The sequence below is a fragment of the Salinibacillus xinjiangensis genome, from assembly GCF_009649735.1.
In the GTDB taxonomy this organism is placed as follows: Bacteria; Bacillota; Bacilli; order Bacillales; family Alkalibacillaceae; genus Salinibacillus; species Salinibacillus xinjiangensis.
The window spans coordinates 115,344-173,014 of sequence record NZ_WJNH01000005.1 but is presented as its reverse complement, the minus strand read 5'-3'; the positions used below and the strand labels follow the sequence as shown (position 1 = coordinate 173,014).

The 57,671-nt window shown below is 39.5% G+C and carries 59 protein-coding genes and 1 pseudogene (2 of these 60 cut by a window edge); 52 read left to right on the top strand and 8 right to left on the bottom strand.

The features are described from left to right. The 24 genes from efp to spo0A all read left to right on the top strand — a co-directional run. Positions 1 to 81 carry the end of an elongation factor P gene (gene efp / locus GH754_RS09385; protein ID WP_153728462.1) on the top strand. Its footprint begins 477 nt before the window's first position, so the window shows 81 of its 558 coding nt (coding positions 478-558); its start codon lies off the left edge, out of view; the stop codon is at positions 79 to 81. A gap of 779 nt (positions 82 to 860) precedes the next feature. Beyond that, positions 861 to 1,835 (top strand): stage III sporulation protein AA, encoded by a 975-nt coding sequence (gene spoIIIAA, locus GH754_RS09380; protein WP_153728461.1) that lies wholly within the window; start codon positions 861 to 863, stop codon positions 1,833 to 1,835. Further along, the gene (gene spoIIIAB, locus GH754_RS09375; protein WP_153728460.1) at positions 1,780 to 2,292 is read left to right on the top strand and encodes a stage III sporulation protein SpoIIIAB; all 513 of its coding nucleotides are present in this window, start codon (positions 1,780 to 1,782) and stop codon (positions 2,290 to 2,292) included. The genes spoIIIAA and spoIIIAB overlap by 56 nt, the downstream gene beginning before the upstream one ends. Before the next feature lie 27 nt (positions 2,293 to 2,319). Continuing rightward, on the top strand, positions 2,320 to 2,541 hold the full coding sequence (gene spoIIIAC, locus GH754_RS09370) for a stage III sporulation protein AC (RefSeq protein WP_153728459.1): 222 nt from the start codon (positions 2,320 to 2,322) through the stop codon (positions 2,539 to 2,541). Between the two features lie 4 nt (positions 2,542 to 2,545). Continuing rightward, positions 2,546 to 2,935, top strand: a complete 390-nt coding sequence (spoIIIAD, locus tag GH754_RS09365; RefSeq protein WP_153728458.1) for a stage III sporulation protein AD — start codon at positions 2,546 to 2,548, stop codon at positions 2,933 to 2,935. A 21-nt stretch (positions 2,936 to 2,956) separates the two neighbouring features. Further along, positions 2,957 to 4,147 (top strand): stage III sporulation protein AE, encoded by a 1,191-nt coding sequence (gene spoIIIAE, locus GH754_RS09360; protein WP_323741947.1) that lies wholly within the window; start codon positions 2,957 to 2,959, stop codon positions 4,145 to 4,147. Between the two features lie 15 nt (positions 4,148 to 4,162). Next, positions 4,163 to 4,774: a stage III sporulation protein AF gene (spoIIIAF, locus tag GH754_RS09355; RefSeq protein ID WP_153728457.1), complete on the top strand. Its 612-nt coding sequence runs from the start codon at positions 4,163 to 4,165 to the stop codon at positions 4,772 to 4,774. Further along, positions 4,771 to 5,400 (top strand): stage III sporulation protein AG, encoded by a 630-nt coding sequence (gene spoIIIAG, locus GH754_RS09350; RefSeq protein ID WP_153728456.1) that lies wholly within the window; start codon positions 4,771 to 4,773, stop codon positions 5,398 to 5,400. The genes spoIIIAF and spoIIIAG overlap by 4 nt, the downstream gene beginning before the upstream one ends. Before the next feature lie 15 nt (positions 5,401 to 5,415). Then, the gene (locus tag GH754_RS09345) at positions 5,416 to 6,009 is read left to right on the top strand and encodes a SpoIIIAH-like family protein (protein ID WP_323741946.1); all 594 of its coding nucleotides are present in this window, start codon (positions 5,416 to 5,418) and stop codon (positions 6,007 to 6,009) included. Positions 6,010 to 6,300: 291 nt separating this feature from the next. Further along, positions 6,301 to 6,807, top strand: coding sequence for an acetyl-CoA carboxylase biotin carboxyl carrier protein (gene accB, locus GH754_RS09340; RefSeq protein ID WP_153728455.1), 507 nt, complete (start codon positions 6,301 to 6,303; stop codon positions 6,805 to 6,807). Between the two features lie 12 nt (positions 6,808 to 6,819). After that, positions 6,820 to 8,175, top strand: a complete 1,356-nt coding sequence (gene accC / locus GH754_RS09335) for an acetyl-CoA carboxylase biotin carboxylase subunit (RefSeq protein WP_153728454.1) — start codon at positions 6,820 to 6,822, stop codon at positions 8,173 to 8,175. 38 nt (positions 8,176 to 8,213) lie between these two features. Next, the gene (locus tag GH754_RS09330; RefSeq protein ID WP_153728453.1) at positions 8,214 to 8,612 is read left to right on the top strand and encodes an Asp23/Gls24 family envelope stress response protein; all 399 of its coding nucleotides are present in this window, start codon (positions 8,214 to 8,216) and stop codon (positions 8,610 to 8,612) included. Positions 8,613 to 8,814: 202 nt separating this feature from the next. Next, on the top strand, positions 8,815 to 9,198 hold the full coding sequence (gene nusB / locus GH754_RS09325; RefSeq protein WP_153728452.1) for a transcription antitermination factor NusB: 384 nt from the start codon (positions 8,815 to 8,817) through the stop codon (positions 9,196 to 9,198). Between the two features lie 15 nt (positions 9,199 to 9,213). After that, the gene (folD, locus tag GH754_RS09320; RefSeq protein ID WP_153728451.1) at positions 9,214 to 10,068 is read left to right on the top strand and encodes a bifunctional methylenetetrahydrofolate dehydrogenase/methenyltetrahydrofolate cyclohydrolase FolD; all 855 of its coding nucleotides are present in this window, start codon (positions 9,214 to 9,216) and stop codon (positions 10,066 to 10,068) included. A 13-nt stretch (positions 10,069 to 10,081) separates the two neighbouring features. After that, the gene (xseA, locus tag GH754_RS09315; RefSeq protein ID WP_323741945.1) at positions 10,082 to 11,431 is read left to right on the top strand and encodes an exodeoxyribonuclease VII large subunit; all 1,350 of its coding nucleotides are present in this window, start codon (positions 10,082 to 10,084) and stop codon (positions 11,429 to 11,431) included. Further along, complete coding sequence (locus tag GH754_RS09310) at positions 11,428 to 11,664, top strand: exodeoxyribonuclease VII small subunit (RefSeq protein ID WP_153728450.1); 237 nt, start codon at positions 11,428 to 11,430, stop codon at positions 11,662 to 11,664. Before xseA ends, GH754_RS09310 begins: the two co-directional genes overlap by 4 nt. Positions 11,665 to 11,667: 3 nt before the next feature. After that, positions 11,668 to 12,546 carry a polyprenyl synthetase family protein gene (locus tag GH754_RS09305; protein ID WP_323741944.1) on the top strand — a complete coding sequence of 293 codons (879 nt, stop codon included), beginning with the start codon at positions 11,668 to 11,670 and terminating at the stop codon, positions 12,544 to 12,546. Positions 12,547 to 13,270: 724 nt separating this feature from the next. Beyond that, positions 13,271 to 13,873: a hypothetical protein gene (locus GH754_RS09300; RefSeq protein WP_153728449.1), complete on the top strand. Its 603-nt coding sequence runs from the start codon at positions 13,271 to 13,273 to the stop codon at positions 13,871 to 13,873. Positions 13,874 to 13,889: 16 nt separating this feature from the next. Further along, the gene (gene dxs, locus GH754_RS09295) at positions 13,890 to 15,791 is read left to right on the top strand and encodes a 1-deoxy-D-xylulose-5-phosphate synthase (RefSeq protein ID WP_153728448.1); all 1,902 of its coding nucleotides are present in this window, start codon (positions 13,890 to 13,892) and stop codon (positions 15,789 to 15,791) included. Further along, positions 15,788 to 16,609, top strand: coding sequence for a TlyA family RNA methyltransferase (locus tag GH754_RS09290; protein ID WP_153728447.1), 822 nt, complete (start codon positions 15,788 to 15,790; stop codon positions 16,607 to 16,609). Before dxs ends, GH754_RS09290 begins: the two co-directional genes overlap by 4 nt. 82 nt (positions 16,610 to 16,691) lie before the next feature. Then, entirely contained in the window at positions 16,692 to 17,141 is a 450-nt protein-coding gene (gene ahrC / locus GH754_RS09285; RefSeq protein ID WP_153728446.1) for a transcriptional regulator AhrC/ArgR, read from the top strand. Positions 17,142 to 17,172: 31 nt separating this feature from the next. Continuing rightward, the gene (gene recN, locus GH754_RS09280) at positions 17,173 to 18,894 is read left to right on the top strand and encodes a DNA repair protein RecN (protein WP_323741943.1); all 1,722 of its coding nucleotides are present in this window, start codon (positions 17,173 to 17,175) and stop codon (positions 18,892 to 18,894) included. Between the two features lie 205 nt (positions 18,895 to 19,099). Continuing rightward, positions 19,100 to 20,362 (top strand): SpoIVB peptidase, encoded by a 1,263-nt coding sequence (gene spoIVB, locus GH754_RS09275; RefSeq protein ID WP_153728594.1) that lies wholly within the window; start codon positions 19,100 to 19,102, stop codon positions 20,360 to 20,362. 218 nt (positions 20,363 to 20,580) lie between these two features. Next, entirely contained in the window at positions 20,581 to 21,402 is an 822-nt protein-coding gene (gene spo0A / locus GH754_RS09270; protein WP_323741963.1) for a sporulation transcription factor Spo0A, read from the top strand. A 52-nt stretch (positions 21,403 to 21,454) separates the two neighbouring features. Here spo0A and GH754_RS19430 read toward each other — a convergent pair whose 3' ends face one another. Then, positions 21,455 to 21,598: a hypothetical protein gene (locus GH754_RS19430; RefSeq protein ID WP_194841322.1), complete on the bottom strand. Its 144-nt coding sequence runs from the start codon at positions 21,596 to 21,598 to the stop codon at positions 21,455 to 21,457. Positions 21,599 to 21,739: 141 nt separating this feature from the next. Between GH754_RS19430 and GH754_RS09265 the strand changes: the two genes are divergently transcribed. The 9 genes from GH754_RS09265 (at position 21,740) to GH754_RS09225 (ending at position 30,449) form a co-directional block, all read left to right on the top strand. Continuing rightward, positions 21,740 to 22,498: an MBL fold metallo-hydrolase gene (locus tag GH754_RS09265; RefSeq protein ID WP_153728445.1), complete on the top strand. Its 759-nt coding sequence runs from the start codon at positions 21,740 to 21,742 to the stop codon at positions 22,496 to 22,498. Positions 22,499 to 22,626: 128 nt separating this feature from the next. Further along, positions 22,627 to 22,974, top strand: coding sequence for an SCP2 sterol-binding domain-containing protein (locus GH754_RS09260; RefSeq protein ID WP_153728444.1), 348 nt, complete (start codon positions 22,627 to 22,629; stop codon positions 22,972 to 22,974). A 26-nt stretch (positions 22,975 to 23,000) separates the two neighbouring features. Then, the gene (locus tag GH754_RS09255) at positions 23,001 to 24,134 is read left to right on the top strand and encodes an acyl-CoA dehydrogenase family protein (protein ID WP_153728443.1); all 1,134 of its coding nucleotides are present in this window, start codon (positions 23,001 to 23,003) and stop codon (positions 24,132 to 24,134) included. Next, positions 24,131 to 25,339, top strand: a complete 1,209-nt coding sequence (locus tag GH754_RS09250; protein ID WP_153728442.1) for an acyl-CoA dehydrogenase family protein — start codon at positions 24,131 to 24,133, stop codon at positions 25,337 to 25,339. Before GH754_RS09255 ends, GH754_RS09250 begins: the two co-directional genes overlap by 4 nt. A gap of 28 nt (positions 25,340 to 25,367) precedes the next feature. Next, a complete protein-coding gene (locus GH754_RS09245; RefSeq protein ID WP_323741942.1) occupies positions 25,368 to 26,162 on the top strand; it encodes an enoyl-CoA hydratase/isomerase family protein in 795 nt (264 codons plus the stop codon). 22 nt (positions 26,163 to 26,184) lie between these two features. Beyond that, positions 26,185 to 27,027, top strand: coding sequence for an SDR family NAD(P)-dependent oxidoreductase (locus GH754_RS09240; RefSeq protein ID WP_323741941.1), 843 nt, complete (start codon positions 26,185 to 26,187; stop codon positions 27,025 to 27,027). Between the two features lie 25 nt (positions 27,028 to 27,052). Then, positions 27,053 to 28,195, top strand: a complete 1,143-nt coding sequence (locus GH754_RS09235) for a thiolase family protein (RefSeq protein WP_153728440.1) — start codon at positions 27,053 to 27,055, stop codon at positions 28,193 to 28,195. A 31-nt stretch (positions 28,196 to 28,226) separates the two neighbouring features. Next, on the top strand, positions 28,227 to 28,571 hold the full coding sequence (locus GH754_RS09230; protein WP_194841321.1) for an SCP2 sterol-binding domain-containing protein: 345 nt from the start codon (positions 28,227 to 28,229) through the stop codon (positions 28,569 to 28,571). Between the two features lie 36 nt (positions 28,572 to 28,607). Further along, positions 28,608 to 30,449, top strand: a complete 1,842-nt coding sequence (locus tag GH754_RS09225) for an AMP-dependent synthetase/ligase (RefSeq protein WP_153728438.1) — start codon at positions 28,608 to 28,610, stop codon at positions 30,447 to 30,449. A 37-nt stretch (positions 30,450 to 30,486) separates the two neighbouring features. On the opposite strand, the gene GH754_RS09220 is transcribed toward GH754_RS09225, so the two are convergent. Further along, positions 30,487 to 31,986, bottom strand: a complete 1,500-nt coding sequence (locus GH754_RS09220; protein ID WP_153728437.1) for a response regulator transcription factor — start codon at positions 31,984 to 31,986, stop codon at positions 30,487 to 30,489. 185 nt (positions 31,987 to 32,171) lie between these two features. Here GH754_RS09220 and GH754_RS09215 point away from each other — a divergent pair, with 185 nt between their 5' ends. Both GH754_RS09215 and GH754_RS09210 read left to right on the top strand, forming a co-directional pair. After that, positions 32,172 to 32,912 (top strand): CBS domain-containing protein, encoded by a 741-nt coding sequence (locus tag GH754_RS09215; protein ID WP_153728436.1) that lies wholly within the window; start codon positions 32,172 to 32,174, stop codon positions 32,910 to 32,912. Positions 32,913 to 33,091: 179 nt separating this feature from the next. Continuing rightward, positions 33,092 to 34,444 carry an aspartate kinase gene (locus GH754_RS09210; protein ID WP_153728435.1) on the top strand — a complete coding sequence of 451 codons (1,353 nt, stop codon included), beginning with the start codon at positions 33,092 to 33,094 and terminating at the stop codon, positions 34,442 to 34,444. Positions 34,445 to 34,474: 30 nt separating this feature from the next. Here the strand turns inward: GH754_RS09210 and GH754_RS09205 are convergent, their stop codons facing one another. Beyond that, positions 34,475 to 34,693, bottom strand: a complete 219-nt coding sequence (locus GH754_RS09205; protein WP_153728434.1) for a DUF2627 domain-containing protein — start codon at positions 34,691 to 34,693, stop codon at positions 34,475 to 34,477. 140 nt (positions 34,694 to 34,833) lie between these two features. On the opposite strand from GH754_RS09205, the gene GH754_RS09200 reads away from it, so the two are divergent. From GH754_RS09200 to GH754_RS09160, 9 genes are all read left to right on the top strand, one after another. Then, complete coding sequence (locus GH754_RS09200; RefSeq protein WP_153728433.1) at positions 34,834 to 36,906, top strand: sigma 54-interacting transcriptional regulator; 2,073 nt, start codon at positions 34,834 to 34,836, stop codon at positions 36,904 to 36,906. Between the two features lie 134 nt (positions 36,907 to 37,040). Then, positions 37,041 to 37,949, top strand: a complete 909-nt coding sequence (gene yqiS, locus GH754_RS09195; protein WP_153728432.1) for a phosphate butyryltransferase — start codon at positions 37,041 to 37,043, stop codon at positions 37,947 to 37,949. A gap of 15 nt (positions 37,950 to 37,964) precedes the next feature. Then, positions 37,965 to 39,059 (top strand): Leu/Phe/Val dehydrogenase, encoded by a 1,095-nt coding sequence (locus tag GH754_RS09190; protein ID WP_323741940.1) that lies wholly within the window; start codon positions 37,965 to 37,967, stop codon positions 39,057 to 39,059. Positions 39,060 to 39,118: 59 nt separating this feature from the next. Beyond that, complete coding sequence (buk, locus tag GH754_RS09185) at positions 39,119 to 40,207, top strand: butyrate kinase (RefSeq protein ID WP_153728431.1); 1,089 nt, start codon at positions 39,119 to 39,121, stop codon at positions 40,205 to 40,207. A 26-nt stretch (positions 40,208 to 40,233) separates the two neighbouring features. After that, positions 40,234 to 41,655: a dihydrolipoyl dehydrogenase gene (gene lpdA / locus GH754_RS09180; protein ID WP_153728430.1), complete on the top strand. Its 1,422-nt coding sequence runs from the start codon at positions 40,234 to 40,236 to the stop codon at positions 41,653 to 41,655. Positions 41,656 to 41,700: 45 nt separating this feature from the next. After that, positions 41,701 to 42,693, top strand: coding sequence for a thiamine pyrophosphate-dependent dehydrogenase E1 component subunit alpha (locus tag GH754_RS09175; RefSeq protein ID WP_153728429.1), 993 nt, complete (start codon positions 41,701 to 41,703; stop codon positions 42,691 to 42,693). Positions 42,694 to 42,708: 15 nt separating this feature from the next. Next, positions 42,709 to 43,692: an alpha-ketoacid dehydrogenase subunit beta gene (locus GH754_RS09170; protein ID WP_153728428.1), complete on the top strand. Its 984-nt coding sequence runs from the start codon at positions 42,709 to 42,711 to the stop codon at positions 43,690 to 43,692. Positions 43,693 to 43,775: 83 nt separating this feature from the next. Next, on the top strand, positions 43,776 to 45,062 hold the full coding sequence (locus GH754_RS09165) for a dihydrolipoamide acetyltransferase family protein (RefSeq protein ID WP_153728427.1): 1,287 nt from the start codon (positions 43,776 to 43,778) through the stop codon (positions 45,060 to 45,062). Between the two features lie 144 nt (positions 45,063 to 45,206). Beyond that, positions 45,207 to 45,392, top strand: a complete 186-nt coding sequence (locus GH754_RS09160) for a hypothetical protein (RefSeq protein WP_228550221.1) — start codon at positions 45,207 to 45,209, stop codon at positions 45,390 to 45,392. Positions 45,393 to 45,536: 144 nt separating this feature from the next. Here GH754_RS09160 and GH754_RS19805 read toward each other — a convergent pair whose 3' ends face one another. Continuing rightward, entirely contained in the window at positions 45,537 to 45,665 is a 129-nt protein-coding gene (locus tag GH754_RS19805; RefSeq protein WP_267206655.1) for a hypothetical protein, read from the bottom strand. 104 nt (positions 45,666 to 45,769) lie between these two features. Here GH754_RS19805 and GH754_RS09155 point away from each other — a divergent pair, with 104 nt between their 5' ends. Beyond that, a complete protein-coding gene (locus GH754_RS09155; protein WP_323741962.1) occupies positions 45,770 to 46,207 on the top strand; it encodes a BrxA/BrxB family bacilliredoxin in 438 nt (145 codons plus the stop codon). 93 nt (positions 46,208 to 46,300) lie between these two features. Then, positions 46,301 to 47,251, top strand: a complete 951-nt coding sequence (locus GH754_RS09150) for an aromatic acid exporter family protein (RefSeq protein ID WP_323741939.1) — start codon at positions 46,301 to 46,303, stop codon at positions 47,249 to 47,251. 51 nt (positions 47,252 to 47,302) lie between these two features. On the opposite strand, the gene prli42 is transcribed toward GH754_RS09150, so the two are convergent. Beyond that, positions 47,303 to 47,449: a stressosome-associated protein Prli42 gene (gene prli42, locus GH754_RS09145; RefSeq protein WP_153728424.1), complete on the bottom strand. Its 147-nt coding sequence runs from the start codon at positions 47,447 to 47,449 to the stop codon at positions 47,303 to 47,305. Between the two features lie 153 nt (positions 47,450 to 47,602). Between prli42 and GH754_RS09140 the strand changes: the two genes are divergently transcribed. The 5 genes from GH754_RS09140 (at position 47,603) to GH754_RS09120 (ending at position 54,222) form a co-directional block, all read left to right on the top strand. After that, complete coding sequence (locus GH754_RS09140) at positions 47,603 to 49,243, top strand: acyl-CoA mutase large subunit family protein (protein ID WP_153728423.1); 1,641 nt, start codon at positions 47,603 to 47,605, stop codon at positions 49,241 to 49,243. A 21-nt stretch (positions 49,244 to 49,264) separates the two neighbouring features. Then, positions 49,265 to 50,089, top strand: coding sequence for a methylmalonyl-CoA epimerase (gene mce / locus GH754_RS09135; RefSeq protein WP_153728422.1), 825 nt, complete (start codon positions 49,265 to 49,267; stop codon positions 50,087 to 50,089). Between the two features lie 3 nt (positions 50,090 to 50,092). Beyond that, positions 50,093 to 51,640 carry an acyl-CoA carboxylase subunit beta gene (locus GH754_RS09130; protein WP_153728421.1) on the top strand — a complete coding sequence of 516 codons (1,548 nt, stop codon included), beginning with the start codon at positions 50,093 to 50,095 and terminating at the stop codon, positions 51,638 to 51,640. 73 nt (positions 51,641 to 51,713) lie between these two features. Further along, on the top strand, positions 51,714 to 52,838 hold the full coding sequence (locus tag GH754_RS09125; protein WP_153728420.1) for a M20/M25/M40 family metallo-hydrolase: 1,125 nt from the start codon (positions 51,714 to 51,716) through the stop codon (positions 52,836 to 52,838). Between the two features lie 133 nt (positions 52,839 to 52,971). Then, positions 52,972 to 54,222, top strand: coding sequence for a DNA polymerase IV (locus GH754_RS09120; RefSeq protein ID WP_153728419.1), 1,251 nt, complete (start codon positions 52,972 to 52,974; stop codon positions 54,220 to 54,222). A 42-nt stretch (positions 54,223 to 54,264) separates the two neighbouring features. On the opposite strand, the pseudogene GH754_RS19650 reads toward GH754_RS09120, so the two are convergent. The 3 genes and pseudogenes from GH754_RS19650 to GH754_RS09105 all read right to left on the bottom strand — a co-directional run. Next, positions 54,265 to 54,396, bottom strand: a pseudogene (locus GH754_RS19650) (cupin domain-containing protein); the annotation flags it as partial. A gap of 86 nt (positions 54,397 to 54,482) precedes the next feature. After that, positions 54,483 to 54,944 carry a hypothetical protein gene (locus tag GH754_RS09110; protein ID WP_153728418.1) on the bottom strand — a complete coding sequence of 154 codons (462 nt, stop codon included), beginning with the start codon at positions 54,942 to 54,944 and terminating at the stop codon, positions 54,483 to 54,485. Between the two features lie 326 nt (positions 54,945 to 55,270). Continuing rightward, positions 55,271 to 56,683 carry a LysM peptidoglycan-binding domain-containing protein gene (locus GH754_RS09105; protein ID WP_153728417.1) on the bottom strand — a complete coding sequence of 471 codons (1,413 nt, stop codon included), beginning with the start codon at positions 56,681 to 56,683 and terminating at the stop codon, positions 55,271 to 55,273. Between the two features lie 148 nt (positions 56,684 to 56,831). On the opposite strand from GH754_RS09105, the gene GH754_RS09100 reads away from it, so the two are divergent. Then, positions 56,832 to 57,671: the start of a DNA topoisomerase III gene (locus GH754_RS09100; protein ID WP_153728416.1), read on the top strand. 1,347 nt of this gene lie beyond the right edge of the window; the window shows 840 of its 2,187 coding nt (coding positions 1-840); its start codon is at positions 56,832 to 56,834; the stop codon falls past the right edge of the window.

Below are 57,671 nucleotides of genomic sequence, written 5' to 3'. Positions count from 1 at the left end.
GTACAGGTACCATTCTTTGTGAATGTCGGGGATGTACTAGTCGTAAATACAAGTGATGGTAAATATGTATCCCGTGCATAATTGAACACGAATCAAGGAGGCTAACCTAATTAAGGTTAGTCTCTTTTTTTACTATTTTCATAAACGTTGTTGCTTTTATAATGTGCAGTAGATGTAAAATGCAATATAGAAAAACTTTTAAGAGTCGCTTAAATCGTTCTGAAGAATATGGAGTGCTCGCAAAGCGTTCCGGCAGAATACTTCGCTTTCCATGGGCACGGCCTCAGCCTCCTCAGAAGCAAAGACCGCTTCCTTCGGGGTCTTCACCACGTTTCCTCCCATAGGAGTCTCCGTATTCTGCCTCCACTATTGAAGTGTTCTGGTGAATGCATGGTTAAAAGCTTTTGATTAACCAATAGTTCAGCTTTAAACAAACGAAAGAGGCACCGTTTTTAGCGGAGAAATACACGGAGACTCCTGTGGGAGCAAAGAGACAGGTAAGACCCCGCAGCGTTAGCGAGGAGGCTCACCGCTCGTCCGCGGAAAGCGAAGTGTGTTTCCGTAGCGACGGTTCCACACTCATCAAATTGATATTTGGAAACAAGTCCTGCTGAAGTTACGTCACAGTTTATATCTTTTAAGTCAAAAAACGACATTCTCTTAGAAAAGAGCAATTTTTATATCTTAAAACTCTTCCGCATTTTCCCCCTTAATCCCTCTATTCTACTATCTGAATTAATAAATTTCACCGAGTAAAAAGTATGCTGACCAAGATTTCTTTATATTATTCCTTAGTCATAAATTATTCTCTCAAGCATAGATTTAAAGTAACAATTCAACAAAGTTAGGAGATCTTTCTATTGGATGAAATTCTGAGAATATTTCCTAAAACAATAGAAGACAAGCTGAGAAGGGAAATTCTAAATTGGGATCAACTAGATGAAATTCGCATTCGTGTTAGGAGGCCAGTGGAGCTAGTATTTACCCATTATTCACGAATGATTAAGCATGTAGTGCCTACAGAACAGGATGCGCTGTTTATTTTGAATCAACTAAGTGAGCATTCTATTTATCGATTTGAGGACGAGCTTCGTCAAGGCTATATCACAATCGAGGGAGGCCATAGAGTTGGCATTTCTGGAAAAGTGAACACAGAAAATGGGTATGTGAAGGCGATTCGGCACCTTACGTTTTTTAATGTGCGTATTGCAAGACAATTGAAGAATATCAGTCAGCGTTACCTTCCATATTTATATCCGAGCCACTATATGAATACCCTTTTGATTGGCCCGCCAAAATGCGGAAAAACCACTTTTTTACGAGACATGGTGAGGCTTATGAGTGATGGTTTTCAGCACCTTCCAGCTCAAAAGGTGGGCGTCATTGATGAGCGGTCGGAAATCGCTGCTTGCAAAAACGGGGTGCCTCAGCATGATGTAGGCCTTAGAACTGATGTGATGGATGCTTGTCCAAAGGCAGAAGGAATGATGATGATGATTCGGTCTATGTCTCCGAATATCATTGTGGTGGATGAGATAGGGACGATTCAAGACGTTGAAGCTTTATTGGAAGCACTGTATGCAGGTGTAAACGTTGTTTGTAGCGTCCATGGACGTGATCTTCAAGAGATCCAAAAGCGCCCATCTTTAAAGCCATTAATGGAGGCTAAAGCCTTTCAACGGTTTATCACGTTTTCGAACCGACCAAAGCCAGGGACTGTGGTTTCGGTGTTGGATGAAAATGGACAAACACAAAATATAGATTTAAGGGGTAAAGCGTATGAAGTGGATCGGAGCCATACTGTTACTGTTGGCCACAACTCAAATTGGGTTTGATATCGCAAAACGACTGAATGACCGACCCAAACAAATACGACAACTTAAAAATGCCCTTCAGGTGCTCGAAGCGGAAATTGTTTATGGACAGAGTCCTATACACGATGTATTTTATCGCTTATCTAAACAAATTCCTGAACCGTTATCGTCTTTTTTCCGAACTTTAAATGAAAAATTATTAAGTAGTCAAAGTACATTATACGATGTTTGGAACCCAGCCCTCGATCATTTTTGGAAAAAGAGTGCCATGAAAAAGACAGAGAAAGAAATTATGGATCAATTTGGAAAAACATTAGGACAGCACGATTTTCACCAGCAGCAAAAACACATCCAACTAGCCCTTTCCCATTTAGACCGGGTACTGGAACAGGCTGAAGAAGAGAAATATAAATATGGCAGAATGGCAAAAAGCTTAGGGGTACTGACAGGATTATTTTTAATATTGCTATTGATATAGCAGAGAGAAAGGAGTCGGCATCAGAAAATGATAAATGAAGCATACTTATTGTTCCAAATCGCCGGTGTCGGAATTATTGTTGCTATTATTCATACGCTGTTAAAACAGGCTGGAAAAGAGGACTTAGCACATTGGGTAACACTAGTTGGGTTTATTATTGTACTCCTAGTTGTCATTGATACTCTAGCAGAGCTATTTCAACAAATTCGTTCAGTCTTTCTCTTTCAAATCATTTTAGGAGGATTCTGAGCTTATGGAGATTTTTCAAATTGTCTCCTTTGGAATGCTGGCTGGAATTTTAGCCATTATCGTAAAAGAACAAAGTCCTCAAATTGCCTTTTTTATTGTTTTGTTTACTGGGATTGTCATTTTTTTAGTTCTTGTTGATCATATAGCTGAAATTTTTCGATTACTTGCAACCCTTACAACAAAGGCCAATATTAATTTTATGTATGTGGAGACAATTCTAAAAATCATCGGCATTGCCTACATAGCCGAGTTTGGTGCTCAAATCATCCGCGATGCAGGGATGAATTCGATTGCTTCCAAGATTGAACTAGCAGGTAAAATTTTCATACTAGTATTAGCTATTCCGATATTAACAGCCGTTATTGAAACTATTTTAAACTTTATTCCTGTGTAGCTATTGAAGGGAGCAATTTTTGTGAAAGGAACGATGAAACCAATAATACTGTTTGCTCTCCTCATTCTGTTTGTTTTCCTTTTTCCAAACGTAGTAGAAGCACAGCCTGAACAAAAGCTAAACCCAGACCAATGGGTAAATGATCAGCTACAGGATGAGAATTTTGAAAGGATAGGCCATTTTTGGGGAAATTTACAGCAGAATTATGGCGAATTTCTACCTGATTTGTCTCAAAAAAATTTAACAGATTTTATTAAAGAAGATGCGTCCATATCGGTGAAGAGCTGGATTAATGGGCTTTTGAAATATTTGTTTCATGAATTATTCGCAAACGGAAAATTATTAGGCTCATTAATTTTATTAACCTTATTTTCGGTTGTTTTACAGACATTACAGAATGCCTTTGAGTCCAAAACGGTGAATAAAGTTGCCTATGCAGTTGTTTATCTTGTTTTAATCACCCTGGCTCTTGGCAGTTTTCAACTTGCTGCGTCCTATACGAATAACGCCATTGATGCGATGTCCAATTTTATGTGGGCGTTGCTTCCACTTATTTTGAGCATTATGGCATCTGTTGGTAGTGTTACATCTATCGCGTTTTTTCAGCCTATTATATTATTTCTGATTAATACGAGTGGCTTGTTGATATCAACTGTGATCTTACCGTTATTTTTCTTATCAGCTTTACTTCATATCGTCAGCTCATTAAACGAAAACTATCAAGCTACAAAGTTAGCGAATCTATTGAAAAACGCGGGACTAACAATTTTAGGTGGATTTTTAACTATTTTTATCGGGGTGATGTCTGTTCAGGGGGCTGCAACCGCCATTACAGATGGACTAGCTGTCAGAACAGCTAAATTTGTGACGGGGAACTTTATTCCGGTGATTGGTCGAATGTTTACGGATGCAGCTGACACTGTGCTATCGGCATCCATGCTTCTGAAAAATACCATTGGGGTCGTAGGTGTCATCATCGTGTTAGGGGTGGCTCTATTTCCGGCGATAAAAGTATTTGTTATTTCACTAATCTATAAACTAGCAGCAGCCATTTTACAGCCAGTGGGTGGTGGCCCCGTTATTCAGACACTAGATTTAATTAGTAAACATATACTTTATATTTTTGCAGCGCTACTGGTTGTTACGATGATGTTTTTTCTGGCCATTGTCATTTTGGTAGCAGCAAGTAACTTAACTTTAATGGTACGTTAAGGAGGTTTGAGCAGGATGGCTTATATCCAGGATTGGGTAACAGAAATTATCATTTTTATTTTGATTGCCATGATTGTCGATCTTATTCTACCTCAGTCATCCATGCAGAAGTATATAAGGTTTGCTGTAGGTATGATTTTAGTCTTAATTTTTCTACAGCCTCTATTTCATATTTTTAATACAAATCCGTCTCAATTCCTACAGTCCCAACTACTGCCAAGTACATCTAATGAGTCGGCACAACTAGAAAATGATATAGAAAATCAGAAAATAGAAATACAAGCCTCACAACGTGCATATATATTAAATCAGATAGCTGTCCAATTAAAAGATCAAGCTGAAGAGGAGTTGATAAATCAATATGGAGTAACGATTGAAGACATTACATTTAACTTTCCAACCAACGCAGAGGAGGTTAGTTGGGAAAACATTGAAAGGGTTTCAGTTTATTTACAACGAGAAGATGAACAAGGGGAAAAAAATATTGAAGAAGTCAACATCGACCTTAACGAAGAACCACCCTCAGATGAACTACCAGTTGAAGACATTAAACATGATTTATCCTCCTTCTGGGAGATAACCAAAGACAAAATAACGATCGTAGGGGAAGGAGGGGATAACACATGAAAAACTTTTGGTCCCTATTAAGGCTAAAAAAAGATGAGAATGGTAAGCCTACTAAATTTTCATATGTGATTATTCTAGGTTTAATAGGACTGTTGCTAGTACTTGTCAGTAATCTTTTTCAAGATGATCAAAATGAGACAACCCCTTATACCGTACCAAACGAAATGCAGACGAAAAAAGAGGGGCAGGGAAAGAGCTTAGATGCAGATACGAAAGCCAACGTACTAGCTGAAATGGAGAAATCCTATGAAACAGAGCTAACTGCAATGCTTGAAAACATGAATGGAGTAGCAAATGTTGACGTTATGGTAAATCTTGATGCCACATCATTAAAGGTCTATGAAAAAAATACGACCATAACAGAACAAACAACCGATGAAACGGACACAAATGGCGGTGAGCGTCAAATTGAGGAATTTTCTGAGGATAAGCAAACTGTTATCCTGAGAAGTCAAAACGATGAGTCACCCTTATTAATCCAAACGAAAAAACCTGAAGTACGAGGTGTTTTAATCGTTGGAAACGGCATTGAAAATGCCCAAACGAAAAAAATGGTAATTGAGGCTGTCTCAAGAGTGTTGGATGTTCCGACACATAGAGTTTCTGTAGCGCCTAAAAAGAATTAAGGAGGAGATTTTTCTATGATGTTAAAGAAACAAACGGTATGGTTACTTACAATGCTAAGTCTTTTGATTGTGTTGAGTGTGTATTACATGACTTCCCCAGGTGGTGATCAAGTAGCATTAATTGGTGACCAAAATGAAGAAGAAAATACTGAAGCTGGTAGTGAGGATACAATTGAAACTAATGTAACAGAAGGTAGTGGAGAGGCAACAGAGGTGGATGCTGAAGGAAACCCTATTTCGGCAACTTCTACTGAAGATGATTTATTTACACAAATTCGTTTGGAAATGCAAGATCAACGTAGTCAACAGAGAGAGCAGTTAGATGAAATTTTAGAAGCTAGCAACGTATCTGCTGAAGAGAAGAATCAAGCTATGGAAGAGCTGAATCGTCTTGAAGAAACAAAGTCAAAGGAATCTATCTTAGAAAAAGTCATTCAATCTGAAAAGAATTATTCAGATGTATTAGTTAGATCTGAAGGTGATGTTGTTCATGTTACCGTGAAAGCGGACGAGGTATCTGGTGCTGATGCCAACCACATCATGCAAATGGTAAGAGACGAATTCGGTGAAATTGAAGTAGATGTAAAGTTCCAACCTAGCAACTCTTAAAACAATCCTTTCCTTGTCGTATCACATTGCGACAAGGTTTTTTATTTGTGGTCCTCCATTTAAAATGATTAAAAGAAGGAGTATGAGCTAGATTTGTTGAATGGAATAGTAATCGTTTTCTTGATGTTAATAGGAACATATAATAGAATGTTAAGAGGAGTTATTAGTACCTGTTAATAAGAAAAATGCTACTTCATTTTTCAGGAGGTCATTGGCTAAGAGTCGTCATACATATCATGGACTAGTAGCCAACCAATAAATTCTATATGAGAAGAAGAAGGGGTGCCACATATGTTAAAGGTTCAAGAAATTCGAGAGCTAATTAAGCTAATTGACGAATCCAGTATTGATGAATTTAAGTATGAGTCAGATGGAACAAAAGTAAATTTGAAAAAACAAGTAGGCGGAGGGCAAGTTGTTCAATCTGTTGTGGAACGAAATGATGCAGTTGTTCAAGAAAAGCCTGCTCCGAAAGTGGCAAATGAAGAGGAAAAGCCACAACCAAAAACCACACCTGAAGAAAAAAGTGAAGAAGAAAAGAGTGTAAGTGCTGATTATGATAAAGAGATAACATCACCAATGGTAGGTACGTTCTATCGCTCACCTGCTCCTGATAAAGACCCATATGTACAAGTGGGGGACAATGTAAAAGCCGATTCTGTAGTTTGTATTGTTGAGGCCATGAAACTCTTTAATGAGATTGAAGCCGAGGTTAACGGTGAGATTGTTGAAATTCTTGTTGAAGATGGCGAACTCGTTGAATACGGACAACCATTGTTTAGAGTGAAGAGCAAATAAGGGGTTGACTTCATGATCAAAAAATTATTAATAGCAAATCGAGGAGAAATTGCAGTACGTATTATACGTGCCTGCAAAGAGCTAGGTATTGAAACCGTAGCTGTCTATTCAGAGCCAGACCGAGAATCACTTCATGTACAATTAGCAGATGAAGCCTATTGTATTGGACCTGCACCGAGTAAGGATAGCTACTTAAATGTAACGAATATTATGAGTGTAGCAACATTAACTGAGGTGGATGCCATCCACCCTGGATATGGATTTTTAGCAGAGAATGCCGATTTTGCTGAAATCTGTGACGAGTGTAATATTACGTTTGTTGGTCCTAGTGCATATTCGATTCAAAAAATGGGAACAAAAGATGTAGCGAGAGAAACGATGCGCGAAGCTGGTGTCCCAATCGTGCCGGGCTCAGAAGGCATTATTGAAAATGAGGAAGAAGGAGTCAAGGTTGCCGAGGAAATCGGTTATCCTGTTATTATTAAAGCTACAGCTGGTGGTGGCGGAAAAGGAATCCGAATTGCTCGTAATGAAGAGGATTTGGTAAAGGGAATCCGTGTGACTCAAAATGAAGCTGAAACAGCCTTTGGAAATCCTGGCGTCTATTTAGAGAAGTTTATTGAGGACTTTCGCCATGTGGAAATCCAGGTAATTGCAGATGAGTTTGGGAATACGGTGCATTTAGGAGAACGTGACTGTACAGTTCAAAGACGGATGCAGAAATTGATTGAGGAAACACCTTCCCCAGCCATTACAGAAGCGATTCGTCAACAAATGGGTGTAGCAGCTGTAAAAGCTGCTAAAGCTGTTGACTATAAAGGGGCAGGAACCATCGAGTTTATTTTTGATTTAAGTCAAAACGCTTTCTATTTCATGGAAATGAATACACGTATTCAAGTGGAGCATCCTGTTACGGAAATGGTAACCGGAATCGACTTAATTAAAGAGCAGATTCGAGTAGCGAACGGGGAGAAACTATCATTTTCCCAGGAAGACGTTGCTTTTACAGGATGGGCCATTGAATGTAGAATAAATGCTGAAGATGCAACGAAAAACTTTATGCCATCTGCCGGTAGAATAAATATGTACCTACCACCGGGTGGCCTAGGGGTTCGTGTTGATTCAGCGGCTTATTCTGGCTGGATGATTCCGCCATATTACGATTCAATGATTGCAAAGCTTATAACGTATGGGAAAACGAGAGAAGAAGCTGTACTACGTATGAACCGTGCGTTAAGCGAGTTTGTTATTGAAGGAATCCACTCAACGGTACCATTCCATCAACGTATGATGAATCATCCTGTATTTAAGAGTGGTGACTTTAATACCAAATTCTTAGAGAAATATAATATAATGGAAGATGAATAAGCACGAATCAGAAGGGCATTCAGAAAGGAGTGACTACCTTGCAAGAAAACCATTTACTTAAGGTTAGTGAAGACACGTCATTGGGCAATGTGGAAATTGCACCTGAAGTGATTGAGGTTATAGCTGGAATTGCAGCGAATGAAGTTTCTGGTGTTGCTCAAATGCGTGGGAACTTTGCTTCTAATGTCACAGAACGATTTGGGAAAAAGAATCATGGTAAAGGAATCAAAGTTGAACTCACTGATAAAGGGATTAAAATTGATACTTTCTCCGTCTTAGATTATGGAGTATCAATCCCTAAAGTTGCTCAACAAATTCAAGACAATATTCGTCAAGCTATTAAAAACATGACAGCTTTAGAAATTGAGGAAGTTAATGTTCATATAGTTGGAGTTCAAATTGATAAGGAAGAGGATACCAACTTAGACGAAGCATAATACGTACATGGCCATGGGGATGCCCCCATGGCCATGTTTAATTGTAAAAAAATACTTAATATTAATTCAAAAGAGTAATCATCCGCGCCTATCGCCTTGGCGCTAGCAATGTTTTCTTTAAAATGTTATCATTCATTAAAGAAAAGAGTGAGGGTATCGTAATCTTTACAAAAAGTATTACTGCAGATAAAGGAGCTATGACATGAATCGTAGAGAAGCTAGAATAAAGGCATTTCAAATCCTATTTCAGATGGATAGTCATGATATAACACCAGAAGAGGCGATTGGGTTTTCTTTTGAGGAAGAAAATGTTCATGAGTTCACAGCTGAGTTAGTTTACGGTGTATTGGAGAACAAGACGGAAATTGACGAGGAGATATCAAAGCACCTTGTTAACTGGTCTTTACAACGAATTGCCTCTGTTGAAAGGGCACTATTAAGAATTGCTGTATTTGAAATACGTCATATTGATGTGATTCCGGTGAAGGTGTCCATTAATGAAGCGGTGGAAATCGCTAAGGAATATGGTGAAGAGAACTCCGGGAAATTTATTAACGGTGTTCTTTCCAAGATTGTTTCAGACTGATTTGGAGGATTCGGAATGGCTGCAGAGATTATTTATGGTAACAAAATTGCTGAAAAGATTAGAGAGCACATAAAGATGGACGTTAAGAGGCTACATAATCAAGGTATTACCCCGGGCCTTGCTGTCATTATAGTGGGAGATAACCCGGCTTCTAAAACCTACGTAAGAATGAAACAACGTGCATCCGAGAAGGTTGGGATTTTATCCAGAGTTATTGAAATGTCTAAAGAAACCACACAGGAACAGTTAGTTCAAAAAGTGGTAGAATTAAATGAGGATCCAACAATACATGGAATCCTTGTTCAGTTACCATTACCTAAACAGATTGATGAAAAAGTGATCATTGAAACGATCTCCCCTGATAAAGATGTTGATGGGTTTCATCCATCAAATATTGGTCGGTTACTAACAAATCAGGAATGCTTTGTTCCCTGCACCCCTTTAGGCATATTGCAGCTAGTAAAGGAAACAGGCATTACCATTGCTGGAAAGCATGTAGTGGTAGTGGGAAGAAGTAACATTGTTGGAAAACCTGTGGGTCAGTTATTTCTTAATGAAAACGCGACGGTCACTTATTGTCATTCTGCAACAAAGGATCTATATCAACATACTAAACAAGCAGATATTTTGATTGTAGCTGTAGGCAAACCCAATTTCATTGAAGGTGATGGAGTTAAGGATGGTGCTGTCGTCATTGACGTTGGGAATACTTACTTAGAAAATGGAAAGGTTTTTGGGGATGTTCATTTTAATCAAATAAAAGAGATTGCCTCCTACATTACTCCTGTCCCAAAAGGGGTAGGACCAATGACCATCACAATGCTTTTGCAAAACACCATTAAAGGGGCAGAGAAAACAATTCGTTCATAAAGGGGAATATGTTGTGAAGGATCGCTACTTGACGGTATCGGCATTAACGAAATACATAAAACGTAAAATGGAAACAGATCAGAATCTGAAGCAGGTTTATTTAAGGGGAGAAATATCTAATTTTAAACGTCATTCAAGAGGTCATATGTATATGACGTTAAAGGACAATCAATCCAGAATTCAGGCTGTTATGTTTGCAAGCTATAACCGTTTTGTGAAATTTGTACCTGAAAACGGAATGAGTGTCTTAATTAGAGGTGAAATTGGTGTCTATGAACCGTATGGTCAATATCAATTGTATATTCATGACATGCAGCCTGATGGAATTGGCTCTCTTTACTTAGCCTATGAACAACTAAAAAAGAAGCTAGATGCAGAAGGATTATTTGATCCAAGTCGCAAAAAAAGCATCCCTTCTTATCCTGATCACATTGGTGTGATTACCTCTCCAACTGGTGCAGCTATTCGGGACATCTTTTCTACTATTAACCGTCGTTATCCTATTGTTAAAAAAACATTATTACCTGTTTTGGTTCAGGGTGACTACGCGTCCGATTCAATTGTACAAGCTATTCGAAAAGCGAATGAACTCAAGCAATTTGATGTGTTAATCATTGGTCGTGGTGGGGGCTCCATAGAAGAGCTTTGGGGATTTAACGAGGAAAAAGTGGCAAGGGCGATTGTAGAGTCAAGCATTCCGGTGATTTCAGCTGTTGGACATGAAACAGATTTTACTATTAGTGATTTTGTAGCCGATTTACGTGCTCCTACTCCAACTGGTGCGGCAGAACTAGCTGTACCTTCCTTGAATGAAGTGATGGACCGTATATCCGTTATGCAAGCAAGAATTCAACAAGCGATTGAAACAAAAGCGAAAGCCCATAAGGAAAAGCTACAATCTCTAAGACAATCCTATGCATTCCGTTATCCAGTACAGCTATTAAGACAAAAGGAACAGGATTTAGATCGCTTAGTGGAACAACTGCAACGTGTCATGAAGCAATACATCGAGAGAAAGCAAGAACAAAGCATATATGTCAATAAGAGGCTAAGCCAACACCACCCTCAACGTAAAATAGAGGAAACAAAAATTGAAGTGGGACGGTTAACCAATCAATTAAACAAACAAATGACACAGGTGATTCAACAAAAACAAACGACTTTCCAACGCCAAATTGAGAAATTAACGTTGTTAAATCCTTTGGAAATTATGCAAAGAGGTTTTGCGATTCCGTTTGATCACAATCAAACCGTCATCAAAACAGTCGAACAGGTACATCCAGGTGATAAAATGCTTGTAAAACTGAAGGATGGCACCATCGATTGTCAAGTTTGGGGAATAGAAGAGGAGGATTCAAAATGAGTGAAGAAGTAAAGCAAGAGCAAAGCTTTGAGGATGCAATTTCTAAGTTAGAAAAAATTGTGGAAAAGCTTGAAGAAGGTGATGTTCCCTTAGAAAAAGCGATTGAGTATTACCAAGAGGGAATGAAGCTATCTAAGTTTTGTAACGATAAGTTGACAAAAGTAGAAAAGCAAATGGAACAAATTTTGAACGAACAAGGTGAATTTGAGCCGTTTTCTGTTCAGGAGGATTAAACAGTGACATTTCAGGAATATGTTAAACGAAAGCAGTTATGGATTAATGATTCACTAATGAAGACGATTCATTCTCTACACTCCCCACTTAACTTAAAAGATTCAATGTTATACTCTGTTGAGGCTGGTGGGAAAAGATTAAGACCTATTTTAATGATGGCTGCGTATGAAGCGTTTGATGATCTAAATGATAGAGTGGTAGAGCCAGCTGTAGCATTGGAGTTGGTTCATACTTATTCTTTAATTCATGATGACTTACCAGCTATGGATGACGATGATTATCGACGGGGAAAGCTAACTAATCATAAACAATTTAATGAAGCTACAGCCATATTGGCAGGGGATGCTCTGTTAACTGCAGCCTTTCAAGTGATTAGTTCCTCCCCACATATAGAAGCTGAGGAGAAGGTCTTCTTAACTAAAGAATTATCGACTGCAGCTGGTCCTGAAGGTATGGTTGCAGGACAAATGCTCGATTTAGAGGCTGAACGGCAAAGTCTTTCGTTAGAGGATATGAGCCAAATTCATCTTCTGAAAACAGGACAATTAATTCGCTTTGCTATACGTGCAGGCGCTTATCTAGCAGGTGCAAAACCACCACAACTAGAGGCGATCAACGAATATGCGGTTTACTTAGGTCTAATTTTTCAAATCCAGGATGACATTTTAGATGTAGTTGGAAACGAAGAAAAGCTTGGAAAACCTGTTGGAAGTGACGAGCAGAGTGAGAAAAGTACATATCCGAAAATATTAGGACTTGATGGGGCGCGTCGCAAAAAAGAAGAGTATATGGAAAAGGCTTATCAAGCTTTGAAGACAGCGAATGTTAGAGAAGGTATCCTATATGAATTTGTAGATTATCTGGGTAATCGAGATGCTTAAAGGTATCTAGTAATTTGTCAATGAGAATAATTGTAATTGAGAATATGTATAAAAATATGGTATTATAGTAACTAGATAAGGGATGGTGCAGTATTCTAGTCGGTCCTCCGTTCCTGAAGGCGGGCCTAAAAATCCGCCAAAGGGCACATCGATGAAGTTCCTTGTGTCGGCTTGAGGCGCCCAGCCTTGGGTCGGTGCTGGGAGTTAAGGTTGTAGGGCGATCCACAAAGGCATGTGGGCGTTGACCCTACTTCCGCGGAGGCCCATTACTGTGGAATGTTGTTAGTTCAACATGCTACGGAATGGGGTATGAACCTGTGTGATAGGGAGTGGGAAACTCTATCCGCAGCGTAGCCTGCCTTGAGTGGTGTTGAGGGGATATTGGTATAAAGCAACGGAATAGGTGGCCACTATTTTGTTCGCTCGTAACACCAATTGAAATCAAGACTGCAAAAGAGGCTAGGGAACGGTTAAAGACTGTCGAGGAAAACTCCTAGACTGTTCTAATGGACATTTAAGGGAGATTATAGTGCAGACTAAGTGGTAATCCAGTCTAGCTTTCGGAGACGGAGCTAAGATGAATTTAAAGGGGAACCGCCGATATGAGGCAACTCACGGTATTCATTTGGGAAAACCTACTGGACCTAAGCTGCAATTTTTATCCTTTAAATGGCCATCCCTTTATTCTATACATAATGTAATTATTCATAATTGAGGTATATAAATGAGTCAAAATTTAAAGCAATCATTTCGATTTAGTATAGGAATTGCCGTTATCACGTTCGTGTTAGCGGCACTTTTTTCAGTTATATCTTCCATGCTTTTACAGGGGGTAGGCTGGATTTTTGGTGTCCTAATCGTGCTTGCTATTGTACTTATTGGGGTTGTTTTTGATATGTTTGGAATAGCAGCAACTGCCGCAGATGAAGTCCCCTTTCATTCAATGGCCTCTGAAAAGGTATATGGGGCAAAGCAGGCCATTGTCATAGTGAGAAACAGGGAGCGGTTTGCAAGCTTCTGTAATGATGTGATCGGGGATATAGCGGGGATTGTAAGCGGTACCGCTTCAGCAGCTGTCGTACTTCAATTAGTGCTTGGTTTCGGTTATACTGAAGACTCAACCCAACAAATTATTATTTCCATTATTTTCACAAGTGTTGTAGCCGCCTTAACAGTAGGTGGTAAAGCCATGGGAAAGTTTTTTGGAGTGCATGCGTCAACATCCATTATTTTATTTGCGGGAAGGGCAACTGCTTTCCTAGAAAAAAACTTACACATAAAAGTGCTTCCAGCTTTAAAAAAGAAGAAAAAAAGAAATACAAGGTGAAGGTGAGTGATCCTTTATGGATCTAAAACTAATACAAGATCCATCGTTTTTAAAATCATATACAACAGAAGAGCTAGAAGATTTAGCTAAACAAATTAGAGAATTTTTGATCAATCAGTTATCTAAAACAGGTGGTCATTTAGGGCCTAACCTTGGGGTTGTTGAGCTTACGCTAGCACTCCATAAAGAATTTGAGAGTCCTAAGGATAAATTTATTTGGGATGTTGGTCATCAGTCCTACATTCACAAAATCTTAACTGGCCGAACCAATCAATTCGACACGCTCAAGAAGTACCAAGGCTTAAGTGGTTTTCCGAAGCGAATGGAAAGTGAGCACGATATTTGGGAAACAGGTCACAGCTCAACATCATTGTCAGCTGCAATGGGGATGGCAATTGCGCGAGACTTAAAGGGTGAGGATCACTCCATAGTTCCTATTATCGGGGATGGCGCTTTAACAGGAGGAATGGCTTTAGAAGCCCTTAATCATATCGGTCACGAAAAGAAAAATATGACAGTGATACTTAATGATAATGAAATGTCTATTGCCCCAAACGTTGGAGCCTTGCACAACATATTAGGACGTCTCCGTAGTGCAAATAAATATCATTGGGTTAAAGATGAGATGGAGTATTTATTGAAGAAGATTCCAGCTGTTGGAGGTAAATTGGCAACTACAGCAGAGCGGATAAAGGATGGAATGAAATCATTTGTTGTACCGGGCATGTTCTTTGAAGAACTAGGATTTACCTATTATGGACCTGTTGATGGTCATAGCTTTGAGGATTTACTGGAACATATTCGATATGCGAAGAAAACAGAGGGTCCTGTGATTATTCATGTAATTACGAAGAAGGGGAAAGGCTATCACCCTGCAGAGCAGGATACTGTTGGTACATGGCACGGTGTAGGTCCATATAAGATCGAGTCAGGAGAATCGATGAAAAAGAAGCCAGCAGGACCAGCATGGAGTAAGGTTATCAGTGATGCACTAAGTAAGGTTGCTCGCCAAAATGAAAAGGTTGTAGCGATTACACCAGCTATGACAGTAGGTTCTAAACTGGAGGACTTTAAAAAGGAATTTCCTGATCGTTTATATGATGTAGGAATTGCTGAACAACATGCAACAACTCTTTCAGGGGGGCTTGCTACTCAGGGAATGAAGCCTTTCCTATCTATTTATTCAACATTTTTACAGCGTGGATACGATCAAGTGGTTCATGATGTTTGTAGACAAAATTTGAACGTAGTCTTCGGTATTGATCGAGCTGGACTTGTCGGAGCAGATGGAGAAACCCATCAAGGTGTATTTGATATCGCATTTTTACGGCATGTACCGAACATGGTTCTCATGATGCCAAAAGACGAAAATGAAGGGCAACATATGGTGAAGACAGCTATTGATTATGATGATGGGCCTATAGCAATTCGCTATCCAAGAGGTAACGCTAAGGGAATGGAAGTCGATAAAGATTTAAGTCCATTACCGATTGGCTCTTGGGAGGTATTAGAGGACGGACATGATGCTGTCATTCTAACCTTTGGTACAACCATTGATATGGCACTTACTGCCCGTAGACAACTAGAGCAGCAAGGGCTATCAGTACGAGTCGTCAATGCTAGGTTTTTAAAACCGTTGGATGAACAAATGCTAACCGAAATTTTTGAATCAGGACTACCGATTTTGACCGTTGAAGAGCATGTTTTACAAGGTGGCTTTGGAAGTGCTGTGTTAGAATTTGCTGAAGCTAATAACTTATTGGGTCAAACGATGATTAAAAGAATGGGAATTCCTGATCAATTTATAGAACATGGTAGTGTCAATGAGTTATGGGAAGAAATTGGATTAACAACTGACAACATCATTCGAATGCTTAGACAAATGATTCCAAACAAGTTAGGACTTGAACAAGGATGAAAAAAGTTAGACTGGATGTATTACTCGTTGAACGTGGACTTTTAGAAACGAGGGAAAAAGCGAAAAGAACCATAATGGCTGGGCTTGTCTTTTCCGAGCAAGAACGGTTGGACAAACCTGGCATGAAGGTAGATGCTGAAATACCTATAGAAGTCAAAGGTAAAACAATTCCCTATGTAAGTAGAGGAGGTTTGAAATTAGAAAAGGCTTTAAAAGAATTTCAAGTCTCTGTAAAGGGTAAAAAAATGATTGATATAGGTGCATCAACTGGTGGGTTTACAGATTGCGCTTTACAAAATGGAGCCGAGCAAAGCTATGCAATTGATGTTGGGCAAAATCAGCTAGATTGGAAACTAAGAAGTGACAGTCGTGTGATTGTCATGGAAAAGACCAACTTTAGATATGTTACGGAAGACCAATTAACAGAGGGGAAACCTAATTTTGCTTCCATTGATGTTTCCTTTATTTCACTAAAAATTATTTTACCTGTGTTGCAAAAGCTTTTAGAGGATGAAAGTGATGTAGTCGCACTCATCAAGCCCCAATTTGAAGCAGGTAGAGAACAGGTTGGTAAAAAGGGAATTGTTCGAGACCCTAAAATACACGAAGAAGTCCTACAAAAGATGATTGATTTTTGTAAGGAAGAAGGCTATTTAGTAGAAAATTTAACGTACTCCCCGATCACAGGTGGAGAGGGAAATATCGAATTCCTTGTTCATCTTATCTGGAATCAGTCTCAGGATGGACACATCAATAAACAAGTTAATGTCGAAGGTACAGTGAGAGAAGCCCATACGATGTTGCATAAAAAGGATTAATACACCATAGAGACTGCAGACGTATGTAGTCTCTTTTTAACGTTTTACATTATATGGACCTACAAAGAAAAGAGGGTAAGACATGAATAAAGGTCAACGTCATATTAAAATTCGAGAACTTATTACAGAGAATGATATCGAAACTCAGGATGAGCTCGTCACACGACTAAAGAATTTAGGACTCAATGTCACACAAGCTACGGTATCAAGAGACATTAAAGAGCTGCATTTAGTTAAAGTCCCTGCAGCAAATGGGAGGTATAAATACAGCTTACCAGCCGATCAGCGTTTTAATCCCTTAAAAAAGCTAAGAAGACTAATGATGGATGCCTTCGTTAAAATTGATAAAGCTGGTCATTTTATTGTCTTAAAAACGTTGCCAGGAAATGCACATGCACTTGGCGCACTTATTGACAATTTAGATTGGGATGAAATCATGGGTACCATTTGCGGAGATGATACGTGTCTTATCATTTGCCGAACAGAGGACAGTATAGACGATATTGAAAATCGCTTTTTAGATATGCTTTAATTAAATCCACAAAAAATTTGGGGTGGAATACGTGTTAGCAGAATTATCGATTAAGGATTTTGCCATAATTGATGAAATAAAAGTTCAATTTAGAGAAGGGTTAACCGTTTTAACAGGGGAAACAGGTGCAGGTAAGTCGATTATAATTGACGCTATTCAGCTTTTAGCAGGTGGAAGAGGATCTGTTGAATTTGTTCGACACGGTGCTAAGAAAGCAGAAATCGAGGGCTTGTTTTTTCTTGATTCTCTCGACCATCATGCCTATCCAAAGGCAAAGGAGTTTGGTATCGAGATCGATGAGGAAGGGATGTTAATTTTAAATCGAACCATTACTTCTTCTGGTAAAAGTATTTGTCGAGTGAATGGAAAGCTCGTGACGCTAGGTATTCTCAGAGAATTTGGTCAAACATTAATTGATATCCATAGCCAACATGAAACCCAATCATTAATGGATGCCGATAAACACTTAGCCCTATTGGATTTATACAATAAAGATGAAATTATGTATGCTAAGGACGAATATAAGGAAATCTATAATGAATACAAACAGCTCCAAAAACGCTATCGTGAGCTTAGTGAGAATGAACAGAAAATTGCTCAAAGGCTAGATTTATTAAAGTTTCAGCAACAAGAGCTAGAAGAAGCTGAACTTGTTTTAGACGAAGATGTCAAATTGGAGGAAGAAAGAAAACAGCTTCAAAATTATGAGAAAATTTATCAAAGTGTAACAGATGCTTATTATGCACTTTATGGAGAGCAAAAGGGTCTTGATTGGTTGGCTTTAGCCATGTCCTCATTAGAAAACATAAAGGAATATGATGATGGTTTAGGTAAGCGTGCTGATGAGTTAGCCAATCAGTATTACATCGTAGAAGAACTTTCCTTTGAGCTAAGGAACAAGCTGGATGAAATGGAGTTTGATCCGGAGAGATTAAACGAAATTGAGGCACGTCTTAATGACTTAAATCGATTGAAACGAAAATATGGGCAGTCGGTCGCAGAAATGGTGGATTATGCGGCTAAAATAGATGAGGAAATTGAACAGTTAGAAAATAAAGATGTCCATCTTACTAAGCTTGAAAAGGAATTACACCAAAAAGGCCAAGATGTCTTGCTAGCTGCAGAACAGCTCCATGAATTAAGGAAAAAGGCCGCAAAGCATTTGAAAATGGCCATTTTACAGGAGCTTACCGATCTTTACTTGGAGAAGGCTGATTTTGATGTTCAGTTCAATATTGTTGAAGGAACGAACCATGACCCTGAATGGAAAGGTAAGCATGTGAAATTAAATGAAACAGGTATGGACAAGGTTCAATTTTTAATAAGTACAAATGTCGGTGAACCATTAAAAGAGGTTCATAAGATTGCATCTGGAGGAGAATTATCTCGTATCATGTTGGCCATAAAGAAAAACTTTGCTAGTCACCAAGGCGTAACCAGCGTGATTTTTGATGAAGTAGATACGGGAGTTAGCGGGCGTGTAGCACAAGCAATTGCTGAAAAGATTTACTCCATTTCAAATAGCTCGCAAGTCTTATGTATTTCGCATCTACCGCAAGTTGCCTCAATGGCCGATACGCATTTATATATTGAAAAGGAAGTAGAAAAGGATCGGACAATTACAAAGGTTTCTACTCTAACTGAGGATGAAAAAGTTACAGAGATTGGTCGTATGATCTCAGGCACAGAATTAACGGATACAACAAAGGAGCATGCCAAGGAATTGCTTCAGTTAGCAAATGAAATTAAATAAACAACTGTCTATAGGCAGTTGTTTTCCTATACCCCACAAAAAATTACTCTTCCCCAAAACATTTTGTAAATCTGGAAATGTTCTCTTTTATTTCTGTTCTTTACAGCGTTTAAAACACTTCACTTAGGGTCAAATTATAACTACAGTATCATTTTGGTATGGGTTAGAAGCGAGGAGAGTGACAAAGTTGAAAAAGAGAGAAATCATGCGCATCATGATAGGCTTGATCCTCCTTGTTTCGTTCCTGTCTGTTCCATTTATATCTCCTGTTAAGCAGTATAATTCCATCCCTACCGATTTAACACTTTTTGAAAATCAAGGTAGTTACGCTTTACCCACCCTCGCCAACAGCAAAACAACAGTAAAAGGTGGCAATGAAGCAACTGAAGCTTTTTCTAACCAGTTATTCCCTAAAAAAGCAGGAAACAGCAGTGTCATTTATGAGCTTGCTGGTATGCCGGTTAAAAAGGTTGATGTAGAAGTATTAGATGATTTCAAGGTTATTCCAGGTGGTCAATCCATTGGTGTTCGTTTACACACACTTGGTGTACTTGTGGTGGGACATCATCTAATTGAGACGCCTAATGGTAAGGTCTCACCGGGAGAGGAATCAGGTATTCAAGTTGGAGATATTTTATTGGAAATTAACGGGAAGGAAATAAAGAAAGTAGAAGAGGTAGCATCCATTGTAAAAGAAGATGAAGGTGAAGAGCTGAAATTAAAGGTAAAACGAAATGAGAAGACGTTTACAACAACTTTGAATCCCCAATATGATGAAAAAGATAAAAAGTATCGTTTAGGTTTATATATTAGGGATTCGGCTGCAGGTATAGGAACGATGACTTTTTATCATCCCGGAACAAAGAAATATGGTGCTCTAGGACATGTCATATCAGATATGGATACAAAAAAGCCGATTGAGATCCATGATGGAAAACTCGTTCGTTCTAATGTTACATCCATTGATAAAGGTTCTAATGGCATGCCTGGTGAGAAAAATGCCGAGTTTTCCGTAGATGATCAAAGTATTGGGAATATTACACGAAACAGTCCATTTGGTATTTTCGGTGAACTTCACAAGAAAATTGACAACGGAGTTATGGATAAACCAATGCCAATTGCATTATCACATCAGGTGAAGGAAGGTCCTGCAAAAATTTTAACGGTTCTTGAAGGTCAAAAGGTTGAGGAATTTGACGTTGAAATTGTAAGTTCTGTTCCTCAAAAACATCCATCCACAAAAGGGATGATTATTAATATCACGGATGAGGAGTTATTAGATAAAACAGGCGGTATCGTCCAGGGGATGAGCGGAAGCCCAATCATTCAAGATGGTAAAGTAGTAGGTGCCGTTACTCACGTGTTTGTTAATGACAGTACCAGTGGCTATGGAGTTCATATTGAGTGGATGCTCCAGGAAGCTGGAATCGACATTTATAAAAAAGATGGCCAACAAAAAGCGAGCTAATTGCTCGCTTTTTTGTTTCCATTAGAAAGTATCAGACAGTGAGTGACAGTAAACAATAAAGATTTTTCGACAAATGAAATCGAATTTTGTTGAAATTACGTAAAATAATGAGAAAATCAAAGAATAATCAATATAAATACATATTTTTAAAAGTTTTTCCCTGAAAAAAAGGAATTATCATACTTGTGTCGAATATAATTAGGGAGAAAAAGTCAGTAATTTTAGAAAGAGGAGGAACATTTGTGGAAAAGGTTAAAGTTTGTTTAGCAGATGATAACAGAGAGCTTGTTCAATTATTAGAGGGTTATTTCAGTGATCAAGCTGAGATTGATGTAATCGGAACAGCTTATAACGGTAAAGAATGTCTAGAGCTTCTTGAAAAAGAGGATCCAGACGTTTTAATTTTAGATATTATTATGCCACATATTGATGGACTTGCTGTACTAACGAAAATGAAGGAATTAAACAAGGAGAATATGCCTAAGGTAATTATGTTAACGGCATTCGGACAAGAAGAGGTAACAAAAAAAGCGGTGGACCTTGGTGCATCCTACTTTATTTTAAAGCCGTTTGATTTAGACCATTTGAAGGAACAGGTTAAGCAAGTAGCTGGGTTGCCTTCTGTTGTGAAGAATAATCAAGTAAACGTTACCCAGACATCTTCTACGCAAGTGAGCAATAAGAAAATTGATTTAGACGCTAGCATCACAAATATTATTCATGAAATTGGTGTGCCAGCACATATTAAGGGGTACATGTATCTGCGTACTGCTATCTCTATGGTATATAATGATATCGAACTTTTAGGGTCAATTACAAAAGTGCTATATCCAGATATTGCGAAAAAGTTTAACACAACTGCATCCCGCGTTGAACGGGCAATTCGTCATGCCATTGAAGTTGCTTGGAACAGAGGGAATGTTGATTCAATTTCGTCTTTATTCGGTTATACTGTTAATATGTCTAAAGCCAAACCGACAAATAGTGAATTTATCGCTATGGTGGCAGACCGATTGCGTTTAGAACATAAAGTAAGCTAAATTCTATTAAAAAAACCTCTTACTCATTAGTCACATAGTAAGAGGTTTTTCATTACTTAAATAATTTCCTTATTGCTTTACCTGTTATTTTCCCTGAAGCACGTCTTCCAACTCGTTTGCCAATTTTACCCTTACGAATGGCATCCACATCATTCCATATTCGCAGGAATTTATAGATAGTCGATTTCAACCCCATCTTAATCACGCTCCGTTCATAGCTCTTTATACTCATTTTACTGTACATATTGTTTCTGGTTCAATACTTATGTAGGGATAGTATTTGTAGCACGTACATTATTTAATAATAGTAAGAAATATTTCTATTGAGGTGCTAAGAATGAAAGTAAAAACGTATAAAGACATTGAAATGATAAATATAGCTGTTCACCCTATCTTTCAATTCATGTTTGTGAATCTCTTTTATGTGGATGGTCTACTTATTGATTCAGGACCACGGCTGCAAAAACACAAATTGAGCCCTATTTTTCGCAAATGGGATATAGAGCAAGTAGCAGTTACTCATCACCACAGTGATCATATTGGATTAGCTCCATGGCTAATGAAACACAAAAATGTACAAATGTATTCAAGTTACCCCACTCAGAGTGAAGATAAGGTTTTCGGAGCAAAATCGGGATGGACTACTAAAGCCAACCCTTTTCCAAACGTGATCAAAACCCCTAAATATCGGTTTCATCCTATTTCTACCCCTGGCCACACACCTGATCATGTTTCAATATTAGAGCCGAATAAAGGGTGGTTGTTTTCTGGAGATTTATATGTCACCCCTTATCCAAAAGTATTTTTAAAAGAGGAATCGGTATCAGCCTATATAGAATCTTTAAAGAAAATTAAAACATTGGATTTTGATACCCTCTTTTGTGGACATGGAGGAGTTATTCAAAATGGAAAGGAAATGATTGGTCGAAAGCTAAATTATTTAGAAAAAGTGAGGATAGAGGTTTTGCGCTTACACGAGTTGGGTTACAGTGATCGCGCGATTGTAAAAAAGCTTTTTCCAAAAAAAGCACGCATAGAAGTATGGACGTTTGGTTCTTTTTCTCGTCTTCACCTCGTACGTTCCTGCTATCAGTAATGAAACCATACAAAGGTAGGGGAAGAAAGAAAGTGGCAACATAAACAACCTATATAATACGGTATATGGTCCTTTTGTAATTTCTTTTATGATGAAAGAGAGATAACAAAAGGAGGAGGAAATGAATTATGACTACGGTTAAAAGCATTTTTCAAGAGATTAATTCTGCATTACAGGAAGATCCAGGACGTGTAAAGGGGATTGAGGCTGTTTATCAATTTGACTTAGAAGGCGAAGAGTCATCAACGTATCAGCTAGTTCTTAAAGGGGAGGAGAGCTATGCTGCTGAAGGAGATGCTGAAAAATCAGACTGTACCTTAAAAATGTCGACCGATGACTTTAAAAAGATGGTAGATGGGAATTTAAATGGAACACAGGCATTTATGAGCGGCAGATTAAAAATAAAAGGAAATATGGGGCTCGCCCTTAAGCTTCAAGACATTTTATCATCCTACAATGCGGCATCTAAATCTTAATAAACGTCTTAAAAGGGGGAGCAGAAATGATTTCATTTCGTTCTACTGAAGAAGAATTAGCCTTCGTTGAAGTCGCAAAAAACTTAGCTAAGGAAAAAATTCGGCCACAGGCAAGAATATGTGAGCGGAATCAAAAATTAAATGAAGAAATCGTCCAGGAAGTACAAGAATTGGGATTTTTATCACTCGAGTTGTCTGAAGATTGGGACGGTTTGGAATTACCCTTAATTTCTCAGGTGCAAATTTTACAAGGTCTTTGCTATGGTGATTTAGACGTTGTTCAGGGTTTACCAGGAGCGGGTGATGCTGCCTCCTTTATTCGTTTTCTTAATCAACGGTTAGATACGTACAAAACAGATATAGTGGATGAACTTCAGACTGTTTCTTATCTTGATTTAAGTGAGGATTGGGGAACGAACATAGAGGTCAAAAAAGAAATGAACCACTACATTCTGAACGGCATGTCTCAACCTGTTAAATTGGCGGCCCAAGCTGATTATGTTCTAATCGCAGTTATGGATTCAAATGGAGAACCCATCCTATTTTGGTTGGATTCATCCGTTCACCCTTGGCACGTTGAAGAAGGAGATTATCGGCTTGGTTTGCTAACATCCGGTATTGCTCGTTTTACATTTGATCACGTAAAGATATCTACCGATGCTATTTTAGCTCAAGGTAATACTGCCGAAAAAATTATTCAGGACGGCCGTACCAGGGTACGAATTTTACAAGCGGCACGAGAGGTTGGTCTAATGGAAGCTGCTTTGGACTACGCGACTGAATACACAGCAAGTAGAAAAGCATTTGGTCAGGAAATCGCTAAGTTTCAAGGCGTTTCATTCCGCATTGCAAAGATGGCGATAGAAACGAGAATTGTTAACCATTTGGTGTGGGAGGCAGCATTACAAGCGGATCAGGAACATCCAGAAGCGGAAGGATTAAGCTTACGTGCCTTACATCGAGCTCATAAATCCTTGCGTTACGTCACAGACTCAGCTGTTCAACTACTGGGTGGTCATGGTTATATTCAAGAGTTTCCGGTTGAAAAGTGGATGCGAGATGCTCAGGCTCAAGTTACTTTATATGGACGGGAAAGGCAGTGTTTGAAAAAACGAGGGGAGCAAATCATCGCAGGTAATAGAGAGGAAGTGATGGCATGATATCGTTTCAGCTATCCGAGCAACAAAAGCAAATTAAAGAAATGACCCATTGGTTTGCCGCGAATGAAATACGTCCTATTGCAATGGAAGCCGACCGATTAGGAAAGGTCCCAGATGAATGGCTGGATAAAGTCAATAAAATGGGGATTCATCTTAATACCTCTTCATTTAGCGGAGGGGGAGGAGAAGAATCTAGCCGTAAATCAAAAAAAGAAAGAGAAGGAAATCGTATGGGGGTTTTGGCTACAGAACAAATGGCATGGGGCTGTCCTGCCATTACTTTATCTCTTCCAGGTGCCGGGCTTGGTGGGCCACCTGTACAAAGTAGCGGGACTCCTGAACAAAAGGAAAGATTCCTATCCATTTTTACAAAGGAAAAACCAAGGTGGGGTGCCTATGCCTTAACAGAGCCTGAAGCAGGTTCTGACGCTTCAGGGGTGAAAACAACTGCTACGAAGGTTGACGGGGGATATATTTTAAATGGTCAAAAGATTTTTATAACAAATGGAGGTCGTGCATCCTGGGTTGTGGCCTTTGCAACTGTGGATTCTACCCTTGGTCGTGCAGGGCAACGTGCCTTTGTAGTGGAAAAGGGAACACCTGGGTTTAGCTGCACGAAGCTCGTTAAGAAAATGGGACTTAGAGCAAATGAAACTGCTGAGCTGTTGTTTGAAGATTGTTTCGTACCAGATGAAAATTTGCTAGGTGGCGAAAAACTTTATGAAGCAAGTAGCAACAAACCATCAGGATTTCAGGTAGCGATGAAAACCTTTGATAGTACACGTCCAATTGTCGCATCGATGGCTATTGGTATTGCACGTGCTGCCTATGAATATACCTTAGATTTAGTCCGACAAGAGTATCCGAAGGGTGGAGAAACATCTGCTTTAGCAGCTGAAATGCTTGCAGAGGTGGAGCAAAATATTGCAGCAGCAAGACTTCTTACCTGGGAAGCAGCTTGGAAGGCAGATTTTGGTCTACCTAATGCAAAGGAAGCGGCGATGTGTAAAGCGTATGCAGGTCAGATGTCCCTAGATGTCTGCTCGAAATGTATGGAATTACTAGGTCCAATTGGGCTAGATGGGCATTTGGTTGAAAAGCTTTTCCGTGATGTTAAGATTTTCGATATTTTTGAGGGCACGAACCAAATTCAACACTTGGTTGTAGCAAGACGTCAATATGCAGCCTACGAGGTTCGAGTTTAATTACATTTTTCGCAAAGGAGGGGGTAATGTGTCATATCAAACGATTGAAATTGAGTATCGGGATAAAGGAGTAACTTGGATACTGGTTGATCACCCACCTGTTAACGCAATCGGGGAGGAGCTAATGCAGGATTTAGATCAAGCAGCCGAGGAGCTAACGGATGATTCCAATGTGCGAGTTGTTGTCATTACTTCCCGACATCCCAAAATTTTTCTTGCTGGAGCCGACCTAAAAGGAGCAATGCAAAATAGCAGTTCTGATTCCAATGGTGAGGAAAATATTATTGAAAAACAAAGTGCGAGGATGCAGGCGTGTTTTCACCGTTTTGCTACAATGCCAAAACCAGTCATAGCCGCAATCAACGGTCATGCCTTAGGTGGAGGCTGTGAACTGGCGATGGCGTGTGATTTTCGTTTAATGAGCAAGGGGAGAATCGGGTTAACGGAGCTTACTTTAGGTCTTATCCCAGGGGCAGGAGGTACACAAAGAATGACTCAGCTGTTGGGAAGATCCAAGGCTACAGAGCTCATTTTTACGGCAAAGCAGCTCGAGGCAAAGGAAGCGGAGGACATTGGTTTAGTAAATCGTGCTGTTTCAGAAGAACAATTAGAACCCGAAGTAACAGCCTTTGCTGAACAGCTTGCGGAGGGGGCTGTCCATGCAATGGGTCTGGCAAAGCGTGCCATAAATGCTGCTGAACAGCCAATAGCTGAGGGATTAAAGACAGAAGCCAAAGCCTTTGCAGATACCTTTTTAACCGATGAACCTAGCATTGGGTTAGCGGCCTTTTTCCAAAAGGAGAAACCAAATTTTCTTAAATAGATGAATTAGGGGAGGGATATGTGTGTCTTCATGGAACGAATTATTAAAAGGAAAAGTAGCACTCGTAACGGGAGCCTCCAGAGGACTAGGGCGAGCTGATGCCCTCGCGCTAGCGGAAGCAGGTGCAGATGTTGTGATTACAGATATTTTAATCGAATCAGATGAAGCGAATGAACAAGAAGCTGAAAAATACGGTCCCATTGCCCAGGTGATGCAGAGTACGCAGGTCATGTATGCGGATCGAACAGCAAAGGAAATTCAAGAGATGGGCAGAAAATCCTTTGCGGTTAAGATGGATGTGACAGACAAGGAACAAATCAACCAAGTGTTTGAAAGAGTGATAGAAGAATTTGGTAGGATTGACATTCTTGTAAATAATGCCGGAACATTGGATCATGTTTCCCAAATTGAAAATCAAAATGATGAATTTTGGGAGCGGGACCTGCACGTCAATTTGACAGGAGCTTACAACTGTACAAAAGCGGTATGGCCTTATATGAAGGAGCAGGGGGGAGGAAAAATTATTAACATGTCATCTGTTGCTGGAACACTAGGAGGTTTTGGTCAGGCTAGCTATTCGGCGACAAAAGGTGGTTTATTAAGCTTTACGAAAAGCATGGCGCTTGAGGGTGCTAAGCATGGGATTAATGTGAATGCAATTGTACCTGGAATTATAGGGACGGAAGCCTTCAAAATGGGCAATCCAGATATGAATGAACGAATGATCCGTCGTACAGCATTCAAACACCCTGGTGAGCCTGAGGATATTGCCAATGCGATTACCTTTTTAGTCTCAGACAAAGCCAAGTACATCACTGGTGTTGGACTTAATGTATCAGGTGGAATTGAACTGTTTACCTTTTAAGTCGATATGAAAGGAGGTTTTAAATATGCGTGAGGTTGTGATTGTAGATGCGTTGCGAACAGCAACCGGACGAAAGCAAGGGACCTTTAAGGATACACACCCCATTGATTTACTTACACCGATTCTAAAGGAGTTGGTTAGCCGGAATCAAATCAATGCAGCTGACATTGAGGATGTTGTGACTGGATGTGTAACCATGACCGATGAACAAGGTGGAAATATTGGCAGAATGGCTGTATTGGCTGCTGGTTTTCCAGTTGAAGTCCCCTCCTTTTCGTTAAATAGAATGTGTGGATCAAGCCAACAAGCTATCCATAATGCTGCCCAAACTATTTTAGCGGGTGATGCTGATATGGCTATCGCCTGTGGAGTAGAGAATATGTCTAGAGTACCGATGGGAAGTGATTTAGGAGCCTTTAGCGAAGATTTAATCAACCGATACAACATTATTCCACAAGGATTCTCTGCAGAAATGATTGCACAGCAGTGGGAACTGAGTAGGGAAGAATTAGATGAGTTTTCTCTAAAGAGTCATAAGCGAGCGGCTCAGGCAACTGACAAAGGCTTATTTATACGGGAAATACTCCCTCTAAAGGTGAAAACAGCAGAGGGAGAAACCACCTTATCCCAAGATGAAGGTATTCGAAGAAACACCTCGATGGAAAAGCTTGCAAGTCTTCAGCCATCCTTTCAGCCTGATTATGGAATTGTAACAGCAGGTAACTCCAGTCAAATTAGTGATGGTGCAGCGGGACTCCTCTTGATGTCGAAGGAAAAGGCAACCGAACTGGGACTAAAACCAAGAGCACGTATTCTCTCAAGAGTTGTTGTGGGAGAGGACCCAGTAATGATGTTAACAGGTGTAATACCTGCAACCCAAAAGGCGTTAAAAAAGGCTGATTTAACCATTGATCAGATGGATGTAATCGAGATTAACGAAGCCTTTGCATCCGTTGTAAAGGCCTGGGAAAAGGAAATCCAACCATTGCCTGATAGAGTTAACCCTCGTGGTGGCGCCATTGCATTGGGCCATCCACTAGGAGCGAGTGGTGCTCGAATTGCAACTACCTTACTTCATACCTTGGAGGATGAAGGAGGGAAATATGGCTTGCAGGTCATGTGTATTGGCTTCGGAATGGCGACGGCAACCGTCATAGAGCGCTTGTGAAGCACATAAATATATATGGGGAGGGATGACGATGACAAATGAACAACCAAGCTTAAAAGAGGTATTTCAGATGATTGATGCGGCTTTGAAATCGGCGCCAGCTGTTACGGAGGGGAAAGAAGGAGTTTACGAGTTTCATATAAAGGATCACGGTGAAACCTACCAGATGATTATAGATGAAGAAGGTCCTAGAGCCCTCAAAGGTCAAGAAAAGGACCCTCAAGTAACATTAACCATTAAAGAAGCTCATTTTAGAGATTTGGTTGCAGGTACTTTAAATCCAACAGCAGCCTTTATGGGAGGGAAGCTGAAGATTAAAGGAAATATGGGGATGGCGCTTAAATTACAATCCGTATTGAATTCCTTTACGTTTTGAGTTGTCCTGGATTTCCAAATTACAGGAGGTTTATTCATGAAACCGAATAATTTAGTGGAAATGTTGTGGCGTACTGTTGAACGTTTCCCATCGAAGGAAGCCATTATGTGGAAAGAAAATGGGGAGTATCAAAGCATAACGTATGAAGAATTCTGGCTAAAAATAAAATATGTCGCATCCGGCCTAGCTTATTTAGGAATTAAACAAGATGATAAGGTGGCTATCATATCAAATAGTAATCCTATGTGGGGAATAACGGACTTTGCAGTAGCAAGTTTAGGTGCTGTCAGTGTTCCAATTTACCCAACGCTACCTGCAGACCAGGTTGCTTATATTTTAAATAATGCAGATGTTCGTGTTGCAGTTGTGGAAGACCGCGTGCAATTAGAAAAAGTTTTGAGCAGTGATATTGTAGAACATAGCTTTGTCATGTATCCAGAAGATTCCCTTTATGCTGACCAAGCATCCTCATTTAATCAGTTAGAAAAGGATGGATTAGAGCATTTATTATTAAATTGGGAAGACGGGTTTAGCAAAATAACACGTGAACAGTTAGCTACCATCATTCACACATCAGGGACGACTGGAAAGCCAAAGGGTGTAATGCTGACACATGGCAATTTTTTAGCTAACATAGAAGCAATACAATTTTGGCTGATTGAACTAATGCCAGAGGATGTGGCCTTGTCCTATTTACCTCTATCACACGTATTCGAGCGTATGGCGGGACATTATATGCAGTTTTCTGTTGGTACTACTATCGCATATGCTGAGAGCATTGATACCATACAGGATAATTTATTGGAGGTCCGTCCAACGGTTTTAACTAGTGTTCCTCGGTTATTTGAAAAGGTTTATACAAAGGTATTGGATGAAATTGAAAGCGGTTCCGCTGTTAAAAAGAAAATATTTAATTGGGCAGTAAATGTAGGATTAGAACGCTATGAGTATTATTTGCATGCACCTGCCCATGAATTAATTTTAAGTGATGCGTTACCAAAGGAATTAGCCCGTAAATGGAAACGAGCCAATCGCTTAGTCTATCAAAAGGTCAAAGAAAAACTAGGTGGGCGTCTTAGGGGAATGGTTTCAGGTGGAGGAACATTAAATCCGGAAATCGCCAAATTCTTTTGGGCCTTGGATATCCCGATTCTAGAGGGTTACGGTCTGACTGAGACAACTCCAGTAATATCCACAAACCCTATGCTAAGAGCTAAAGCGGGAACTGTCGGAAAGGTACTACCCAATTTAGATGTGCGTATTGCGGATGATGGAGAGGTATTGGTACGAGGCCCAAGTGTAATGAAAGGGTACTACAATAACCAAGAAGCAACAAAGGAATCTTTCGAGGGTGAGTGGTTTAAAACAGGGGACATTGGCACATTTGATGAAGAGCAATATTTAAAAATTATTGATCGAAAAAAACGACTATTGGTCCTCTCAACTGGAAAAAATGTAGCACCACAGCCAATCGAAAATATGCTGAATGAAAGTAGTTTTATTGAACAATCTGTTGTATTGGGGGATCAGCAAAAATATATTATTTGTATCATAAATTTAGATTTTGAAAATTTACGTCCTTGGGCAGAAAAAATGGGAATAAACTTTGAAAATCGAAATGATTTGAGTCAGCATCCAAAAGTAAAACAGCTAATTGATCAAGAGGTTCAGAGACTCATCCATTCGTTTGCCGATTTTGAAAAGCCAAAGAAAACGATAATTGTCGGGGATGAATGGACTGTTGAGGGTGGAGAGATTACACCAAAACTATCGGTTCGTGTGAAAGTGATAGAAGAAAAATATAAGGAGTTCATTCAAGATGCCTACAAGGTTACTTCTGAATCGCAGGATGAAGCTGTAGCAACCGTAGAGGGATAGATAAAAGGAGCAATTCCTCTATGCTCCTTTTATACATCTAAATGAGCCCTTCCCTTATTGCTCGCGCAACCGCTTCGGTCCGATTTCTAGCCTTCATTTTCTGCATAATGGCGGATACGTAATCCCGTACTGTGTATTCACTTAGGTTAAGCTCATCAGCTGCTTCACTAGTGGATGCACCTTCTGCCATTAGTTTTAGAACTTCTATTTCACGAGGTGACAAGGATAATGATGGTTTAGGTTGCTCTAGGTGTGGTTTATCATATTTAGCTAAAATTTCTCCTGCACTTTGTCCAAACTTAATCAGGGCGGAAAAGGTTTTTTCTGATATCTCGAATGACTGTCCTGGCCCTTGATCAAGAATTGCAGCACCTAATAATTTACTCGTGGAGGTTGTAAAAATAGGTGCTACCACCACTGAATTCAATTCAAATTGCTCCACATACTCCTTAGGAAAACCCATCATCGCATCCTCAATATAAACAGGCTGTAAATAATTCATATTTTGTCCAAATAACTGAAGAATTTGTAGGTTATTTTGAATGATCGGCAGGTTTTGAATGTCTTCGGTTATATTTTGAATGGCTGAATTATCTAATTGGTGCCCAAATAATCCAAACCCCATCTGCTCATTTAGAGAATAGGAAAATAGTGCACACCGTTCAAAAGGTAGGTAACGAACAAACCCCGCTGTAATATACTCGACTGCCTCACTATATGTTTGGGCACGCATAATCGTTTCATTAAACATAATGACGGAATCCTTCCATTTTTGTTTCTCATTAGCATCTTTAATGGAGTGAAGGCCATCCTGAAAAATTTGTAACGAATAAGTAAGGAATGAGACAATATGTGAACTTTCCTTTTGCGTTATACATATTAATAGAGTGTAATCCTGATAAGGTATCGGAATAACATTTAGGCATTGTTGTTCTTTTTTAGGTAATTGCTTCAGTATAGCCTCTGTTAAGCTATAAATGGAATTCTGTTCAATAGGTAGATAGTTAAATAACATCTCGTCATCGTCTTGATGGAACCATTTTTCAACTGTATATTGATTCCTGTTTCCATGTACTTTGGCAGCCCATTCAATGGGAAGCTGCTGTGAGGTTACCAGATGCTTAAGAAAATGTTCGATTTCAAATCGATGCTGGTCACTTGAAGTGAGAATTTGTTCACTAATATTAGAAAATAAATATTGGATCGCTTGATGTTCATGGTAGGAATATCTATGGTTGGCTTGAATCACCTTATGGACAGCATTTTCTAATAATGTCATGATGAATGGATTAGTTTGAATAGTAGAATTTGAGGTAAGACTTTTCACGTTTCTTTTGTTATCATTTGACGAATTAAAGAAAAACTCAGATAAATATGTAATCGTATCCTCAACGCTTTTCCCCGAACTTTTCCCGGCTTTCCGGAGATGCAGCAAAATCGTATTCCACTCATCTATTATAGCCTGTTTATGTGTTCGAATGATTTCAAAACCATTGTTAAAGATTTCATCCATTTGGTTATGCAGTGTGTTGGACATGTAGATACTCCCCTCCTTAATTCAGAAAATTCTAATATAATGTAATTATATAATTATTAACGATTTCAGTCTAACCATATTCTTTGGAAGAACTATTTATGTGTATTGCTACTACCCTTATGGATAATAATTCGTTTAACATCCAACAATAAACGTAAGAGTACTTTGTTAAAAGGTGACTGATTATGCCCAATAAAAATCTCGATCATGTAGAACGATTTGAAATTGCATTTAATCAAATTCATTCATTACTCAAGGAATTCTCCAAAAATATAAAGACAGATCGATTTGTCGATTTACTGCAGGAAAACCGAGGGAAGTATGGAGTGTTAAATGCGAATTATTATAAATTAAAGCAATATGCAAAATTACGTAACGCAATTGTTCATGAACGAATTGATGATCAATATTATATAGCTGAGCCACATTTGGATGTTGTAGAGGATATAGAGCAAATTAGTAAAATCCTTCAAAATCCACCGAAGGCCATATCAATTGCTTCTCAGCCTGTAGTGTTTTTTAGACAAGATTCCTCGTTACTTAAAATTTTAGAAACGATTGAAGAACATGGATATTCACAGTTTCCTATATATGAAGGAGACCACTTTAAAGGGTTATTAACGGAGGGAGGCATCGCTAAATGGTTTTCAAAGCATATACGAGATATGTCTGTCTCTTTAAAAGGAGTAACAGCCAATGATATTCTGGAGGATGAAAAATTACGAAATGTAGCCTGTCTATCCAACGACCAAACGATTTATGATGTGGAAGAAGCATTCCAGAATCACTACGAAAAACAACAAAAGCTAGAGGCCGTCTTAATAACAGAGGATGGAAATCAAGATTCAGCTCCGAAGGGAATCATTTCTTCCTGGGATTTAGTAAAGATTGAACATTCATCAATTTCGCTATTATCAAATTCTTGATAAAGAATGTAATAGGATTTCTTAGAAAATACAGATATTTAGTTTGAAAAAGACTGATTTGAGGTTCAGTCTTTTTTTTTCATGATAAACGGTAATTAATAATTCAAGGCATACGTGTTAGAATATAGTAATATATAAATCAAGTAATGTAATTAAAATCAAAGTAAAGTGGTGAAAAGATGAAGGTAGCAAAATTTGGTGGGAGCTCTGTTGCAGACGCTTCTATGATTAAAAAAGTAGCTCAAATTATTATGAGCGATGATGACCGAAAATTTATTGTCGTATCCGCACCTGGAAAACGGTACAGTTCTGATATTAAGGTAACCGACTTACTCGTTGAATTGGGAGAAAGATTTGTCAATGCCCAACCCGTAGATGAGGTTCAAGCTAAAATCGTTGAAAGATTTCAAACGATGATCGAAAATCTATCATTATCTGAATCTATTTTAGATGATATTAAAGAAACAATTGATACTGTTTTACATGATGATCGTTTAGAAGATAACCGGTTAGATGCTCTGAAGGCAATGGGAGAGGATTCCTTAGCAAAAATCCTAAGCGCTTATCTGCAATCCTTGGGGAAAAAAGCTACATATATGAACCCAAGAGATGCGGGCATTATCGTTAGTGATGAACCGGGCAGTGCCCAGGTTTTGGACGAGAGCTATGAGTTATTAGCAAAGCTAAGAAACCATGATGGAATTATGATTATTCCAGGGTTCTTTGGCTATACAAAAGACCAAAAGTTAACAACATTCCCGCGTGGGGGTTCTGACATTACAGGGGCGATTGTAGCAGCAGGTGTCAAGGCGAAACTCTACGAAAACTTTACAGATGTTGATTCTGTATTTTGTGTCAATCCTACTATTGTAGATAATCCAAAAGAAATTAAAGAATTGACATACAAAGAGATGAGAGAGTTGTCCTACGCTGGATTTTCTGTTTTCCATGATGAAGCTTTAATTCCAGCCTTTAAGGCGAAGATACCTGTTTGTATTAAAAACACGAATAATCCGGAAAAAGAAGGCACAATGATTGTCTCTAATCGTGAACAAGGCTCAACTGGCACGGTTGTAGGTATTGCTAGTGATAAAGGATTCTTGAGTCTTTATGTCAGTAAATATCTGATGAATAGAGAAATCGGTTTCGGAAAAAATCTACTGCAAATTTTAGTGGATGAGGGAATCTCTTTTGAACATGCTCCATCAGGTATTGACGATATGTCGGTTATTATTCGAGAGGATGAGCTTCCGCTTGAGAAAGAGCAGGTTGTGATTGAAAGAATTAAAAATGAGCTTGATGTAGATATGGTTGCAGTTGAGCGTGATTTAGCGATGATTATGCTTGTAGGAGAAGGCATGAATAGCACCTATGGAGTTGCAAGTCGCTCTACCCAAGCCTTTGCTAACGCTTGTGTGAATATAGAAATGATCAACCAGGGTTCATCAGAAGTTTCCGTGATGTTTGGTATTAAGGAAGAAGCAATGGAAAGAGCAGTCCAATCTTTATATGAAGAATTTTTTGAATCATAATAAAAAGACGAGGCGATTGCCTCGTCTTTCTTATTGAGTTAAATTTCTCTTACGGTCTCTGTGTAAAATAAATCCCCCGATAAAGGTTAATCCCACAATGAAGAAAATAAGACCACAAATAAATTGCAATACTAAATGATTAAATATAGCGGAAACCTCGTTAAATAGGGCATCCCTCATTAATTTAATCCCAATTGCAGCAACTATACCAGGTATGATTAATATGAGTAATGCAATTAAACGTCCCATATTTTGCTCTCCTTTTAAGTAACTCACTAAGCATAGTATACCAGAGCGAGTCCCCATGAACATCTATGAAAATTATTGCAAGCATGTACATTATTCTATATGATGAATATATGCAAGTTTTTGCAAAAAGGTGGGAGATCATGAAAAATGTCTTAATAGTTGGGGCAGGTAAAGGTGGAACGGCTACTCTTAAAATTTTAGCCGAATCGGACGTATTAAACGTTTCGGGTATAGTGGACATCAATCCAGATGCACCCGGCCTTGAGCTTGCCAAGCAATATCATGTTGAAACTGGTACGAGTTTTAAAGATTGGTTGCATAGAGACATTGACATTATTATAGAAGCCACCGGTAATGAACAAGTCTATCAAGAAATCTTAACTAAAAAACATCAGGAAACAGTTGTTATTCCAGGTGCGGTTGCATTTATCACTTCACAGTTACTCGATGAAAAAGAGGAATTGTTAAGTGAACTAAAAAATCAAACGAAAGATCGAGAGTTTATCCTGGATGCCATCCATGACGGCATGATTGTCATTGATGAATACTTCCGGATAACCTTTGCCAATAAGAGTGCAGAGCGAATATTGGGGAAAAAGAAAGTAGAAATAATCGACCAGCCTGTTGAACACATCATACCTACTACTCGACTTCCTCATGTTTTTAATGTTAAGAGGAAAGAAGTTAATCAAAAATTAATCCTTAATAATGGAAAGAAGATCATTACGACCCGTATCCCAATCACTGATTCGGCAGGGGATGCTGTTGGTGCTTTTGCCGTTTTTAAAGATATAACGGAGGTCGTGAATCTAGCCGAAGAAATAACTGACCTGAAAGAAGTTAAAACAATGCTAGAGGCCATTATTCATTCTTCTGATGAGGCCATATCGGTTGTCGATGAAAAAGGAAACGGGTTGATGATTAATCCAGCGTATACTCGTATTACTGGCTTAACGGAAAAGGATGTTATTGGGAAGCCTGCGACCGCAGATATCTCAGAAGGAGAGAGTATGCACTTAAGGGTTCTGAAAACACGTAGAGCCGTTAGAGGTGTGCATATGAAGGTTGGCCCGGCTAACAAAGATGTCATTGTGAATGTAGCCCCTGTGATTGTTGATGGGAAATTAAAGGGGAGCGTTGGTGTCATTCATGATGTTTCCGAAATCCAGTCGCTTACTAGTGAACTGAAGCGGGCGCGACAAATTATACGTAACCTTGAAGCGAAATACACCTTTGATGATATTATTGCGGAATCAACCGAAATGAATATTGCACTAGAGCAAGCGAAAGTGGGTGCCAAAACCCCTGCAACCGTATTGTTACGAGGTGAATCAGGGATTGGTAAGGAGCTGTTTGCTCACGCGATACACAACGAGAGCAATAGAAGACATAACAAATTTATACGGGTAAACTGTGCAGCAATTGCAGAATCTATATTGGAAAGTGAATTATTCGGGTATGAAGAAGGGGCCTTCTCAGGTGCAAAGCAAGGTGGAAAACGTGGGTATTTTGAGGAAGCTAATTATGGCAGTATTTTCTTAGATGAAATTGGTGAGCTTTCCCTTAGTATGCAGGCCAAGCTCCTGCGTGTACTCCAAGAGGGCGAGATTGTACGTGTGGGGGGGACGAAGCCTGTAACTATCGATACAAGAATTATCGCGGCTACGAATGTAAATTTGGAAAAGGCCATCATGAAAGGGGAATTTAGAGAGGATTTATATTATCGTCTTAATCGTCTACCTATTTACATCCCACCTTTACGAGAACGGATGGATGACTTACCTGCACTTGTGAATCATTTAATTCAAAAACTGAACTCGGATTACGGACGTCACGTGAAGTCCATCAGTAATGAAGCAATCGGTTTACTAAAAGCCTATCATTTTCCGGGAAATGTGCGTGAATTGGAAAACATTATTGGCCGGGCAATGATTTATATGAGTCACAATGAAGATCAAATTCTGTCTAGTCATATACCAGAGCTTGGAGAGCCTGCCAAAAATGAGAGTGAACCACAAGAAGATATTTCTGTCGATTGGAAAAAACTCTCGCTTCAGGAAGCGGTAGATGCATATGAAAAAGAGGTCCTGCTTGCTGCACTCGAGGCGAACCAATTTAACAAAACCGAAACAGCTAAAAGGTTAGGAGTTTCGATTCGTAACCTTTACTATAAATTAGACAAGCATAAAATTGACAAAAGTAACATGCAATAAATTTCATATATGCAAAAAAATGCTCGCACTTTTCCACAATTATAAAAGCGTTTTCATAAATAAAAGTTGGCATGTTTTTTGCATTAAGGTATAGTGGGGCATGTTGATATTGAAAGAATTAAAGGTGGTAGATGATGAAACTAACAGCAATGATTGAAAAATTGCACCAGCAAAACCATAAGTCAGTTGTAGCTGTTGCACAGGCTGCAGATCGTGAAGTGTTAATGGCTGTAAAAAGTGCAGTTGAAGAACAGGTATCTACATTTATATTGTTCGGAGATATACAGCTTATTCAAAAATATGCGGCTGAAATAGAATTAGATCTTCCATCGAATGATATTCAGTTGGTTCATACTGATGATGGTGATGAAGCGGCTCGTTTAGCCGTACAAAAAGTGCATGATCAAAAAGCCCATGTACTAATGAAAGGGAATCTTTCAACCAAGCAAATTTTAAAGCAAGTTCTTCATAAAGAGTATGGACTAAGGGCAAACAGAGTATTAAGTCATGTTGCTGTTTTCGAAGTTCCAAACCAAAATCGTCTAATTCTTTTAACCGATGCAGCCATGAACATAGCTCCTAGTCTTTCGGAAAAAGCACAAATTATTCAAAATGCAGCGAATGTGGCTAATCGAATTGATATTGATATGCCAAAAGTTGCGGCGCTTGCAGCTGTTGAAGTAGTGAATCCCGCAATGCAATCTACAATGGATGCTGCAGCCCTATCGCAAATGCAAAAACGGGGACAAATACAGGGATGTATAGTTGATGGTCCTTTAGCGTTTGATAATGCCGTTTCGGAAAAAGCCGCTAAAGAGAAAGGGATCCATTCAGATGTTGCGGGTCAAGCAGATATCTTAATGGTTCCATCCATTGAAACTGGTAATGCTTTATATAAATCATTTATGTATTTTGCTAATGCCAAAGTGGCTGCTGTGATTAGTGGGGCAGCTGCCCCAATTGTGTTAACCTCTCGAGCTGATTCACATGAGAGTAAATTATATTCTATTGTCTTATCTGTTTTAACCGCGAACACCAAATAAGAGGAGGAATTTAGAGTGGAACTTTTTACTTATTTAGAAGAGTATGATTATGAGCAAGTTGTTTTTTGTCAGGATAAAGAATCTGGTTTAAAAGCCATTATTGCCATTCACGATACAACCCTTGGGCCAGCCCTTGGAGGTACAAGAATGTGGACTTACGATACAGAAGAGGACGCTATTATTGATGCATTACGCTTATCTAGAGGAATGACTTATAAAAATGCAGCAGCTGGCCTTAACCTGGGTGGAGGAAAAACAGTTATTATAGGGGATCCGAAAAAGGATAAAAATGAGGCGATGTTCCGCGCCTTTGGACGTTATATTCAAGGGTTAAATGGCCGTTATATTACAGCAGAAGATGTAGGGACAACCGTACAGGATATGGATACCATATACCAAGAGACAAATTTTGTTACTGGTATCTCACCTGCTTTTGGTTCATCAGGTAACCCATCACCTGCAACTGCATTCGGTGTATATCGAGGAATGAAAGCAGCCGTTAATGAAGCATTTGGCTCAGATTCTTTAGAAGGAAAAGTAGTAGCAGTTCAAGGTGTTGGGAATGTAGCTTACCACCTATGCAGACATTTACACGAGGAGGGTGCACAGCTAGTTGTCACTGATATTAACAAGGAAGCTGTTCAACGAGCAGTGGATGACTTCGGGGCTAAAGCTGTTGATCCAGACGATATATATGATGTGGAATGTGATATTTATGCACCATGTGCTTTAGGCGCAACCGTTAACGACGATACCATTTCTCGTTTATCAGCTAAGGTGATTGCAGGTTCTGCCAATAATCAGCTAGCAGAATCAAGACATGGTGAGGCTTTATACGAAAAAGGGATTGTCTACGCTCCTGACTACGTGATTAACGCTGGTGGTGTAATCAATGTAGCCGACGAGCTCTATGGGTATAATCGAGAAAGAGCTATGAACCGAATTGAAAAAATATACGATAACATTGCCAAGGTCTTCGAAATCTCGAGACGAGATTCCATTCCAACGAATGTTGCAGCAGACCGTATGGCTGAAGAAAGAATCAATGGCTTAAACAAATCTAGAAGTACATTCCTTCAAAATGAACATCACATCATTTCGAGACGATAAGATTTTAAACTTCTATTACGTATGGAGTGTACAACAAGAGAATATGGAGGTTTTGAATCTTGCAACAAAAGCAATATCGAATACTTGTGATTAATCCAGGTTCTACCTCTACGAAAATTGGTGTTTTTGATGATGAGCAGTGTATCTTTGAAAAAACCATTCGTCATTCTATAGAGGTGACGGCTCAGTATAACCGAACGATCGACCAATACGAGTTTCGAAAGCAAATCATTTTGGAGACGTTAGATTATGAAGGAATTAATATTTCAAGACTTGATGCGGTTTGTGGGCGCGGTGGTTTATTGCGCCCCATTGAAGGTGGAACCTATCATGTGAACGACAAAATGATTCAAGATTTAAAGGAGGGGTTAAATGGGGAGCATGCCTCAAATCTTGGAGGTATTTTAGCGAAGGAAATTGCTACAGGTCTAAATATTCCAGCATTTATCGTGGACCCGGTTGTAGTAGATGAATTAGATGAAATAGCTAGATACTCCGGTGTACCTGAAATTCCGCGAAAAAGCATCTTCCATGCACTGAACCAAAAGGCTGTAGCTCGTAAAGCCGCTAATGATTTAAAACAAAGCTACCATGATCTCAATTTAATAGTAACTCATATGGGGGGAGGAATAACCGTTGGTGCACATAAAAAGGGACGGGTCGTGGATGTAAATAATGGTCTACACGGTGACGGCCCATTTTCACCAGAAAGAGCAGGTACTGTCCCGGCTGGAGATTTGATCTCCATGTGCTTTAGCGGGGAATATTTTATCGATGAGGTAATGAAAAAAATTGTCGGCCAAGGCGGATTAATGGGTTATTTGCAAACCAATGATGCAATCGAGGTCGAAAAGAAAATTGCCCAAGAGGATGAGAAAGCAAAAAAAGTATATGAAGCCATGGCATACCAAATAGCTAAGGAAATTGGTAGTATGGCAGTTGTATTAGATGGAGAAGTGGATGGGATTGTCCTGACCGGCGGATTAGCATACGGAAAAGAATTTGTTAGTCTCATTAAAAGACGGGTCAAATGGATTGCAGATGTTCTTACCTATCCAGGTGAAGATGAACTTCAAGCTTTAACTGAAGGTTCTTTGCGAGTATTGAAAGGTGAGGAGAAAGCAAAAGAATATCCGAATCCTTCCTAGTTTGCGATTGAAAGGAGTGTGTCTTAATGGCTGAAGAATACGATTTAGTGGTACTTGGTGCAGGTACAGGTGGTTATGTTGCTGCCATTAGAGCAAGTCAACTTGGCCTGAAAGTAGCAGTTGTAGAAAAGGGAAAATTAGGTGGAACATGCTTGCACAAGGGATGTATCCCTTCGAAGGCATTACTTAGAAGTGCTGAAGTTTACCGTCAATCCAAAGAAGCTGATACCTATGGGATTGAACTTGGCTCGGCTAAGGTAAACTTCTCAAAGGTACAAGAGCGAAAAGAAAAGATTGTAGACACGTTACATAAGGGTGTACAGGGTCTAATGAAGAAAGGCAAAATTGATGTATTTGAAGGGTTTGGCCGTATTTTAGGACCAAGTATATTTTCTCCTATACCTGGCACTATTTCAGTTGAAATGAACAATGGCGAAGAAAACACGATGCTAATTCCGAAAAATGTTCTAATATCGACCGGATCGAAGCCGAAGTCACTTTCTGGCTTGGATATTGATGGACAATACGTAATGACTTCAGATGAAGCATTAGAAATGGAAACATTACCAAAATCCATCGTAATCGTTGGTGGTGGAGTGATTGGAATCGAGTGGGCATCTATGCTCGCTGACTTCGGGGTGGAGGTTACGGTATTAGAATTCCTAGACCGTATTTTACCAACCGAAGATGAAGACATTTCTAAGGAAATGACAAAATTACTGAAGAAAAAAGGCATTCAGATTGTAACAGGTGCAAAGGTCTTGCCTGATACGTTGACGAGAGAAAATGGAGTTCAGATTCAGGCTGAGCTAAATGATGACACAGCAAGTTATCAAGCCGATTGCATGCTCGTTTCTGTAGGGCGTGCTGCAAATGTTGAAAATATTGGCCTAGAAAACACCGATATAGCAGTCGAAAAAGGTATCATTCAAACCAACGAATTTTATCAAACGAAAGAATCTCACATTTATGCAATTGGTGATGTCATTGGAGGTATGCAGCTAGCACATGTGGCTTCGCACGAAGGAATCACAGCTGTTGAACATATGGCAAATCAACAGCCACATCCTTTGACAGATACATCTGTACCAACCTGTATTTATTCCAATCCAGAGGTTTCAAGCATTGGGCTAACTGAAGCACAGGCAAAGGAACAAGGATATGACGTTAAAATCGGCAAGTTTCCTTTTAAAGCTGTTGGGAAAGCATTAGTCCATGGGGAAACAGATGGTTTTGTGAAGGTAATAGCTGACCAAAAAACAGATGACCTTTTAGGAGTACATATGGTTGGACCACATGTTACCGATATGATTACTGAAGCAGCACTTGCAAAAGTTTTAGATGCAACACCATGGGAAATTTCCGAAACCATTCACCCGCATCCTACTTTATCAGAGGTCATTGGTGAGGCTGCATTAGCAGTAGATGGCAAGCAAATTCATGGTTAATTGTGTTTTGATAGATTGGTTTAGTTTACTAAAGGAGGGACTATAATGGCTAAGAATCGTCATGAGGAATTAGAATTGACGGATGAGCAAGTGATGGAAATGTTTAAAACGATGTTACTTGCTCGAAAAATTGATGAGAGAATGTGGCTATTAAATCGTGCTGGTAAAATTCCATTCGTTATTTCGTGCCAAGGACAGGAGGCAGCTCAGGTTGGGGCTTCGTTTGCGCTCGATAGAACAGCAGACTATGCAGCGCCATATTACCGAGATATGGGAGTTGTTTTAGCGTTTGGGATGACAGCGAAAGAGCTAATGCTTTCTGGCTTCGCGAAAGCAGAGGACCCAAACTCAGGTGGAAGGCAAATGCCAGGACACTTTGGGCAAAAGAAAAACCGTATTGTAACTGGATCTTCGCCAGTTACAACCCAGGTACCCCATGCAGTGGGTATAGCCTTGGCAGCTAAGATGGAGAAAAAGGACTTTGTCTCATTTGTAACACTTGGGGAAGGATCTTCTAACCAAGGGGATTTTCATGAGGGATTAAACTTTGCCGGTGTCCACAAATTACCGGTCATCACAATGGTTGAAAATAATAAGTATGCAATTTCTGTTCCAGTAGAAAAGCAGCTAGGCTCTGAAAAAGTATCAGACCGCGCTCAATCCTACGGAATGCCAGGATTTACAGTTGATGGTAATGATCCTCTAGCCGTTTATGAAGCAGTGAAACAAGCGAGAGAAAGGGCTGTTAAGGGAGAGGGACCAACATTAATTGAAACAGTATCCTATCGTCTAACAGCTCACTCTAGTGATGATGATGATCGTGCATACCGTGAACGTGATGAAGTGGAAGAAGCAAAGAAGAAGGACGCTATTTTTACCTTTGCATCTTATTTAAAAGAAAATGGAATCTTGACCGAGGATAAAGAAAAGGAGCTTCATTCTGAAATTGACAAAATCGTAAATGAAGCTACTGATTATGCGGAAAATGCACCATATGCTGAAGCGGAAAGTGCTCTTAAGCATGTGTATGCAGAGTAAAGGAGGGAGAGCGTAATGCCAGTAAAGTCTTATATTCAGGCTATTACACAAGCCATGAAAGAAGAAATGACTCGTGATGAAAAGGTTTTTGTTTTAGGAGAGGACGTAGGAAAAAAAGGCGGTGTGTTTCGGGCTACAGATGGTCTTTACGATGAATTTGGTGAGGAACGTGTAATTGATACACCACTTGCTGAATCTGCTATAGCAGGAGTTGGCATTGGAGCAGCGATGTATGGAATGCGTCCAATAGCAGAAATGCAGTTTGCTGATTTTATCATGCCAGCTGTGAACCAAATAATTTCAGAAGCAGCAAGGATTCGTTATCGTTCCAATAATGACTGGAATTGTCCGATCACGATCAGGGCCCCATATGGAGGCGGTGTTCATGGTGCATTATACCATTCTCAGTCTGTAGAGGCCGTATTTGCGAATCAACCTGGTCTAAAAATTGTTATGCCTTCAACACCTTATGATGCGAAAGGCTTGCTAAAAGCAGCTATTCGAGATGAGGATCCAGTTTTATTTTTTGAACATAAAAGGGCCTACCGTTTGCTTAAAGGTGAGGTGCCAGATGAGGATTATGTCCTTCCAATTGGTAAAGCAGATGTTAAGAGAGAAGGAGAGGACATTACTGTCATTACGTATGGTTTATGTGTCCACTTCGCACAACAAGCAGCGGAAAAGCTAGCCGAGGAAGGGATTTCTGCACATATATTAGACCTGCGTACTGTTTATCCATTAGATCGAGAGGCCATTATTGAAGCGGCTCAAAAAACGGGAAAGGTTTTACTCGTAACAGAGGATAATTTAGAAGGCAGTATTTTGAGTGAGGTATCTGCTATAATTTCGGAGAATTGTTTGTTTGATTTAGACGCACCAGTCAAGCGTTTGGCAGGGCCAAATGTACCAGCTATGCCATATGCACCACCAATGGAAAAGTATTTTATGGTTAATCCAGAAAAGGTCGAAAAAGCAATGAGAGACTTAGCTGAATTTTAACAAAATCTAAAGAGGCTTTATGCCTCTGAGGGAAACAGCGCTAGAGCAAGAGATAAGTTCGAGATTGATAAAGGAGGGATAAAATGGCCCGGGAAAAAATTAATATGCCTCAGTTAGGGGAAAGTGTAACAGAAGGAACAATAAGCACGTGGCTTGTGAAAGAAGGCGATCAAGTCAACAAATATGACCCTATCGCAGAGGTAATGACTGATAAAGTGAATGCCGAAGTACCTTCATCATTCACAGGCGTAATTAAAGAAATTGTAGCACAAGAGGGCGAAACCATTTCAGTTGGAGATCTCATGTGTTATATCGATGTTGAAGGCGGAAGTGCTGAGGAATCCGCATCGCAAAACAAGGAGGAATCAGCATCTTCTAACGTTGAACAAACAACTGAAACAAAAGACAAAGATCAATCCATGAAGAAACGTTATTCACCAGCTGTATTAAGGATGTCTCAGGAGCATGATATTGATTTAAATCAAGTTGAAGGTACAGGACGTGGAGGCCGTATAACAAGGAAGGATATTGAAAAAGTAATTGAGAGCGGCAATATTCCGAAACCGCAGGCTGAAAAGAGTGATACTAAGCCAACAGAGGTTAAAAAGGCTCAAAGGGAATCAGCTCCTACACCTGCACCATCCAAATCAACTCCAGTACAAACCAATGAGGGAGACGTTGAAATTCCTGTTACAGGTATACGAAAGGCCATTGCCCAAAACATGGTTCGTTCTAAACAAGAAATACCACATGCATGGATGATGGTAGAGGTAGATGTAACGGACTTGGTGGAGTATCGTAACAGTATTAAAAATGATTTTAAACAAAAGGAAGGCTTCAGCTTAACGTTCTTTTCTTTCTTCGTAAAAGCAGTAGCCCAAGCCTTGAAGGAATACCCTCAATTAAACAGTACATGGGCAGAAGATAAAATTATTCAACGCAAGGACATCAATTTATCGATTGCAGTTGCCAAGGATGATGAATTATTTGTCCCTGTTATTAAACATGCAGACGAGAAGAGTATTAAAGGGATTGCTAAAGAAATTCATTCCCTTGCTGGTAAAGTTCGCAGTGGCAAACTGGCATCTGATGACATGCAGGGTGGAACCTTTACCGTAAATAACACTGGTTCATTCGGCTCTGTTCAATCGATGGGTGTCATTAATCATCCACAAGCTGCAATTTTACAGGTAGAATCCATTGTGAAAAAACCAGTTGTCATGAATGGTATGTTTGCTGCTCGTGACATGGTTAATTTATGCTTATCCTTAGATCACCGTGTTTTGGATGGGTTAATCTGCGGTAACTTCTTAAAACGACTAAAGGATATTTTAGAAAATATGTCAAAGGACAATACATCCGTTTATTAATCGGTTTGTTTAACCCAGGAGAAATGAAATGTTTTCCCCTGGGTTTTGTAGTTATGCCCCTATTCATCACAAATATTAACAAGGACATTCTCAAATGATTTCGTTAAAGGTGGGAATTCTAATAAATGAAGGAGGGTGATAATGGTGGCAAATCAACAACGAAACTGGCTTCCGATTGTTGCATCTGTAGGTATTGGAGCAGCAGCTTATTATAGTATGAAGCGTGGAAGTGGGATGGGTAATCTTGTCCAAAAATTCGGTCCGTTAATGACTGGAATGGGCGGACAAAATCAATCTCAACAAAATCAACAAACTAGTCAATTGCAATAAATTATTATTTAGAGGCAGGTCTCCAGTTGAAGAACTGGACCTGCTTTTTTGACTTTTGTTATATGTGGAAGTAGTTATCAGGTTTGTGTTCAGCATACTGAACTTATAGTTTAGTTCTTCAGTATAAACTTCAGTCTAAGGAATTCAAATAATAGCTAATACATCCAGTTCTTTAGCAGTTAACAGGAATTTCAGCAAAATTAACAAATGTTCAGAATCTATAACAGCCATATCAGCAAAATCAGCCCCAACTTCAGCATCCCACTCACCCACTAAGCAACCTCCTTCATTACATACAACAAAGTCCTATGGTTTGAAAGGGCCAATAAATCTTGATATGATAAGAATATACTTACACTACATTGTAAAGGGGCACGATACTTATGGATTTTAACCTATTCATGCAAGATATTGTTGATAAGGCAAGAGAAGAAGTTACAACAGCTGGTTATAAAGAATTAAAAACACCTGAAGAAGTAGATCAAGCAATGAAGGAAGAAGGCACTTCGCTCGTATTAGTAAATTCAACTTGTGGCTGTGCTGGTGGGGTTGCTCGACCAGCAGCTGCGAATGCGGTCCATTATGATAAACGTCCTGACAATCTATATACTGTCTTTGCCGGACAAGATCGTGAAGCTACTGCAAAAGCACGTGAATATTTTACTGGCTATGAGCCATCTTCACCATCTTTTGCATTATTAAAAGACGGTAAAATCGTAAAGATGGTTGAACGTCACGAAATTGAATCCTCAGAGCCACATGAGGTAATCAATCAGCTTCAAGGTCTATTTGACGAATATTGTGAAGAAGTTTAAGAAGGAGAGATGGTCATAAAGACCATCTCCTTTTTTTAGGTTTGGCTATGTTATAATAATGAAATCACACTAATTTAAAGGAGCCTATGTAACGTGAAAATTGGCTACCGAACTTTAAAAACTGCGATTGGTACACCAGTTGCGATTTTTATTGCTCAATTATTACAGCTTGAAAATTACATATCTGCTGGAATTTTAGTAGTGCTTTGTATTAAAGTGACAAGAAAACGTTCGGTAATAGCATCTTGGCATCGTTTTGCAGCATGTCTATTAGGTATGCTTTTTTGCCTTTTAATATTTGAGTCGATAGGCTATCATCCACTTGCTGTTGGCGTATTGTTGTTATTATTTATTCCGACAACCGTGAAATTAAAAATAACAGAAGGAATCGTCACAAGTTCCGTTATTATTTTGCATTTATATGGATCCGAATCGATTTCGCTATCTTTGATTATTAATGAAGTAATTTTAATTTCAGTGGGAATTGGAACAGCGCTACTTTTGAATTTATATATGCCAAGTCTTGAAGATGACTTAAGATCCATGCAGGAAAGAGTGGAGTCAAACTTCACGAAGATTTTGAAGGAGGTTGCCCACTTTTTAGAAAGTGGTGATGAAAGCTGGACAGGGAAAGAGATAAACGAAACAGCGGATGATTTAGAAAAGGCAAGATCCTTAGCCTATCGTGATGTTGAAAATCATTTGTTGCGGAGTCACCACACCTATTATCACTATTTTAAAATGAGGTCTAAACAATTTGAAATTTTAGAGCGAATGCTACCGTTAATTAGCCGCATTTCTGCTGTTAATGAACAGGCTAAGAAAATTGCCATCTTTTTTGATGATTTAGCAGAGGGAGTACATCCAGGAAATACCGCCTACCTTTATTTGGATCGATTAAAGGAGATGCGGAAGGATTTCCGTCAGACAGAACTTCCAAAATCTAGAGAGGAATTTGAAATTCGTGCAAGCCTATTTACCTTATTAAATGAAATCGAACAATACTTAATTATAAAGAAGAATACAAAACACGTAGAAGGATAACCCAAATATAAAACCCCTTATGACATCTAAGAAATCATAAGGGGTTTCTTCTTAATATAAAAACATACCTGCTCCAGCTAACAAACTACTTAAAATCATAGCAAGAACCATCAAATAAATGATAATCTTCATACGTTTTTCTCTTTTTGATTTTTTGGGTTTATTTTGAACAGCAGTATTTTTCTTTTTCTTAGCCATAAATACAGTACCCTCCTCGCAATTATCCTACTTTTATTTTACAAGGAAACGGTGATTTGGACAAGTTGGTAAATTTATTCGACAAAACAAGTAGGAATATTATCACTTTTATCGAATTATATAGGATTAGATACAACGTTAAGGAGGATTCATATGGGAAGTGATCAAAAACGTAATTGGGAACAGGATGTTGAAAAAACGATTAATCGATTCCCTGAGCGTAAAGAAACGTTTACAACAAGTTCCGATATAGAAGTGGAACGTCTATATTTACCAGAAGAAGAAAATGCAAAATATGACGAAAAATTAGGATTTCCAGGGCAATACCCATATACGAGAGGGATTCAGCCGACGATGTATCGGAGTCGTTTTTGGACAATGCGTCAATATGCAGGATTTGGCTCTGCTAAGGAAACGAACAAACGATTCCGTTATTTACTGGACCAAGGACAAACAGGATTATCTGTAGCCTTTGATCTACCTACTCAAATTGGCTATGACTCAGATGATCCCATGTCAGAGGGTGAAGTAGGTAAGGTTGGTGTAGCTATTGATACGCTAAAGGACATGGAGGATCTATTTGCTGAAATTCCATTGGACAAGGTTAGCACATCGATGACGATTAACGCTCCTGCCTCGGTATTACTTTGTATGTATATTGCCGTTGGGGAAAAACAAGGTGTATCACAGGAAAAACTAACCGGAACCATACAAAATGATATTTTAAAGGAATACATTGCACGGGGAACGTATATTTACCCACCAAAGCCGTCCATGCGCTTAATCACCAATATTTTTGAGTATTGTCAGCAAAACGTACCGAAATTTAACACCATTAGTATTTCGGGATACCATATTCGCGAAGCTGGCTCAACGGCAGTACAGGAAGTAGCATTTACCCTAGCAAACGGGATGGCTTATGTAGATGCAGCCTTAGAGAATGGGTTAGAAATTGACCGATTTGCACCACGTTTAGCCTTTTTCTTTAATGCTCATAACAATTTCCTAGAAGAGATTGCAAAATTCCGTGCTGCAAGAAGAATATGGGCCAAGATCATGAAGAATCACTACGGGGCCAAGAATCCCAAAAGCTGGAAGTTGCGTTTTCATACTCAAACAGGGGGTTCAACATTAACGGCTCAACAGCCTGATAACAACATTGTGCGCGTTACCTTGCAAGCGCTTGCAGCTGTTTTGGGCGGTACGCAAAGCCTACATACGAATTCTAGAGACGAAGCATTGGCTTTACCGACTGAGGAGTCTGCAAGGATTGCTTTACGAACTCAGCAAATCATCGCCCATGAGAGTGGAGTGGCAGATACTGTTGATCCATTAGGTGGTTCTTATTATTTGGAACAATTAACCGATAAGATCGAAGCTGAGGTGGAAACCTATATTGAAAAAATTAAAGAATACGGTGGTGCTGTTCAAGCCGTAGAGGAAGGTTATATGCAGCGTGAAATTCATCAGGCAGCGTATGACGCACAAAAAAATATTGAGAGTGAAGAAGACATAGTCGTAGGGTTAAATAAATTTCAAATCGAGGAAGAGTTTGACCCGGACTTACTTAAAGTGGATGAAGAGTTAGAATTTAACCAAAAACAGAGCTTACAAAAAGCTAAAGAAGACCGGGATGAGGAAAAAGTTCAGAATGCTTTAGATAAGCTAAAACAAGCCGCGAAAACAGAGGACGAAAACCTGATTCCGTATATTCTTGCTGCCGTTAAGGTCTATGCTTCCATTGGGGAAATTTGTAACGTCATGCGTAATGAATTTGGAGAATATATCGGCTAAACAGGAGAAGGGGAGATGACAATGAGTAAAAAAATACGTGCATTAATAGCTAAACCTGGTCTTGACGGCCATGATCGAGGAGCTCTTATCATTGCCCAAGTATTACGTGATCATGGTATGGAGGTCATTTACACTGGATTACGTCAGTCGCCTGCACAAATCGCCCAAGCGGCTGTTCAAGAGGATGTTGATGTTGTAGGGCTTTCTTCTTTATCAGGTGCACACCGCTCACTATTTCCTAAAGTGGTTGAACAGTTGAAGGAAAGAAATGCAGATGATATTCCGGTTATCGGTGGTGGAGTGATTCCTGCTGAGGATATTCCATTTCTAGAGGAGCAGGGTGTGAAGAAAGTGTTCACTCCTGGAACTCCAACTGAAGCTATAGCCAATTACATTAAACAGTTAATCACACCAGATGAAATGCTGGGAACAGAACCACCGGAAAAAATTGCACATATTGGAGTTGCGGTGAAGAAGTTAGAGGATGCTATGCCTTTTTATTCAAATATTCTTGGCTTACCCCTTAAGGGAGTGGAAGAGGTTTCATCTGAAGGAGTAAAGGTTGCCTTTTTCCAAATTGGGGAAACATCGATAGAATTATTAGAGCCAACATCTGAGGAATCTCCAATTTTTAAATTTATGGAGAAAAAAGGGGAAGGCATTCATCATATTGCTTTTGAGGTAAGTGAAATTGAAGCTCGACTTCAGCGATACCGTGATCAGGATGTTCCACTCATTAATGATTTTCCAAAGGAAGGGGCAAACGGTGCGAAGGTCGCTTTTCTCCATCCAAAAGCAGCGAATGGCGTCTTATACGAACTATGTGAACATAGCGAGGAGGAATAGACATTGGATATCTTTGATAAAATAAACGAACTCTATGATAAACGTCGTAAAGTTGAACTAGGCGGCGGTGATGATAAGATTCAGAAACAGCGTGACAAAGGAAAAATGACCGCTAGAGAACGTATAAAATATTTACTAGATGAAGGAACATTTGTGGAATTGAATCCCTTTATGGAGCATCGTTCTAGCGATTTTGGTATGAATAGTGAGGATGCACCAGGTGAAGGTGTGGTCACCGGATTTGGAAAAGTAGATGGACGTGATGTGTATTTATTTGCCCAGGATTTCACGGTATATGGTGGGGCTTTAGGCGAAATGCACGGAAAAAAAATTGCTGCTGTCATGGACTTGGCAGCTAAAAATGGCACCCCATTTATCGGTCTAAATGACTCTGGTGGCGCGAGGATTCAAGAAGGGGTTGCGTCATTAGATGGCTATGGTCACGTGTTCTATCGAAATTCAATTTACTCAGGTGTGATTCCGCAAATATCTGTGATTATGGGACCTAGTGCAGGTGGGGCTGTTTATTCACCCGCCATCACAGACTTTGTCATTATGGTAGAAAAAACATCCAAAATGTTTATTACAGGTCCTAAAGTCATTGAAACCGTAACAGGTGAACAGATTTCATCAGAGGATTTAGGTGGTGCGGCAGTTCATAACTCAAAAAGCGGGGTTGCTCATTTGAAGGCTAGTAATGAAGAGGCTGCGCTAGACCATGTAAAGAAGTTAATTAGCTATTTGCCATCTAACTTTGAGGAACAACCACCTGTTATGGAGTCAGAAGAGCAGGATGATTATTTACCAGATATGACGGATTTAATTCCGTTTGATTCGATTCGTCCATACGATGTGAGAACAATTATTAATGAAGTCGTAGACAAGGATACATTCTTTGAGATACATCCTGATTTTGCGAAAAATATTGTGGTTGGCTTTGCTCGAGTCAAAGGGAAGACTATTGGCTTAGTTTGTAATCAACCAAAATACATGGCTGGCGGCTTGGATATTGATTCCAGTGACAAGGCATCCAGATTTATTCGGATGTGTGATGCGTTTAATATTCCGATTATTACTTTTGAAGATGTTACTGGATTTTTCCCGGGAATCAAACAGGAGCATGGTGGAATCATTCGTCACGGAGCAAAGATTTTATATGCGTATTCCGAAGCTATAGTCCCTAAAATTACTGTCATTACGCGTAAGGCCTATGGTGGAGCTTACGTTGCCTTAAATAGTAAATCAATTGGAGCTGATTTGGTTTATGCATGGCCAAATGCTGAGATTGCGGTAATGGGGCCAGAGGGTGCTGCCAATATCATTTTTGCACGTGATATTAAGGATAGTGAAGATCCAGAGAGTACTCGTCAGGAAAAAATTACAGAATACCGTGAGAAATTTGCCAATCCTTATGTAGCAGCTGGACTTGGCATGGTAGACGATGTAATTGATCCAAGAGAAACAAGACAAGCACTCATACGTTCATTAGATATGTTGAAAAATAAAAAAGAGGAACGTCCGAAAAAGAAACACGGCAACATTCCTCTATAAGTCATGACCATTGACTTTTCACCCTTATATTCGCTAACGTAATAAGGGTGAATTACATAAGGAGGATCACAAAATGACATCAGTCAATCAAGAACGAATTGTGAACGAATTTTTAGAACTCGTACAAATCGATTCAGAAACCAAACATGAAGAAAAGATTGCAGGCATTTTAAAGCAAAAGTTTACAGACTTAGGATTAGAAGTGAAAGAGGACAATGCCAAAGAAAAAACCGGCTTTGGCGCAAACAACCTAGTGTGTACGTTAAAAGGAAACAAAGAGGGAGTGGACCCCATTTATTTCACCTCTCATATGGATACAGTAGCTCCAGGTGTAGGTGTTAAGCCATCCATAAAAGATGATTATGTCGTATCTGATGGAACAACTGTTTTGGGTGCGGATGACAAAGCAGGTCTTGCCGCTATGTTTGAAGCTATTCGTCAGATTCAAGAAAACAACGTTGAGCATGGAGATATTCAATTTGTCATTACCGTTGGTGAAGAATCTGGGTTGGTCGGAGCAAAAGCTCTTGATTCATCCCTAGTAAATGCCAAATTCGGTTATGCCATTGATAGTGATGGTCAAGTAGGAGAAATTGTAATAGCCGCTCCTACTCAAGCCAAAATTTTCACGACGGTTAAAGGGAAAAGAGCTCACGCAGGTGTGGCGCCGGAAAAAGGGGTTTCTGCGATTACCATTGCAGCTAAAGCGATTGCCAAAATGCCATTAGGTCGCATTGATGAAGAAACAACAGCCAATATTGGTCGCTTTGAAGGTGGAGGAGCCACCAATGTGGTATGTGATCACGTAGAAATCTTAGCTGAAGCAAGATCCCTAGTCCCTGAAAAAATGGAAGCACAAGTTGATAAAATGAAGACTGCCTTTGAACAAACCGCCAAAGATATAGGTGGAAGTGCAGAGGTCGAAGTAAAGGTTATGTACCCTGGCTTTAAGCATCAAGAGGGTGACCAAGTTGTCGAGGTTGCCAAAAATGCTGCTGAAAAAATTGGTCGTACGAGTAAGCTAAAGCAGAGCGGTGGTGGAAGTGACGCCAACGTGATAGCAGGCTTTGGCATCCCAACGGTCAACCTTGCAGTTGGTTATGAGGAAATTCATACGACAGATGAGAAAATGCCAATTAGTGAATTGGTGAAGGTTTCAGAGTTGGTTGCAGCAATTATTGAGGAAACAGCTAAATAATGTTGGGGCAGGCATAGGATTTTGAGGATCCTATGCTTGTTTTTTCCTGGTGAATACTCTTAAAAGGGTATCCTAAGAAAAATATGTTATACTACCAATATAAGAACAAATGTTTCTCTAAGCAGGTGTTATCATGTCTAGTCGATTCCCAACAAAAGGACGGATTATATTTCATGTTGATATGAATAGCTTTTATGCATCCGTTGAAGCAGCTTACAACCCAGATTTAAAAGGGAAACCCTTAGCTATTGCAGGCAATCCGGAAGTGCGTAAAGGGATTATTGTGACGAGTAGTTATGAGGCGAGAGCAAAAGGGGTTAAAACGACGATGCCTTTATGGCAAGCCAAGGACCTATGTCCAGAGCTCATTGTCATGCGGCCCAATTTTGACCGTTATCGGGAAGCCTCGAAAAATATGTTTGAAATGCTGGCTGAAGTCACTCCGTATATTCAACCTGTCTCCATTGACGAAGGATATATGGATATAACGGAATGTGCTGATCTAGGAACCCCATTTGAAATCGCAGAAAATATACAAAAACGCATCAAAAATGAACTTGATCTTCCTTGTAGTATCGGAATTGCCCCGAATAAGTTTCTAGCTAAAATGGCATCCGATATGAAAAAACCAATGGGGATCACAGTTCTACGAAAAAGGGAGCTAGCCACGAAGCTGTGGCCTTTACCCATTGATGAAATGTATGGTGTTGGTGGGAAAACAGCCGAAAAATTAAGGAACATAAATATAGAAACCATTGGTGATTTAGCAAAATACGATGTTTATCATTTAAAAAGTATCCTTGGAATTAACGGGGAACGCCTACAAAATCGTGCCAACGGCTATGACCCCCGTCCCGTTGACCCTGATGCTGTTAGCTTGTTTAAAAGTATCGGCAACTCCCAAACGTTGCCCTATGATACAACAGATGAACGGGAAATTACGAAGCTCCTTAGGTCATTATCAGAAAAAGTGGCAGAGAGAATGAAACGGAAAACAGTCGTTTCTGAAAATATTCAAGTAATGATTCGCTACCATGACCGTAAAACGATAACGCGTAGCCATCAGTTACATGATTATGTAGAATTTAGCGAGGATATTTTTAATATTGCCTCCGAACTTTTCTTCTCAAACTGGAACGGAAAAGCCATTCGGTTACTTGGCGTTACTGCCCAGCAATTAACCGAGAAGGAAGAGATGACCAAACAGCTTGATCTGTTTACCTATGAAAATGAAGCGAAAAATGAAAATTTGTATAAGGTAGTCGATGATTTATCGGAGAAATATGGGAAGGATGTCTTTAAAAAAAGCGTAACACATGAAGGTAATCATTCCGTTTCCACTAGTTTTCAGAAAGACTTTTTAGATGATTTTAAAAGAGATTAGAAATCAAATTAAGCGACTGTCCAAGTAGAACAGTCGCATGTTTTACCCGTGATGTTTAGCAGCATCTGCTTTTGTTTGATGAACGGTACCAAATGGATGCTCAGGTGGTGCATAGATGGTGTAAAACTTTAGAGGGGTATTCCCGGTATTGGTAATATTGTGCCATTTCCCGGCTAGGCTTAGGTAATGTACTTAGTTTCAAGGGGCAAAAAAGATAAAAAAATGACGCGAGTGAGTCCTCGCGTCATTTTAGTTCATGATTAAGATGAAGAAATTTCATTTTTAAAATCTGTAAGCTTTTCCGTTGTGTCTGAAGCTAGACTTTTTAGATTTTCAACATTTGGATTATCTTTTTTAGCCTCAGCAATTAATGGATAAAGACTTTTCTCAATATTTACATATGCTTCTTTATCTAGCTCTTCCACCTGCTTTTCGATTACATCCCAATTTGTCTCGAGTACTTTTCCCTTTTCATTTATTTGGTTCACATCGCTTGGACTTGCCTCGACTATGTTTTGTAACTCCTCAATTGAAGTTATCACGGTATCAATGCCTTCAATTAGCTCCGTATTTTCTTGATCACTATGTACCTCAATAGATTCAGGCTCATTGACTTGTTCTTGGGAATCAATAGATGGGATATTTTCTTCATTGGAAGCAAACCCGATCCAAGCAGCTATAACCAATAATATGGTGCCTAATGAATAGAGTAATTTATTCATAATGTTTCCTCCTTTGGGTTTTTTAACCATTGTTTCCGTTGCTTTTCTTTTTAAACAAATTCTGTCGTATTTTTTGGAATTTTGTAAAGGAGGTGGGTGTGCTAAAGATTGTGGGTGATATGCTAAAGAATTTTAGAAAATGCTGAAGACCTGCCTAAATGCTATAGTTTAGGAGAGCTTTGCTAAAGTTACCGTTAATCTAGCTAAAGTATGAATTAAAGTAACTAAATATCACGCTAACTTTGCTGAACACGAAGACCATCCTCGCAATCGCACCAGACACGAAAAAAACCTCCCCCAAAAAACAAGAGGAAGGCTCATAATCTTTACAACTTATTAATCTCAAAGCTATTCCGCAAGACGGTCCAATTTTGCGGGAAGGTAAAGCCTAGAACCCAGAAGCTAACCCCGCGTAGACCGTATTCAATCGCCGTGTTATATTTCACTTGCATACTTCTCGCGTCCTCAAACCATACCTCATGCTCTTGGCCACTCTCATCAACATAACGGAAATAAGGAGATTGATAGGTTTCATCATACTCAATCGAAACACCATATTGGGCCGCTAATTGAACAGCTTCTTTCGGGCTCACTGACCGGGCTATTGTTCCTTGAACCCAAGGGATTTTCCAATCACGTCCGTAAAGAGGGGCTCCCATTAGGATTTTTTCTCTTGGGATGGCGGTTACGGTATAATCTAGCACCTTTCTCACTTCACTAATTGGGGCAATTGCCCATGGTCTTCCACCAGCCCACCCCCACTCATAGGTCATGATGACGACGAAATCGACTATTTCTCCATGTGCTTGGTAGTCATGTGCTTCATAGAGCAAACCAACCTGGTCTTCTCTTACCTTTGGAGCAATGGCTGTTGATACCGTAAATCCTTCAGGGTGTAATCGGGCAACCACTTTTCGAAGGAAGTTATTATAATTCTCGCGGTCTTCAGGATAAACATATTCAAAATCAATATTCAATCCTGTATAGCCCTTTTCTCTCATCAAAGATATAAGATTGGTAAGAACTGAATCCTGTAAGTTCTCATTCCGTAATAAAGTGGCTGCCTTATCTGAGCTGAATTCGCCACCTTCAAAATTAGTGAGGACAAGAAGTGGTGCTACATTTTGCTGCTGTGCTGCAGCTAAAAGGGGTTGATCATTTAAATTCGTAAGCGTTCCATCCTCATTAAATCCATAGCTAAATGAGCTAATATAAGTGAAGTATTGACCTAAGCGAGATACAATCGCAGCCCCGCGTTCCCCCATAATGGTGCTATAAGCATTGACATCCATATTCGGTTTCGGGGGTTCCGGTATTCGCAATGTTTGACCAGGCAAAATCATAGCTGGATTTTGGATTTGATTTGCCTGTGCAATGGCATCAATGGTCGTTTGGTATTGGCTAGCAATTTGCCACAACGATTCACCGGCCTGAACCGTATGCAGTTTAACGGGGATTACTAGCACTTGCCCCGGCTGAATCAACGAAGGATCAGCGAGTTGATTTTCTTCTACAATGGCCTGTATTGTGGTACCATATTGATTGGCAATCGACCATATAAACTCTCCAGGTTGAACGATATGTTCTGGATAAGGGGTAGGGATAACTAAGGCGTGCCCTATGACCAATACATTAGGCTGATCTAATTCATTCGCTTGTATAATCCGGTTCATACTTACCCCATAGGTTCGGGCAATTTGCCAGAGTGATTCACCTCTATTCACGACATGAATTTGCATAAAATCTCTCCTTCTAGGTATTCTCCTAGTAAAATATTCAAATCAACCTGAAGTGTTCATATCTCCCTTCATAGACAGGGAACCTGGGGACTGCTAAACTTATATAGAGAGAGTTTACTGAAAAAGCATCATTGAGAGGATTGTTTAAATGAGTAAAACGGTTGTATTAGCAGAAAAACCTTCAGTGGGAAGAGATATTGCCCGCGTATTGAAATGCAATAAAAAAGGAAATGGCTTTTTTGAAGGTCAAAAATATATTGTGACATGGGCTCTAGGTCATCTTGTGACGCTAGCTGACCCCGAGGTGTACGATGATAAATATAAAGAGTGGAAGATGGAAGACTTACCGATGCTTCCCAATCACTTAAAGCTTGTAGTGATTAAAAAGACAGGCAAACAGTTTAGTACCGTTAAGAATCAATTGAATCGTAAGGACGTACGGGACATCGTCATTGCAACAGATGCCGGACGAGAAGGGGAGCTCGTTGCTCGCTGGATTATTGAAAAAGCACGTGTAAAGAAACCAGTTAAACGATTGTGGATTTCCTCTGTTACGGATAAGGCCATTAAGGATGGCTTCAACAAATTAAAACCTGGAAAACAATTTGAAAACCTTTATGATTCAGCTGTTGCACGTTCAGAAGCAGACTGGTATGTAGGGTTAAATGCAACAAGAGCGCTCACGACTAAATTTAATGCCCAGCTTTCGAGTGGGCGCGTTCAGACTCCTACGCTTGCGATGATTGCAGCTAGAGAGGAAGAAATTAAACATTTTAAACCGAAAACCTATTACGGCATCAAAGCTAATACTGATAAAGGTTTTACACTTACCTGGCAGGATCAGAAATCAAATAGCTCGCGTACCTTCTCAAAGGAAAAAGCTGAGCAAACGATTGAACAAATTAAAAAGAAACCTTTAAACATAGTAGAAGTGGAAAACAAGCATAAAAAAAGCTTTGCTCCCCAGTTATATGATTTAACGGATCTT

Excerpts from the sequence above, each read along its gene's own strand:
- GH754_RS09105 (WP_153728417.1), bottom strand. The coding sequence starts at position 56,683 with ATGCAAATTCATGTCGTGAATAGAGGTGAATCACTCTGGCAAATTGCC.
- GH754_RS09310 (WP_153728450.1), top strand. The coding sequence starts at position 11,428 with ATGAGTGAAGAAGTAAAGCAAGAGCAAAGCTTTGAGGATGCAATTTCT.
- prli42 (WP_153728424.1), bottom strand. The coding sequence starts at position 47,449 with ATGGCTAAGAAAAAGAAAAATACTGCTGTTCAAAATAAACCCAAAAAA.
- GH754_RS09300 (WP_153728449.1), top strand. The coding sequence starts at position 13,271 with ATGAGTCAAAATTTAAAGCAATCATTTCGATTTAGTATAGGAATTGCC.
- yqiS (WP_153728432.1), top strand. The coding sequence starts at position 37,041 with ATGAAACTAACAGCAATGATTGAAAAATTGCACCAGCAAAACCATAAG.
- spoIIIAD (WP_153728458.1), top strand. The coding sequence starts at position 2,546 with ATGGAGATTTTTCAAATTGTCTCCTTTGGAATGCTGGCTGGAATTTTA.
- spoIIIAC (WP_153728459.1), top strand. The coding sequence starts at position 2,320 with ATGATAAATGAAGCATACTTATTGTTCCAAATCGCCGGTGTCGGAATT.
- GH754_RS09215 (WP_153728436.1), top strand. The coding sequence starts at position 32,172 with ATGCCCAATAAAAATCTCGATCATGTAGAACGATTTGAAATTGCATTT.
- accC (WP_153728454.1), top strand. The coding sequence starts at position 6,820 with ATGATCAAAAAATTATTAATAGCAAATCGAGGAGAAATTGCAGTACGT.
- GH754_RS19430 (WP_194841322.1), bottom strand. The coding sequence starts at position 21,598 with ATGGGGTTGAAATCGACTATCTATAAATTCCTGCGAATATGGAATGAT.
- GH754_RS09205 (WP_153728434.1), bottom strand. The coding sequence starts at position 34,693 with ATGGGACGTTTAATTGCATTACTCATATTAATCATACCTGGTATAGTT.
- GH754_RS09200 (WP_153728433.1), top strand. The coding sequence starts at position 34,834 with ATGAAAAATGTCTTAATAGTTGGGGCAGGTAAAGGTGGAACGGCTACT.
- GH754_RS09255 (WP_153728443.1), top strand. The coding sequence starts at position 23,001 with ATGATTTCATTTCGTTCTACTGAAGAAGAATTAGCCTTCGTTGAAGTC.
- GH754_RS09290 (WP_153728447.1), top strand. The coding sequence starts at position 15,788 with ATGAAAAAAGTTAGACTGGATGTATTACTCGTTGAACGTGGACTTTTA.
- GH754_RS09125 (WP_153728420.1), top strand. The coding sequence starts at position 51,714 with ATGACATCAGTCAATCAAGAACGAATTGTGAACGAATTTTTAGAACTC.
- accB (WP_153728455.1), top strand. The coding sequence starts at position 6,301 with ATGTTAAAGGTTCAAGAAATTCGAGAGCTAATTAAGCTAATTGACGAA.
- GH754_RS09210 (WP_153728435.1), top strand. The coding sequence starts at position 33,092 with ATGAAGGTAGCAAAATTTGGTGGGAGCTCTGTTGCAGACGCTTCTATG.
- GH754_RS09110 (WP_153728418.1), bottom strand. The coding sequence starts at position 54,944 with ATGAATAAATTACTCTATTCATTAGGCACCATATTATTGGTTATAGCT.
- GH754_RS09265 (WP_153728445.1), top strand. The coding sequence starts at position 21,740 with ATGAAAGTAAAAACGTATAAAGACATTGAAATGATAAATATAGCTGTT.
- GH754_RS09140 (WP_153728423.1), top strand. The coding sequence starts at position 47,603 with ATGGGAAGTGATCAAAAACGTAATTGGGAACAGGATGTTGAAAAAACG.
- folD (WP_153728451.1), top strand. The coding sequence starts at position 9,214 with ATGGCTGCAGAGATTATTTATGGTAACAAAATTGCTGAAAAGATTAGA.
- GH754_RS09250 (WP_153728442.1), top strand. The coding sequence starts at position 24,131 with ATGATATCGTTTCAGCTATCCGAGCAACAAAAGCAAATTAAAGAAATG.
- GH754_RS09120 (WP_153728419.1), top strand. The coding sequence starts at position 52,972 with ATGTCTAGTCGATTCCCAACAAAAGGACGGATTATATTTCATGTTGAT.
- spoIIIAF (WP_153728457.1), top strand. The coding sequence starts at position 4,163 with ATGGCTTATATCCAGGATTGGGTAACAGAAATTATCATTTTTATTTTG.
- lpdA (WP_153728430.1), top strand. The coding sequence starts at position 40,234 with ATGGCTGAAGAATACGATTTAGTGGTACTTGGTGCAGGTACAGGTGGT.
- spoIVB (WP_153728594.1), top strand. The coding sequence starts at position 19,100 with ATGCGCATCATGATAGGCTTGATCCTCCTTGTTTCGTTCCTGTCTGTT.
- GH754_RS09165 (WP_153728427.1), top strand. The coding sequence starts at position 43,776 with ATGGCCCGGGAAAAAATTAATATGCCTCAGTTAGGGGAAAGTGTAACA.
- GH754_RS09230 (WP_194841321.1), top strand. The coding sequence starts at position 28,227 with ATGACAAATGAACAACCAAGCTTAAAAGAGGTATTTCAGATGATTGAT.
- GH754_RS09175 (WP_153728429.1), top strand. The coding sequence starts at position 41,701 with ATGGCTAAGAATCGTCATGAGGAATTAGAATTGACGGATGAGCAAGTG.
- GH754_RS09220 (WP_153728437.1), bottom strand. The coding sequence starts at position 31,986 with ATGTCCAACACACTGCATAACCAAATGGATGAAATCTTTAACAATGGT.
- spoIIIAB (WP_153728460.1), top strand. The coding sequence starts at position 1,780 with ATGAAGTGGATCGGAGCCATACTGTTACTGTTGGCCACAACTCAAATT.
- dxs (WP_153728448.1), top strand. The coding sequence starts at position 13,890 with ATGGATCTAAAACTAATACAAGATCCATCGTTTTTAAAATCATATACA.
- spoIIIAG (WP_153728456.1), top strand. The coding sequence starts at position 4,771 with ATGAAAAACTTTTGGTCCCTATTAAGGCTAAAAAAAGATGAGAATGGT.
- GH754_RS09260 (WP_153728444.1), top strand. The coding sequence starts at position 22,627 with ATGACTACGGTTAAAAGCATTTTTCAAGAGATTAATTCTGCATTACAG.
- GH754_RS09225 (WP_153728438.1), top strand. The coding sequence starts at position 28,608 with ATGAAACCGAATAATTTAGTGGAAATGTTGTGGCGTACTGTTGAACGT.
- nusB (WP_153728452.1), top strand. The coding sequence starts at position 8,815 with ATGAATCGTAGAGAAGCTAGAATAAAGGCATTTCAAATCCTATTTCAG.
- mce (WP_153728422.1), top strand. The coding sequence starts at position 49,265 with ATGAGTAAAAAAATACGTGCATTAATAGCTAAACCTGGTCTTGACGGC.
- ahrC (WP_153728446.1), top strand. The coding sequence starts at position 16,692 with ATGAATAAAGGTCAACGTCATATTAAAATTCGAGAACTTATTACAGAG.
- GH754_RS09170 (WP_153728428.1), top strand. The coding sequence starts at position 42,709 with ATGCCAGTAAAGTCTTATATTCAGGCTATTACACAAGCCATGAAAGAA.
- GH754_RS09345 (WP_323741946.1), top strand. The coding sequence starts at position 5,416 with ATGATGTTAAAGAAACAAACGGTATGGTTACTTACAATGCTAAGTCTT.
- GH754_RS09235 (WP_153728440.1), top strand. The coding sequence starts at position 27,053 with ATGCGTGAGGTTGTGATTGTAGATGCGTTGCGAACAGCAACCGGACGA.